Source organism: Pseudomonas sp. KUIN-1 (genome assembly GCF_009176725.1).
Taxonomy (GTDB): Bacteria; Pseudomonadota; Gammaproteobacteria; order Pseudomonadales; family Pseudomonadaceae; genus Aquipseudomonas; species Aquipseudomonas fragariae.
Window position 1 is genome coordinate 1 of the sequence record NZ_AP020337.1, and the last position, 55,942, is coordinate 55,942.

The following is a 55,942-nucleotide window of genomic DNA, read 5'->3' on the forward strand; positions in this document are numbered from 1 at the left end:
TGGATAAGTCGCCTCTGGGTCGTTACAATGGCGGCTGTTTTTGCCTCACCGGCTTTCAACTCAGGGGATATCCGTGTCAGTGGAACTTTGGCAGCAGTGCGTGGAGCTTTTGCGCGATGAGCTGCCTGCCCAGCAATTCAACACTTGGATCCGTCCGCTACAGGTCGAAGCCGAAGGCGACGAGTTGCGTGTGTACGCACCCAATCGTTTTGTTCTCGACTGGGTCAACGAAAAGTACCTTGGTCGTCTGCTCGAGCTTCTCGGCGAACACGGTCAAGGCATGGCCCCTGCTCTTTCCTTATTAATAGGAAGCAAGCGCAGCTCAGCACCGCGTGCTGCCCCGAATGCACCCTTGGCCGCTGCAGCCTCACAGGCGCTGTCTGCCAATTCGGTCAGCAGCGTCTCGGCCCCGGCTCCTGCCACGGCTGCTCCAGCTGCTGCTGTAGCGACGCCTGCACCGGTTCAGAACGTTGCAACACACGACGAACCGTCGCGTGACAGCTTCGATCCGATGGCGGGTGCCAGCTCGCAACAAGCGCCCGCCCGCGCTGAACAACGTACCGTCCAGGTAGAAGGTGCGCTCAAGCACACCAGTTACCTGAACCGTACGTTCACGTTCGAAAATTTCGTCGAGGGTAAGTCCAACCAGCTGGCACGCGCTGCGGCCTGGCAGGTTGCCGACAACCCCAAGCATGGCTACAACCCGCTGTTCCTTTATGGCGGCGTCGGTCTTGGTAAAACTCACTTGATGCATGCGGTGGGTAACCACCTGCTGAAGAAGAACCCGAACGCCAAGGTCGTGTACCTGCATTCGGAGCGCTTCGTTGCAGACATGGTCAAGGCCTTGCAGCTCAATGCAATCAACGAGTTCAAGCGCTTCTACCGTTCAGTCGATGCGCTGCTGATCGACGACATCCAGTTTTTTGCCCGCAAGGAACGTTCGCAGGAAGAGTTTTTCCACACGTTCAACGCGCTGCTGGAAGGCGGACAGCAGGTCATTCTGACCAGCGACCGCTATCCCAAGGAAATCGAAGGCCTTGAAGAGCGACTCAAATCGCGTTTCGGCTGGGGCCTGACGGTTGCCGTCGAGCCTCCCGAGCTGGAAACCCGCGTCGCGATCCTCATGAAGAAAGCAGATCAGGCCAAGGTCGATCTGCCTCATGACGCAGCGTTCTTCATTGCCCAGCGAATTCGCTCCAACGTCCGTGAGCTGGAAGGTGCGCTCAAGCGCGTCATCGCTCACTCGCACTTCATGGGCCGCGACATCACCATCGAGTTGATTCGCGAGTCGCTGAAGGACTTGCTGGCGTTGCAGGACAAGCTGGTCAGTGTGGATAACATTCAGCGCACCGTCGCCGAGTACTACAAGATCAAGATCTCCGATCTGTTGTCCAAGCGTCGTTCCCGCTCTGTCGCCCGGCCTCGCCAGGTCGCGATGGCGCTCTCCAAGGAACTCACCAACCACAGTCTTCCGGAAATCGGTGATGTGTTTGGTGGCCGTGACCACACGACTGTCTTGCACGCATGCCGAAAGATCAACGAGCTCAAGGAATCCGATGCGGATATCCGCGAGGACTACAAGAACCTGCTGCGCACTCTGACTACGTGATAACGCCAGTGCAGCTCATCAAGGCAAGGGACTAGACCATGCATTTCACCATTCAACGCGAAGCCCTGTTGAAACCCCTGCAATTGGTCGCCGGCGTCGTCGAACGCCGCCAGACCTTGCCGGTTCTTTCCAATGTGCTCCTGGTCGTCGAAGGTCAGCAACTGTCGCTGACCGGTACGGATCTGGAAGTCGAACTGGTTGGCCGCGTCCAGCTGGAAGAGCCCGCCGAACCTGGGGAAATCACGGTTCCTGCGCGCAAGCTCATGGACATTTGCAAAAGCCTGTCCAATGACGCGCTGATCGACATCAAGCTCGATGATTCGAAACTGATCGTCAAGGCCGGTCGTAGCCGGTTCACCCTGTCGACTCTGCCTGCCAATGATTTCCCTACCGTCGAAGAAGGCCCGGGTTCGCTGACGTTCACTCTGGTGCAGAGCAAACTGCGCCGCTTGATCGAGCGCACCAGCTTTGCGATGGCCCAGCAGGACGTTCGTTACTATCTCAACGGCATGCTGCTTGAAGTGAGTGCCGGTATCTTGCGTGCGGTTGCCACCGACGGCCACCGCCTGGCCATGTGCTCGATGTCTGCCGATATCGAACACGCCGATCGGCATCAGGTGATCGTTCCACGCAAAGGTATTCTTGAAATGGCGCGCCTGCTGACCGAACAGGACGGCACGGTCAGCATCGTTCTGGGTCAGCATCACATCCGTGCGACCACTGGCGAATTCACCTTCACCTCCAAGCTGGTCGATGGCAAGTTCCCGGATTACGAGCGTGTGCTGCCTAAAGGTGGTGACAAGCTGGTGCTCGGTGATCGTCAGGCACTGCGTGAGGCGTTCAGCCGCACGGCGATTCTGTCCAACGAGAAGTACCGCGGCATCCGTCTGCAACTGGCCAGCGGTCAATTGAAGATTCAGGCCAACAACCCTGAGCAGGAAGAAGCAGAAGAAGAAATCAGCGTCGAGTACAACGGTGACTCGTTGGAGATTGGTTTCAACGTGAGCTACTTGCTCGACGTGCTGGGCGTCATGACCACCGAACAGGTGCGCCTGATTCTGTCTGACTCCAATAGCAGCGCCCTAGTGCAAGAGTCCGATAACGACGACTCCGCCTACGTTGTCATGCCGATGCGTCTGTAACTTCATGTCCAGCGCAACCTAGATGTCTCTTAGTCGCGTCTCGGTCACCGGGGTGCGCAATCTGCACCCGGTGACCCTCTCCCCCTCCCCGCGTATCAATATCCTCTACGGCGCAAACGGCAGTGGCAAAACCAGCGTGCTGGAAGCTATCCATCTGCTGGGCATTGCTCGCTCGTTCCGCAGCAGTCGCCTGCTGCCCGTCATTCAGTACGAGCAGCCTTCCTGCACCGTCTTCGGTCAGGTCGATCTTGCACAAGGTGGACACAGCAATCTGGGTGTTTCACGCGACCGCCAAGGCGAGTTCCAGATTCGTATCGATGGGCAGAACGCCAGAAGCGCTGCGCAGCTTGCAGAAATTCTGCCACTGCAGCTCATCAACCCCGACAGCTTCCGATTGCTCGAAGGTGCGCCGAAGATACGCAGGCAGTTTCTGGATTGGGGAGTGTTCCACGTGGAACCTCGCTTTATGGCCACGTGGCAGCGCCTGCAGAAGGCCCTCAAGCAGCGAAACTCGTGGCTTCGGCATGGTACACTTGACGCCGCTTCACAGGCGGCATGGGACCGTGAGCTGTGCTCGGCAAGTGACGAGATCGACGAGTTCCGCCGGGCTTATATCAAGGCATTGAAGCCAGTCTTTGAACAGACTTTGAGCGAACTTGTTGAGCTTGAAGGTTTGACCCTGAGCTACTACCGAGGATGGGACAAGGAAAAAGAGCTAAGTACAGTGCTCGCCTCTTCCATCCACCGCGATCAGCAAATGGGCCACACCCAGGCCGGACCACAGCGAGCTGACCTGCGCCTTAGATTAGGCGCGCATAATGCGGCAGATATTCTGTCTCGCGGTCAGCAAAAGCTGGTGGTCTGCGCACTGCGTATTGCTCAGGGACATCTGGTCAGCCAGGTCCGTCGAGGCCAGTGTATTTACCTGGTAGATGATTTGCCCTCCGAACTGGATGACAACCATCGACGCGCGCTTTGCCGCTTGCTGGAAGAATTACGCTGCCAGGTGTTTATCACCTGTGTAGATCAAGAATTTTTGAGGGAAGGCTGGCAGACGGAAACGCCAGTCGCTTTGTTCCACGTGGAACAAGGCCGTATCACCCAGACCCACGACCATCGGGAGTGATTGCATGAGCGAAAACCAAACGTACGACTCGTCCAGCATTAAAGTGCTGAAAGGACTTGATGCCGTACGCAAGCGTCCCGGAATGTACATCGGTGATACAGACGATGGCAGCGGTCTGCACCACATGGTGTTCGAGGTGGTTGATAACTCGATCGACGAAGCATTGGCAGGCCATTGCGACGACATCAGCATCATCATCCACCCAGACGAATCTATCACCGTGCGCGACAACGGCCGCGGTATTCCGGTAGACGTGCATAAAGAAGAAGGCGTGTCGGCAGCCGAGGTCATCATGACCGTGCTCCACGCTGGCGGTAAGTTCGATGATAACTCCTACAAAGTATCCGGTGGTTTGCACGGTGTAGGTGTCTCTGTGGTTAACGCCCTTTCAGAGCTTCTGTTACTGACGGTTCGTCGTAGCGGCAAGATCTGGGAACAGACCTATGTTCATGGTGTTCCACAGGAGCCGATGAAGATAGTCGGTGAAAGTGACAGCACAGGCACTCAGATCCACTTCAAGCCTTCCGCTGAAACGTTCAAGAACATCCACTTTAGCTGGGACATCCTGGCCAAGCGGATTCGTGAACTGTCCTTCCTGAACTCCGGTGTCGGCATTGTCCTCAAGGATGAGCGCAGCGGTAAGGAAGAATTGTTCAAATACGAAGGCGGTCTGCGTGCATTCGTCGAGTACCTGAACACCAACAAAACGCCGGTCAACGAAGTGTTCCACTTCAACATCCAGCGTGATGATGGCATCGGTGTCGAGATTGCTCTGCAGTGGAACGATAGCTTCAACGAGAACCTGCTGTGCTTCACCAACAACATTCCACAGCGTGATGGCGGTACTCACCTGGTGGGCTTCCGCTCTGCGCTGACGCGTAACCTGAACAACTACATCGAGCAGGAAGGTCTGGCCAAGAAGCACAAGGTCGCGACCACTGGCGATGATGCGCGTGAAGGTCTGACGGCGATCATTTCGGTCAAGGTGCCTGATCCGAAGTTCAGCTCGCAGACCAAGGACAAGCTGGTTTCGTCCGAAGTCAAAACGGCTGTCGAACAGGAAATGGGCAAGTACTTCTCCGACTTCCTGTTGGAAAACCCGAACGAAGCCAAAGCGGTTGTCGGCAAGATGATCGACGCTGCCCGTGCCCGTGAAGCTGCGCGCAAGGCGCGTGAGATGACTCGTCGTAAAGGCGCGCTGGATATCGCCGGCTTGCCGGGCAAACTGGCGGACTGCCAGGAGAAGGACCCTGCCCTTTCCGAACTGTACCTGGTGGAAGGGGACTCTGCTGGCGGATCAGCCAAGCAGGGGCGTAATCGTAGAACCCAGGCCATCCTGCCGCTCAAGGGCAAGATCCTGAACGTTGAAAAAGCGCGTTTCGACAAGATGATCTCTTCGCAGGAAGTGGGCACCTTGATCACTGCGCTGGGCTGCGGTATTGGCCGTGAAGAGTACAACATCGACAAGTTGCGTTATCACAACATCATCATCATGACCGATGCTGACGTCGACGGCTCGCACATCCGTACCCTGCTGCTGACCTTCTTCTTCCGTCAGTTGCCCGAGCTGATCGAGCGTGGCTACATCTACATCGCTCAGCCGCCGCTGTACAAGGTCAAGAAAGGCAAGCAGGAGCAGTACATCAAGGACGACGAGGCCATGGAAGAATACATGACCCAGTCGGCCCTTGAAGACGCCAGCCTGCACCTCAGCGAATCGGCGCCGGGTATCTCCGGTACCGCACTGGAGAAGCTGGTCAACGACTTCCGCATGGTCATGAAGACGCTCAAGCGCCTGTCGCGTCTGTACCCACAGGAACTGACCGAGCACTTCGTCTACCTGCCGCCGATCACGCTCGAACAACTGTCGGATCACGAGGGCATGCAAGCCTGGCTGGCACTGTTCGACGCGCGTCTGCGCACCGGCGAGAAGTCAGGTCTGGTCTACAAGGCCAGCCTGCGTGAAGACCGTGAACGTAACGTCTGGCTGCCAGAGGTCGAACTGATCTCCCACGGCCTGTCGAACTACGTCACCTTCAACCGCGACTTCTTCGGCAGCAACGACTACAAGACCGTTACCGCTCTGGGGGCGCAGATCAGCACGCTTCTGGAAGAAGGTGCCTACGTGCAACGTGGCGAGCGCAAGAAGCCCGTCAACGAGTTCAAGGAAGCCCTCGCCTGGTTGATGGCCGAAAGCACCAAGCGCCACACCATCCAGCGCTACAAAGGTCTGGGTGAGATGAACCCGGACCAGCTGTGGGAAACCACCATGGACCCGAGTGTGCGCCGCATGCTGAAAGTCACCATCGAAGATGCCATCGGCGCTGACCAGATCTTCAACACCCTCATGGGTGATGCGGTCGAGCCTCGCCGTGACTTCATCGAGAGCAATGCGCTGGCCGTGTCCAACCTGGACTTCTGATGAGCGTATGATCAAAACATCAACCCCGGCGAAAGCCGGGGTTTTTGTTTGTGCTCTAAAACAGTTTCGCCAGTCGCAGATTCAAGCGGGACTTTTCCCGGAAGCCCTCCTCCACTTCTACATCCCTGCCGAGTACGGCCTGGACCTGAATCGACGGGGTCAGCATGTGAGTGGCACTCACACGCAGGTAGGTAGTGCTCAGTTGATCGTCTTGATTGACGCCACCCACCCGGTTTTCTCCGCCATCAATATGGCCTCCACCAACGGCAAACCGGGTTTGCGGCGAAACGTTGTAGCTCAGGTAAGCCTGATATTCGTAGCGGGTCTTCTGTGCCAATGTGTCACTGCCTGAACCGTAATCATCGTTATCGCTGAACCATGAGACATCCGCAGCGGTGTCCAGAGCCCATCTGGCATTGAAGTGATGGATGTAGGCTGCTTGCAGCAAAAGACGCCAGCGGTTTTCACCCAGGTTGAGTGTGTCGTCGTTTTCGTAACTGCCGGTAGGCAAATAAAGGTAAGGCGCCACGGAAAAGACATCCTTATTTGCAGTGGCTAAGGTCCACTTTACCGGTGCGCCGAGAATCAGATCTCCGGCGCCGGTGGTCTGGCCAAGCGCGCTTGCCTCACCACCAGCCTTCAGATGTCCATAAGGCAGGATGAACTGTGGCTCTATCACCGCGTTGTTGCTCAGCGCAAACGAGTGGATATAGCGAAGCAGGCTGACATCGGTCTTGAGTCGAAAATCGTCCGAGACTTTGTGACCGTTGCTGTAAAAGTCCGAGCTTTCAGCGTGTTGTGCATAAACCAGCAAAGCGTTCATGCCGACAGGCAGCGTCTCATAATCGCCTGCGGTGATTTCCAGGGCATGAGTCACGGTCGACCAACACAGCATGGTAGAGCTGGCCAGCACTGAACGAGCAACCAGGTTGAGTCTTTGCATATCTGTTTCCTCAAGGATTAATGCGTGTCAGCGGCTCAGCAAGCCGCTGCCGGGGTGGCAATTGAGGTATTCGAAATACTGGGCCTCACGGGGGATCACCGCGATCTCATGGTAGAGGCGTAACTGGACCTGGAAGTTGAGGGTCTGTACGTACTGCATGAAGCCGCCGAAGATCGCCACATGAGTGGGATGGGTCTTTGCCCAACGCTCCAGGTTGCTCAGGTGATCGAACCAGGCGAGGCCGAAGCTCTTCTCCAAAGGCTCGCCGCTCTCGTTGTCCAGCGCTTGCATGAAGCGACAGCTCAGGCAGCCGACGGTGGCGCCTTCGTCGCGCAGAAACGTCATGCCGGTCTGCAGCACGGGCTGTATGTCGTTCAGGTACAGATCGCGTTCCTGTCCGGTGGTGCTGCTCCAGTCCTGCCCGGAGCGAATCAGGCACAGGTTGTCGCGACCGGACATACGCACCCTGCCGGCACGCAGCACGTCCGCACTTGAAGGATTGCTGCTACCTGCCAGTGCATCAGTCTGGGCAAAAGGGATACGGTCGCGGGAACTGCCCCAGTACGCGTGTTCCTGAATAGGCTCACTCATGTGAGTGGCCAGGTGAGTAACACCTTCGGGCACATCCGGGGCGGAAAACAATGTTTCGAAACGCTCGGTGCTGGGGCAAACGACCTCTAGGAACCATCCCAGCGGCCCTGTTTCACGAGCCGGATCCTGCCACCAGCGCAAGAACCCCGAGCTGTTTCGCCACTGATTGAAAGCGTCCACGTCGTGCCAGTAAGCGATGGCTATGCAGGTATGGAAACCATCGGCGTCCACGCAACATGCGCTGTCCCAATACCGCGGGCCTGAGTCGCTATCAAACCGAGCGGTTATCGCTGCCAGTTCTGGCAGACCTACCGGATGCAGGGATTGGACGCCGAAATAAGCCATCACCACCTGCCCTGCCAGCGGATCGAAACGCGCGGACCATGCAGGAAAAGGTGGTTGATAGCCCTCGGGCAGATTGCTGTTCAGCTCACGTGGCTTGCGCAGATGTTCAGGAATCGCTGAGTGCATGTCACACCTCCAGCGCGATGTCAGGCCGAAGCAGCTCGATGGACTCGCTGCTGATCGGCAGGCCTGGCAGATCGACTACACATGGAGCGGGATTGGGATTGAACATCAGACGAGTCACGTCGGGACGTGAGTAATGTCCAGCCGGGCCGGCTGCTACTTTGGCGAAGGTCAATGCGGCTGGATCAAGTGTTGCGTAGAGCAGACCTTCCTCATGTTCGCTCAATGGGGTCGCCAGATCACTTCCGTCCGGACCGAAAATCCGTGCGTGTCCGCCACCGGCCTGCAGCAGGCTGCGTTTGGCATCACTGTCGCAAAGCATTTCGATCATTTCAGGGGAAACGATTGCACAGGGTGCGAGGACGAAGCATTGCCCTTCTGCGGCATAAACCCGCGAAGCCGCAGTATTGACCTCGGGGCCCAGGGCGCTCGTGGCGTTGCGGTACAGGCTGAAGCTTGGCCAGGCCGCTACGTGAATCTGTTCGTTCTGTGCGTACATGGCGTACTTGGAAAGCGGTTGCAGGTGCTCCCAGCAGCAAAGCGCACCGAGAACACCGACAGGGGTTTCAAAGGTACGCAATGATGCCCCGTCGCCTTCGCCAAACATCGTACGTTCCACATGAGTAGCCTTGAGCTTGCGACGCACGCCAACCGTTTCACCGTGATCGTCGATGATCCACTGACCGATATACAGCGACGCGTTGTTGCGCTCGCTGTAACCGAGCACCACATAGAGACCGAGATGGCGAGCCGCATCGCTGATACGTCGGGCCTGAACACTCTCCAGCACCAGAGACTGCTGGTGATAACGCTGCACCAACGGCATGTTCCAGGCCGGTGCGTCGAGCCACAAGAACCACGGATAGCCCGGAATCCACGTTTCCGGGAATGCAATCAGACCGGCTCCGGCGGCTGCCGCCTGCTCCATCAGGGTTATGGTCTTGTCTACGGTGGCGTCCAGATCCAGGAACACGGGCGCAGCTTGCACACAGGCGACTTTCAGAGGGTCTTTCATCGTCAAAACTCGAATGGCTGTTGGATGGCCACAGGCTATGAGCTTTCCTGACGACGGTATTAGGACGAAAAGGAACGGCTTTTTGACTGGAAGGGATAGGCTGACAGGGATGGTTTCAGACTTGCATGGCGATTGGCTCGACGCATCGAAGTGCAGGTTGAACGCGATGAGCATCTATTTCGATACCAACAGCATTGTCGTGCGGGAACGGGCAGAGTTCTGGCAGGAAGTGGTGTGCAGTACTTTCGTGCCATTGGAATGTGCCTTCCCGGATCGACAAAACTTCCAGGGTCGTTTGCGCTCGCATAGCGTCGCAGGGCTTGGCTTGGTTGAAGTACAGGCCTGCGAGCAGACGGTCGTTCGAGATACCTCGAGTATTTCGCGCAGTGACGACGAGTTCGTATTGGTGAGTCTGGCGCTTGAAGGCCGGGCGCAGGTTTCTCAGGAGGGACGCGAAGCGATATTGGAGGTCGGCGACTTTGCTATCTACGACACTCGTCGCCCTTACCGACTGCACTTCGACAGTGCGTTCAGTCAGACCGTGGTGCAAATCCCGCGCAACAGTCTGCAGCAGCGCCTGTGCAATCTGGAGTATCTGACCGCTTTATCCATGTCTCGCGATAACCCGCTCAATGGACTGGTCTTCGACTTTTTTACCGGTCTCGCTGCACTCGAGAACCGGGTAGGCGAATCGCAGCAGGCGCGGATAACCGAGCAAGGGCTGGACTTGTTGGCAATGGCTTTGTCCGAAAGAGTCAAAGGGCAGGCACAAGGTTCGAGACGCAGTGGCTTACTGCTGCGCATCAAGGACCATATTCAGGCCAACCTGGCAGATACAAAACTGTCTCTGGCCAATGTCAGCGCCCGATTCGGAGTCAGCACGCGCTATGTCAGCAGCCTGTTTCAGGATGAACAGACCTCGTTCGGGCGCTACCTGTTGGGCTCCCGGCTACAACGCTGCGCCAGTGATCTGCGCGAGCCATTACTCGCCAATCGACAGATCAGCGAGATCGCTTGGCGTTGGGGATTCAGTGATGTCGCTTACTTCAGCAGAGTCTTCCGCCAGCGCTTCGGAGCGCCTGCAAGGGAATATCGGCTTGAAACTTCGCAAACCCCGCGCATAAAAAAACCGACCTCTTAAAGGTCGGTTTCTGATACATCATCAAAACTTATGCACGTTTTTCCGGTTTTTATAGCCTGAAAAAATATGTATACGAATTAACAGGTTAGACAGCCTTTTTCAGCGATTTCAGAAAAACCGTACACAGGTTATCCACAAAATCACGCCGGGACTTTTTCGGGGGTGGCTGCAGGCTCGACAGGCGAACCCATTGCGCGTTGTGTGTCTTCATTCCAGGCCTGCACACGCTCATTCAACGCAGCAATGGCACGTGGGCCTGTGCCTTCTGCATACATCGGCTCGCCGATCACCACTTGAATGGTGCCTGGCTTTTTTGCCCAGCCGTCGCGAGGCCAGTACTTGCCTGCGTTGTGCGCGACAGGCAGCACGGGCAGGTCGGCGTTCACTGCCAGTGCAGTTCCACCGCGTGAGAATTTGCCGACCTGGCCGTAAGGCACGCGTGTGCCCTCCGGGAAGATCAATACCCAGACGCCGTCCTTGAGCAACTCGTCGCCCTTCTTGGCAATCTCCCTGAGTGCGGCTTTCGGGTTTTCGCGGTCGATGGCGATCGGGCGCAGCATTGCCATCGCCCAGCCAAAGAACGGCACATAGAGCAGTTCACGCTTGAGGACCTGACTCATCGGCTCGAAATACGCCGACAGAAAGAAGGTCTCCCAGGTGCTCTGATGGTTGGAGATGATCACGCAGGGGGTTTTCGGTACGTTCTCGGCGCCAGTTACTTCAACCTTGATGTTCAGGAACACCTTGGTCAGCCAGATGGCGCAGCGGCACCAGTAGACGTTGATGAAGCGATAGCGGGCTTTGAACGGCAGAAAAGGCGCAATGAAAAAACTCAACGTGCACCACAGCAGCGAGCTGGTGCCCAGCAACAGGTAAAAGAAGAAGGTCCTGATTGCCTGCATGATCGACATAGTTACGTTTACCGTACGGGCAGGTGCCCGCTCCTTGAGCGTCCTGAACCTGAAGAACTGATTGTTCAGTGAGTGCTGTTGTGGATAAGTTCTGCGGCAACTGCCGCCAGATCGTCAAAAATCAATGTGCCTGCCGGTACTCCGCCTTCCATCGTCTTGCGGCCTTTGCCGGTCATTACCAGCACAGGCTGAGAATCGACGGCCAATGCGGCCTGCAGGTCACCCTTGCTGTCGCCCACGAACCAGAGACCTTTGAGGTCCGCTGCGTAATGACGGGCGATGGCCCGCAGCATGCCGGGTTTGGGCTTGCGGCAGGTACAGCCATCGTCTGGCCCATGCGGGCAATAGACGATCAAACCGAGCTCGCCGCCCTGCTCTGCCACCAGCTTGCGCAAGCGCACGTGCATGGCATCCAGAGTGGCCAGATCGTAATAACCTCGGGCAATGCCCGACTGGTTGGTGGCGACGGCCACCGTCCAGCCGGCCTTGCTCAGCGCTGCGATAGCTTCGATCGAGCCAGGAATGGGCAGCCACTCCGCCACCGACTTTATGTAAGTGTCGGAGTCATGATTGATCACGCCATCCCGATCGAGTATCAGCAGTTTCACAGCGACTCCTTGTCAGCCCAGCAGCGAGATGTCGGCGACGCCGAGGAACAGGCCGCGCAAACGCGACAACAGGGCATAGCGGTTGGCACGCACGTTGGCGTCTTCTGCGTTGACCATCACGGCTTCGAAGAACGCATCGACCGGCTCACGCAACATCGCCAGACGCGCCAGCGATTCGCTGTACTGACGCTCGGCAGCCATAGGCTGGATCGCGTGATCGGCCTGCTGGATGGCCGAGTACAGCGAGAACTCGTTGGCGTTGTCGAAATACTTGGGCTCGACGGTCTGGGCAATGCTGCCCTCGGCCTTGCTCAAGAGGTTCGATACACGCTTGTTCACTGCGGCCAGTGCAGCGGCCTGTGGCAGTTTGCGGAAGGCCTGGACCGCCTGGACGCGCTGATCGAAATCCAGCGCCGAAGCCGGTTGCAGGGCACGTACCGAGAGGTACACCGCCACGTCGACGCCTTCGTCTTCATAACGCGCACGCAGACGATCGAAGATGAAGTCGAGAACCTGTTCCGCCAGACCGGCCGGCTTGATCTTCGCGCCGAACTGCGCGACGGCGAATTTCACCGTTTCGACCAGGTTCAGGTCGAGCTTCTTCTCGATCAGGATGCGCAGGATGCCCAGTGCTGCACGACGCAGGGCATACGGGTCCTTGCTGCCGGTAGGCAGCATGCCGATACCGAAGATACCGACCAGCGTATCGAGCTTGTCGGCAATGGCCACCGCAGCACCGGTCAGTGTGGTCGGCAGTTCGGCACCCGCGCCACGTGGCATGTACTGCTCGTTGAGCGCCAGCGCGACATCTTCCGGCTCGCCGTCGGCCTTGGCGTAGTAGTAACCGGCAATGCCCTGCATTTCCGGAAACTCGCCGACCATCTCGCTCGACAGGTCGCACTTGGAGAGCAGACCGGCCCGCGCAGCACGCTGGGCGTCGCCGCCGATGCGCGGTGCGATGTAAGCGGCCAGCTTCGACACACGCTCGGCCTTGTCGAACACGCTGCCCAACTGCGCCTGGAACACGACGTTCTTCAGGCGATCGTTGAAGGTTTCGAGCTTCTGCTTCTTGTCCTGCTTGAAGAAGAACTCGGCGTCGGTCAGGCGTGGACGAACCACCTTCTCGTTACCGGCGATGATCTGTGCCGGGTCCTTGCTCTCGATGTTGGCCACGGTGATGAAGCGCGGCAGCAGCTTGCCGTCGACATCCAGCAGGCAGAAATACTTCTGGTTGTCCTGCATGGTGGTAATCAAGGCTTCCTGAGGGACTTCCAGGAAGCGCTCTTCGAACGAGCACACCAGCGGAACCGGCCACTCGACCAGACCGGCCACTTCGTCCAGCAGGCTTGGCGGCACGATGGCGGTGCCTTCCTGCTGGGTGGCCAGCTCGTCGACGCGCTTGCTGATGATCTGGCGACGTTCGTTGAAGTCGGCCAGTACATGAGCGGCGCGCAGGTCACTGAGGTAACCGGCAGGCGAAGAAATGCGCACGTCTTGCGGATGATGGAAGCGATGACCGCGCGAATGACGACCCGCGCTCTGGGCGAGGATCGTGCAGTCCACCACCTGATCACCGAACAGCATCACCAGCCACTGGGTCGGCCGCACGAACTCTTCCTTGCGAGCACCCCAGCGCATGCGCTTGGCAATCGGCAGGTCGTTCAGCGAGTCTTCGACGATGGTCGGCAACAGCGACGTCGTCGGCTTGCCGAGGATGGTCTGGCTGTAACGCAGTTTCGGACCGCTCTGATCGATTTCGCTCAGGTCGACGCCGCACTTCTTGGCGAAGCCCAGGGCGGCCTGAGTCGGGTTGCCGTCGGCATCGAACGCGGCCTGACGCGGTGGGCCGTCGAGGTTGACGCTGCGATCCGGTTGTTGCGTGGCCAGTGCGGTAATCAGCACGGCCAGACGACGCGGTGCGGCGTAGACCTGTTTGGCGCTGTAGGTCAGACCTGCGCCTGCGAGACCTTTTTCAATACCGGCGAGAAACGCATCGGCCAGCGAGACGAGGGTCTTGGGTGGCAGTTCTTCGGTGCCCAGTTCGACCAGAAAATCTTGAGCACTCATTGCGCTGCCTCCAGCTTGGCCAACACTTCATCGCGTAGATCGGGCGGCGCCATCGGGAAGCCGAGACGGGCCCGAGCCTGCAGGTAGGCCTGAGCCACCGAACGGGCCAGCGTGCGCACGCGCAGAATGTATTGCTGACGCGCCGTCACGGAAATCGCGCGACGGGCATCCAGCAGGTTGAAGGTGTGCGAGGCCTTGAGGACCATTTCGTAGCCGGGCAATGGCAGCTCCAGCTCGATCAGGCGTGCGGCTTCGCTTTCGTAGAAGTCGAACAGCTCGAACAGTTTGTCGACGTTGGCGTGTTCGAAGTTGTAGGTCGACTGCTCCACTTCGTTCTGGTGGAACACGTCGCCGTAGGTCACTTTGCCGAACGGGCCGTCAGCCCAGACCAGATCGTAGACCGAGTCCACGCCCTGCTGGTACATCGCCAGACGCTCGAGGCCGTAGGTGATTTCGCCGGTAACCGGGTAGCACTCCAGACCACCGACCTGCTGGAAGTAGGTGAACTGCGAGACTTCCATGCCGTTGAGCCAGATCTCCCAGCCCAGACCCCAGGCGCCCAGCGTCGGCGATTCCCAGTTGTCTTCGACGAAGCGCACGTCGTGCACCAGCGGATCGAGACCGATGTGCTTGAGCGAGCCCAGGTACAGTTCCTGGAAGTTGTCCGGGTTCGGCTTGAGAATCACCTGAAACTGGTAATAGTGCTGCAGGCGGTTCGGGTTTTCGCCGTAACGGCCGTCAGTCGGGCGACGGCTTGGCTGTACGTAAGCGGCGTTCCAGGTTTCCGGGCCTACGGCGCGCAGAAACGTGGCAGTGTGGAACGTGCCGGCGCCTACTTCCATATCGTAGGGCTGAAGTACCACGCAACCTTGTTCTGCCCAGTATTGCTGGAGGGCGAGGATCAAGTCTTGGAAGGTACGCACGGCTGGCGTAGGCTGGCTCACAAATTTCACCTGTGCTGGGCTGCGATTCAAAGAGCGGGAGTATACCCGATTCGGCCGCACGTCCACTCCTTGGGAGCCCTATGACACGCTGCTTTTGGTGCAACGAAGACCCCCTGTACATCGCATATCACGATCAGGAGTGGGGAGTGCCGCTGCGCGATGCGCAGAAGCTCTTCGAGTTGCTTTTGCTCGAAGGGTTCCAGGCCGGGCTGTCGTGGATCACGATTCTCAAGCGGCGCGCGCGTTATCGCGAAGTACTGCACGGCTTTGACGTCGAGCGCCTGGCGCAGCTGAGCGATGCCGAAATAGAGGCGCTGATGCTTGATCCGAGCATCATCCGCAACCGCCTCAAGCTCAAGGCGGTGCGCACCAATGCGCGGGCCTGGCTGGCGCTGGAAGACCCGGTCGCGCTGCTCTGGTCGTTTGTCGGCGGTACTCCGAAGATCAATCACTTCAAGGATCGCAGCGAAGTCCCGGCGATGACCGCCGAGGCCGAAGCGATGAGCAAGGCATTGAAAAAGGCCGGTTTCACCTTTGTCGGGCCGACCATCTGTTACGCCTACATGCAGGCCAGCGGCATGGTCATGGACCACACTGTCGATTGCGATCGGTATGCGATCCTGAGCCGCTGACGGTTACACTACCCGCCTCGAGAATCTGGGAGTCATCTGTGGATAAGTTCAAAGGCGCCGTAATGGTCGGGGCGTTGCGATTGTTTGCGCTGTTGCCGTGGCGCGCGGTGCAGTGGACAGGCACCGCGATTGGCTGGCTGATGTGGAAGCTGCCCAACCGTTCGCGGGAAGTGGCGCGGATCAATCTGTCCAAGTGCTTCCCCGAGTTGAGCGAACCCGAGCTGGAAAAGCTCGTCGGCCGCAGCCTCATGGACATCGGCAAGACCCTGACCGAAAGCGCCTGTGCGTGGATCTGGCCGGCACAGAAATCGATCGACCTGGTGCGTGAAGTCGAAGGGCTCGATGTGCTCAAGGACGCGCTGGCGTCCGGTAAGGGCGTGGTCGGTATCACCAGTCATCTGGGCAACTGGGAAGTGCTCAATCACTTCTACTGCAGCCAGTGCAAGCCGATCATTTTCTATCGTCCACCCAAGCTGAAAGCCGTGGACGACCTGTTGCGCAAACAGCGTGTGCAGTTGGGCAATCGGGTGGCGGCGTCGACCAAGGAAGGCATTCTCAGTGTCATCAAGGAAGTGCGCAAAGGCGGCTCGGTGGGTATTCCGGCCGATCCGGAGCCGGCCGAATCAGCCGGTATCTTCGTGCCCTTCTGCGGCACCATGGCCCTGACCAGCAAGTTTGTGCCGAACATGCTGGCAGGCGGCAAGGCAGTCGGCGTCTTCCTGCACGCCATGCGCCTGCCGGATGGCTCGGGTTACAAAGTGGTACTCGAAGCGGCGCCCGAAGCGATGTACAGCACCGACACCGAAACCTCGGCAGCGGCGATGAGCAAAGTGGTCGAGAAATACGTGCGGGCGTACCCGAGCCAGTACATGTGGACCATGAAGCGCTTCAAGAAACGCCCGCCAGGTGAGGCGCGCTGGTACTAGAAAGGACCGGACGCGGAGCGTCCGCAACGGCGTGTCCACGCTGGAGCATGGGCACGATAGTATTTCTGCAGACACCTATCGTTCCTCACGCTCCAGCGTGGGAATGCAGTGCGTGACGCTCTGCGTCACAAATCTGCGCCGCGCCACAGTTCTCAGGATAGGACGCAGAGCGTCCAGAACGGCATGCCCACGCTGGAGCATGGGCACGATAGTGTTTCCCTCAACTGGCGGCCGCAATCAATCCGCGTCGCTCCAGCGCCACCTGAGTCCCTTCCGGACTCATCCGCACCAGGTTCACCGGGATGGATTTGGCCGCAGGGGTGTTGCCGTGTTTATCCCGATTGGCCAGTGGTAGCAGGCCGTTGGTCTCCGGGTAGTACGCTGCGCAGCATCCCTGCGGCACGTCGTAGGGGATGACCTTGAAACCCGCTGCACGCCGCGCGGTGGTCGGGTCGAGCGCCGTCTGAAACTCGATGTAGTCCCCGGCCTTCAGCCCCAGGCGCTCGATGTCCTGCGGGTTGAGCATCACCACCATGCGGTCGCCAAAGATGTCCCGATAGCGGTCATCGTTGGAATACACCGTGGTGTTGAACTGGTCATGGCTGCGGATCGTCATCAACTGCAGATGCTCGGCGCCCGGCGGCGTGTCGTCTTCGTCGTAGATGCCTTCGGGAAAGAGGAAGTTGGCCTTGCCCGACTCGGTGTCCCACTTGCGCTCACTGGCGGCATTGGGCAATCGAAAACCTCCGGGTTCGAGGATGCGCTGATTGAAATCGTAAAACTGCTCGGGCAGTACTTCTTCGATCTTGTCGCGAATCCTGGCGTAGTCACCCACATAGCTGTCCCAGTCCACCTTGGGATTGGGCGCAAGCGTCGCTTTGGCGATACCGGCAATGATCGCCACTTCGGAAATCAGATGTTTCGACGCAGGCTCGAGCATGCCGGTCGAGCCGTGCACCATCGACATCGAGTCCTCCACCGTAATGGTTTGCGCCACACCGTTCTGCAGGTCGCGCTCCGAACGTGCCACGCACGGCAGCAGAAAGGCCTTCTGACCATGGACTGTCGCGCTGCGGTTGAGCTTGGTGTTGACCAGCACCGTCATTTTCAGACGGCTGACGGTCGGGCAGATCACATAGGTGTCCGGAATGGCACGGAAAAAATTACCGCCCATGGAAATCAGCGCTTCCACCTCGCCACGCAACAGGGCTTCGCAGGTCTCGGCCACAGCGTGACCTTTTTTTCTGGACGCCTCGAAACCGAACACCTTGCTCATGCTGGCCAGAAACGGTTCGCCGGCCTTTTCGTAGATGCCCATCGTCCTGTCGCCCTGTACGTTGGAATGCCCACGCACCGGACACGCCCCCGCACCAAGCTTGCCGATGTTGCCGCGCAACAGCAGCAGGTTGATGATCTGCTGCATGGCGTCACCGCCGCGCTTGTGCTGAGTGATGCCCATTCCCCAGCAGCAGATGACCCCCTTCGAGCGCTTATAGACCGCCGCCACCTCTTCGATGGCCTGACGCGTCAGGCCCGAATGGCGCTCGATGATGTCCCAGGGCAACTGTCGGCAGTAATCGGCGTACTGCTCGAAGCCATGGGTGTGTTCTTCAATGAACGCCACATCGAGTACACGTGGCAGGTGTTCACGCTGCGCCACGTCGTCGGCTTCGATCACGGCCTTGCAAACGCCTTGCAGGGCGATCATGTCGCCGCCGATCCTGACCTGATGGTACTGCGAGCTGATTTCCACCCCATGCAGACTGAGCATGTCGCGCGGGTCCTGCGGCGCCGCAAAACGTACCAGCGCCCTCTCCCGCAGCGGGTTGAACGAGATGATGCTCGCGCCCCGGCGCGCGGCGGCGTGCAGCTCGGACATCATGCGCGGGCTGTTGGTCCCGGGGTTCTGGCCGATGATGAAAATCGCGTCGGCGCTCTCGAAATCCTCCAGCGTCGTGGTGCCTTTGCCAACCCCGATCGACTCGGGCAGCGCCGCGGTGGTGGTCTCATGGCACATGTTCGAGCAGTCAGGGAAGTTGGCCATGCCGTACATCCGGCCAAACAGCTGATACAGAAAGGCGGCTTCGTTCGATGTGCGCCCTGAGGTGTACAGCTCCAGCTTCCACGGGTCGCTCAGGCCGCGCAGCTCTTCGCCGATCTCGGCGAATGCCTCGTCCCAGGTGACCGGCAGGTATTTGTCAGTGGCGGCGTCGTAGCGCATCGGCTCGGTAATACGGCCTTCTGCTTCCAGGTCATGATCGCTCCAGGTCGCCAGTTCGCTGACCGTGTGCCGGGCGAAGAACTCAGGAGTCACGCGTTTCTTGGTCGATTCCCAGGCCAGTGCCTTGGCACCGTTCTCGCAGTATTCAAAGGTGTGCGGCTTTTTCGGGTCCGGCCAGGAGCAGCTGGGGCAGTCGAAGCCTCCAGGCTTGTTCATGGACATCAGCGTGCGGTTGCCCTTGATCAGCACATGCTGGTGCAACAGGTGCTTGTTGACCGCACTGAGCGCGGCCCAGCCACCTGCCGGCGTGCCGTCGGTCTGTGATCCCTGAAGCGGGGCCTGGGAGTTTTCCGATTCGGACATGGGGTGTGTTCTCTCTCGTAAAGCCCGTGAAGGCATGAAGCTCGTGTGTCTGAGATAACACGGGCTCAGAGAGAATTCGCCCGAGTCGACGAGCGTTGCCGACAGGGCGCGTCGGCAAGAGGTTCAGTCAGGGTCATGCCCTGTTCAGCAGCGGTTCAGAAAAAGCTCAGGCCGACCTGAAACAGCCGCTCGACATCGCGAATGCACTTCTTGTCCACAAGGAACATGATCACATGGTCACCGGATTCGATCACCGTGATGTCATGGGCAATGAGCACTTGTTCGTCGCGGATCACTGCGCCGATTGCCGTACCGGTCGGCAGGTTGATGTCCTTGATCGCACGGCTGACGACCTTGCTGGATTTCGAGTCGCCGTGAGCGACGATCTCGATGGCTTCGGCTGCACCGCGTCGCAGCGAATGCACGCTGACGATATCACCGCGGCGCACGTGGGCCAGCAGCGTGCCGATGGTTGCCAGTTGCGGGCTGACCGCAACGTCGATTTCGCCACCCTGCACCAGGTCGACGTAGGCCGGGTTATTGATCAGCGTCATCACCTTGCGTGCGCCCAGACGCTTGGCCAGCAGCGACGACATGATGTTGGCTTCATCGTCGTTGGTCAGCGCCAGGAACAGGTCGGTGTTGCCGATGTTTTCTTCCAGCAGCAGGTCGCGGTCCGATGAGCTGCCCTGCAGCACCACCGTGCTGTCCAGGTGTTCCGACAGATAGCGGCAGCGCGCCGGGCTCACTTCGATGATCTTCACCTGATAGCGGCTTTCGATGGCTTCAGCCAGACGCTCGCCGATGTTGCCGCCGCCGGCGATGACGATACGTTTGTAGTTCTCGTCCAGGCGCCGCAGCTCGCCCATCACGGCGCGAATGTCAGCCTTGGCGGCGATGAAGAACACCTCGTCGTCGGCCTCGATGACCGTGTCGCCATGCGGCAGTATTGCCCGGTCACGACGATAGATCGCCGCGATGCGCGTTTCGACATTCGGCATGTGCGCTCTTAGCTGGCGCAGCGGCTGACCGACCAGCGCGCCGCCGTAGTAGGCTTTGACCGCGACCAGTTGCGCTTTGCCTTCGGCGAAGTCGATCACCTGCAGCGCACCGGGGTACTCGATCAGACGCTTGATGTAGTTGGTGACGACCTGCTCCGGACTGATCAGCACGTCGACCGGGATCGCGTTTTTATCGAACAGGCCTGCGCGTGTCAGGTACGCCGCTTCACGGATGCGCGCGATCTTGGTCGGCGTATGGAACAGCGTATGGGCCACCTGACAGGCAATCATGTTGGCTTCGTCGCTGCTGGTCACCGCGACCAGCATGTCGGCGTCGTCCGCGCCGGCCTGACGCAACACCGCCGGGTAGGAGCCCTTGCCCTGCACGGTGCGGATGTCCAGGCGGTCGCCCAGATCGCGCAACCGGTCGCCGTCAGTGTCGACCACGGTGATGTCGTTGGCTTCGCCCGCCAGATGCTCGGCCAGCGTACCGCCTACCTGACCTGCACCCAGAATGATGATTTTCACGCGCTTACTCCCGCGCCGCCGCGATCTTGATCCGCGATCTTGATCAGTTTGGCGTAGTAGAAACCGTCGTGGCCGCCTTGCTGGGCCAGCAGCTGGCGACCATGGGCTTGCTTGATACCCGCGGGCGGCTGTCCGGCCTGCCCGGCGATGTCCAGCTCTCTGGCCCCGGAGGTCCGCGCCAGAAACGCCTCGATGACGTCGGTGTTTTCGGTCGGCAGTGTCGAGCAGGTCGCGTACACCAGCATGCCGCCTACCTGCAGCGTAGGCCACAACGCATCAAGCAGCTCGCCCTGCAAGGCAGCCAGCGCGGCGATGTCGTCTGCCTGACGAGTCAGTTTGATGTCCGGATGCCGACGAATCACGCCGGTCGCCGAGCACGGTGCGTCGAGCAGGATGCGCTGGAACGGTTTGCCGTCCCACCACTGCGCTGTCTCGCGGGCGTCGGCGGCAATCAGCTCGGCATCCAGCCCCAGGCGATCGAGGTTTTCACGCACGCGCACCAGACGCTTGGCTTCCAGATCCACCGCCACCACGCCGTCCAGTTGCGGCTGTACTTCGAGCAAATGGCAGGTCTTGCCGCCCGGCGCGCAGCAGGCATCGAGTACCCGTTGCCCGGGGGCCAGTTCCAGCAGGTCGGCGGCCAGCTGCGCGGCTTCATCCTGCACGCTGATCCAGCCTTCGGCAAAACCGGGCAGCGAGCGCACATCGCACGGCTCGGCGAGGACGATGCCGTCCTGGCTGAAGGTGCACGCGCTGGCTTGCAGGCCGGCAGTGTCGAGCAGTTCGAGGTATTGATCGCGACGGTTATGGCGTCGGTTGACGCGCAAGATCATTGGCGGGTGCGCATTGTTGGCCGCGCAGATGGCTTCCCACTGTTCCGGCCAGGCGGCTTTCAGGGCTTTCTGCAGCCAGCGCGGGTGGGCGGTACGCACCACCGGGTCGTGTTCCAGCTCGATCAGCAGCGCCTCGCCGTCACGTTGCGCATTGCGCAGCACGGCGTTGAGCAAGCCTTTGGCCCACGGCTTTTTCAATTTGTCGGCGCAGCCCACGGTTTCGCCAATCGCAGCATGGGCCGGAATGCGGCTGTAGAAAAGCTGATAAAGGCCGACCAGCAACAAGGCTTCAACGTCGGCGTCGGCGGCCTTGAAGGGCTTCTGCAGCAGCTTGGCCGCCAATGCCGACAGACGCGGCTGCCAGCGCGCGGTGCCGAATGCCAGGTCCTGCGTCAGGCCACGATCACGCACCTCGACCTTGTCCAGTTGAGTCGGCAACGAGCTGTTCAGCGAGGCCTTGCCGCTGAGTACGGCAGCCAGTGCCTTGGCGGCGGCCAGACGCGGGTTCATTGGCCCAGCACCGTGCCGATGGCAAATTTCTCGCGGCGGCTGTTGAACAGGTCAGTGAAGTTCAGCGGCTTGCCGCCCGGCAATTGCAGACGGGTCAGGCGCAGCGCGTTCTGCCCGCAGGCGACGATCAGGCCATCCTTGCTGGCGCCGAGAATCGTCCCCGGCGCGCCCTGCCCTTCGGCCAGATCGGCGGCCAGGACTTTCAGGGTTTCTTCGTTCAGCGTGCTGTGACAGATCGGCCAGGGGTTGAAGGCACGGACCAGGCGTTCAAGCTCATCGGCCGGACGCGTCCAGTCCAGGCGCGCTTCGTCCTTGTTCAGCTTATGGGCGTAGTTGGCCAGGCTGTCATCCTGAACCTCGCCGACCAGCGAGCCGTCTGCCAGACCGGCAATGGCCTGCAACACAGCAGGCGGACCGAGTTCGGCCAGGCGATCATGCAGCGTGCCGCCCGTGTCCTGCGCGGTAATCGGGGTGACCGCCTTGAGCAGCATCGGCCCGGTGTCCAGCCCTGCTTCCATGCGCATCACGGTCACGCCGCTCTCGGCATCACCGGCCTGCACCGCGCGCTGAATCGGCGCCGCACCGCGCCAGCGCGGCAGCAGCGACGCATGGCTGTTGATGCAGCCCAGGCGCGGAATATCCAGCACCACTTGCGGCAGGATCAGGCCGTAGGCGACGACCACCATCAAATCGGGTTGCAGCGCTGCCAGTTCAGCCTGCGCAGCAGGATCGCGCAGTGTGGGCGGCTGCATGACCGGTACGTCATGTTGCAGCGCCAGTTGCTTGACCGGGCTGGGCATCAGCTTTTGTCCACGACCGGCCGGGCGATCGGGCTGCGTGTACACGGCGACGATCTGGTGAGGGCTGTCGAGCAGGGCCTTGAGGTGTTCGGCGGCAAATTCCGGGGTGCCGGCGAAGACGATGCGCAGTGGCTCAGTCATGGAGTTCTCATTATAAAAAAAGGCCTGTTCAGGCCTTTTGGGGTAACGACGGATCAGGCGTTGAGCTTGTGCTGCTTTTCGAGCTTCTTCTTGATCCGGTCACGCTTGAGGTTGGAAAGGTAATCGACGAACAGCTTGCCGTTCAGGTGATCGCATTCATGCTGGATACAGATGGCGAGCAGGCCCTCGGCAACCAGTTCATAAGGCTTGCCGTCACGGTCCAGCGCCTTGACGCGGACCTTTTGCGGACGGTCGACGTTCTCGTAGAAGCCCGGCACCGACAGGCAGCCTTCCTGATACTGATCCATTTCATCGGTCAGTTTTTCGATTTCAGGATTGATGAAGACCATCGGTTCGCTACGGTCTTCGCTCAGGTCCATGACGACCACGCGCTTGTGGACGTTGACCTGAGTCGCGGCCAGGCCAATACCTGGCGCTTCGTACATGGTTTCAAACATGTCGTCGACCAACTGGCGAATGCCGTCGTCTACCATCGCCACAGGTTTGGCGATGGTGCGCAGGCGCGAATCGGGAAATTCGAGGATGTTTAGAATGGCCATATACGTAAGAGCTGCACTGTTAAGGTAAAGTCAATGTTGGGTGCCGGGCCCGGGAGTTCAAGGCAGGCAGCCCAGGACAGGACTCTAGGGTTCGCGTGAGGCAACATGATAAAGGGATTCACCGCATGAGGAAATCACTACTCGCCCTGCTGCTGCTGACCGCCAGCGGTCTTGCGCAGGCGCAAGTGCAACTCAGGGAAGGCTATCCACAGAGCTACACCGTTGTCGCCGGGGACACACTCTGGGACATTTCCGGCAAGTTCTTGCGTGAACCGTGGAAATGGCGCGAGATCTGGCGGGCCAATCCGCAAGTCCATGATCCTGACCTGATCTACCCCGGTGACACTCTCGCGCTGACCTGGGTCGATGGTCAGCCGCGCGTGACGCTCAATCGGGGCCAGTCGCGTGGCACCATCAAATTGTCACCGCGGGTGCGCAGTACGCCGATGGTCGAGGCCATTCCGAGCATTCCGCTGGGCGCGATCAACGCCTTCCTGATCAACAATCGGATTGTCGACAGCGCCGAGCAGTTCGAAAAAGCCCCCTACATCGTTGCGGGCAACGCCGAGCGCGTGCTCAGTGGCAACGGTGATCGTGCCTATGCACGGGGCGCGCTGGACCCGGCGCACAGCGTCTATGGCATCTTCCGTCAGGGCAAGACCTACGTCGATCCCAAGACCCAGGAAGTGCTGGGGATCAATGCCGATGACGTCGGCAGCGCCGAGGTGGTTGCCACCGAGGGTGACGTCTCGACCCTGATTCTGCAGCGCTCCACACAGGAAGTGCGTCTGGGCGATCGTTTATTCAGCAGCGAAGAGCGGGCCATCAACTCGACGTTTCTGCCCAGCGCTCCGCAGGCGCCGATAGACGGTTTGATTCTGGATGTGCCACGCGGCGTCACCCAGGTCAGCGTGCTGGATGTGGTCACGCTCGACAAGGGCAAACGCGACGGCCTGACCGAGGGCAACGTGCTGGCGATCTACAAGACCAGCGAGACCGTGCGCGACCGGATCACCGGTGAACAGGTAAAGATCCCCGACGAACGGGCCGGCCTGCTGATGGTTTTCCGTACCTACGACAAGCTTAGTTACGCCTTGGTCCTGCAAGCCAACCGATCTTTGGCCATCATGGACAAGGTTCGCAACCCGTAGACGCATGTTTCAGATCTGACACGGAATTGTGCGACGAACCAGACACTTATCAAATTGTTGTCAACAGAGTTATCCACAGGTTTGTGCAGCCCTCAGGATGCACGATGGATCAGGGACGATCTCATGCCATTGTTCGAAAATGCCCCCTCTTCACCTGCAGAGCTGGAAGCGCGTTTGCGCATGCACCGCTTGCCCGAGATAGGGCCGAAACGCTTTTCCAGACTGATCGAAGCCTTCGGTTCGGCCTCGTCGGCGCTCAGTGCGCCGGCCAGCGCATGGCGTGCGCTGGGTATTCCTAGTGCCTGTGCCGAGGCGCGTCGTGACTCCTCCGTACGTGATGGCGCCAGTGCCGCATTGGCCTGGCTGGAGCGTCCGGCCCAGCATTTGCTGATGTGGGACGACCCTGGCTACCCCGCATTGCTGGCGCAGATCGCTGATCCACCGCCGCTGATCTTCATTGCCGGCGACCCTTCGATCCTGGAGCGTCCGCAGTTGGGAATGGTCGGCAGTCGTCGCGCTTCACGACCCGGGCTGGACACCGCCAGCGCTTTTGCGCGCAGCCTGGCGGCTGCCGGTTTTGTGATCACCAGTGGCCTGGCGCGGGGTATTGACGGCGCCGCGCATCAGGGCGCATTGGATGTCGGGGGGCTTACAATCGGCGTGCTTGGCACCGGGCTCGAAAAACTTTATCCACAGCAGCATCGCGCGCTCGCAGCGCAGATCGCGGCACAGGGCGGCGCAGTGATTTCCGAGTTCCCGCTGGACGCCGAACCGCAGGCCAGCAACTTCCCGCGACGTAACCGAATCATCAGCGGCCTGTCGCTGGGCATACTGGTGGTCGAGGCCAGTGTCGCCAGCGGCTCGTTGATTACCGCGCGACTGGCCGCCGAGCATGGACGAGAGGTGTATGCGATACCTGGCTCGATTCATCACCCTGGCGCCAAGGGCTGTCATCAGTTGATACGTGACGGCGCGACACTGGTCGAGACCGTCGAGCACATTCTTGAAGGCTTGCAGCACTGGAAACGTGTTACGCCCGACATCGATCCTGTCACGCCGGCGAAGCCTGCCCCTTGCGATCATCCTTTATTGGCGCTGCTGCACGCCGCACCGCACACCAGCGAGGGGCTGTCGGTGTCATGCGGTTGGCCATTGCCCAAGGTATTGGCTGGCCTGACCGAGCTGGAACTGGACGGACGCATAAGCTGTGAAGCAGGACGATGGTTCGCCAGAGCGCCCTGAGGTTAAACTGCCGCCAGGATTCAGTGGAGAGACAAACAATGGTCAGCAGTTGGCGAGTGCAACAAGCCGCTCAGGATATTCGAGCCGGTGCGGTGATTGCCTACCCGACCGAGGCAGTCTGGGGGCTGGGGTGCGATCCGTGGGATGAAGAAGCGGTCTATCGTCTGCTGGCGATCAAGTCACGGCCGGTGGAAAAAGGCCTGATCCTGATTGCCGACAACATTCGCCAGTTCGACTTCCTGTTCGAAGACTTCCCCGAATTGTGGCTCGACCGCATGGCCAGCACCTGGCCTGGGCCCAACACCTGGCTGGTACCGCATCAGAACCTGCTGCCCGAGTGGATCACCGGCATTCACGAAACTGTGGCGCTGCGTGTTACCGATCACCCGACCGTGCGTGAACTGTGCGCGCTGGTCGGTCCGTTGATCTCCACTTCGGCCAACCCTGCGGGTCGCCCGGCTGCGCGTTCGAGATTGCGCGTCGAGCAGTACTTCCGTGGGCAGATCGACGGGGTTCTCGGCGGCAGCCTGGGCGGGCGTCGAAACCCCAGCGTGATACGTGACATCGCCACCGCGCAGATCGTGCGCGCCGGCTGACGCTGGCGCACACAGCGCGGGTTCAGTGGTAGACGATCAAGGGATCAGAATGGTCGAGCCAGTGGTGCGCCGGGCCGACAGCTCGGTCTGCGCCCTGGCGGCGTCCTTCAGGGCGTACTGCTGAATGCCGTCGACCTTGAGCTTGCCGCTGGCGAGCATGTCGAACAGCTCGTCAGCCATGGCCTGCAGGTTCTGCGCATTGTTGGCGTAAGAGCCCAGCGTCGGGCGGGTGACATACACCGAACCCTTTTGCGCCAGAATCCCGAGATTCACGCCCGAGACCGGCCCGGAGGCATTGCCGAAGCTCACCACCAGCCCGCGTGGTGCCACACAGTCAAGTGACGTCAGCCAGGTGTCCTGGCCTACCCCGTCGTAGACCACCGGGCATTTCTTGCCGTCGGTCAGTTCCAGCACGCGGCTGGCGACATCTTCGTGGCTGTAATCGATGGTTTCCCAGGCTCCAAGCGCCTTGGCGTGAGCGGCCTTCTCCGGCGAACTGACCGTGCCGATCAGTTTGCCGCCCAGGGCCTTGACCCATTGACAGGCCAGCGAGCCCACCCCGCCTGCGGCGGCATGAAACAGAATGATCTCGCCCGGCTTCACCTGATAGGTCTGACGCAGCAGATACTGCACCGTCAGGCCCTTGAGCATCAGGGCTGCGGCCTGCTCGAAACTGATCGAGTCCGCCAGCTTGACCAGATTCGCTTCAGGCAGCACGTGCACTTCGCTGTACGCCCCCAGCGGCCCGGTGCCGTAAGCGACACGATCACCGACCTTGAAGCGCGTCACCTCGGCCCCCACCGCCTCGACCACCCCCGCCCCTTCTGCACCGAGGCCGGAAGGCAGCGACGGCGCCGGATACAGCCCGCTGCGGTAATAGGTATCGATGAAATTCAGGCCAATGGCCTTGTTACGCACCACCACCGCCTGCGGCCCCGGAGCCTGCGGCTCGAAATCGACATATTCAAGAACCTCGGGTCCTCCGACAGTGCTGAACTGGATACGCTTTGCCATGTGCTCTCTCCTTGATGGTTAAAACAAGCTGCGAAAGCCCCCATCGGACTCCTTCCCCGGACCTTCGTCAACTGCCAGCCCGCGCCGCCGATGGTATGCTACGCGCCAATTTGCCTGCGCCTCTTTTGCTGCGGGGGCTCAGCCGTTTGACGTCAGCCGTAAGGGATCCTCATGAGTACCCGTACCGAGGCCGTAAAAGCCTACCTGCTCGACCTGCAAGACCGTATCTGCACTGCGCTTGAACAGGAAGATGGCAGCGCACACTTCATGGAAGATGCCTGGACGCGTCCGGCGGGCGGCGGTGGTCGCACGCGGGTGATCGAGAATGGCACGGTCATCGAGAAAGGCGGTGTCAATTTTTCCCATGTTTTCGGCAGCAATCTGCCGCCGTCTGCCAGCGCTCATCGGCCTGAACTGGCCGGGCGTGGTTTCGAGGCGCTGGGCGTTTCGCTGGTGATCCATCCGCACAACCCGCATGTGCCGACGTCCCACGCCAACGTGCGCTTCTTCATTGCCGAGAAAGAAGGTGAAGAGGCCGTCTGGTGGTTCGGTGGCGGTTTCGACCTGACGCCCTATTACGGCGTCGAGGAAGACTGCGTGCACTGGCACCGGGTTGCCGAGCGCGCCTGTGCGCCCTTCGGCGACGATGTCTACCCGCGCTACAAGGCCTGGTGCGACAGTTACTTCCACCTCAAGCATCGCGATGAACCGCGCGGCATCGGTGGTCTGTTTTTCGATGACGTGAACCAGTGGGATTTCGACACCAGCTTCGCCTTCATCCGCGCCATCGGTGATGCGTTCATCAATGCCTATCTGCCGATCGTGCGGCGGCGCAAGGCGGCGGCCTATACCGTGCAGCAGCGTGAGTTTCAGGAATTCCGTCGTGGTCGCTACGTCGAGTTCAACCTGGTGTATGACCGCGGCACGTTGTTCGGTCTGCAATCGGGTGGGCGTACCGAATCGATCCTCATGTCGCTGCCGCCGCAAGTGCGCTGGGGTTATGACTGGAAGGCCGCGCCGGGCAGCGAAGAAGCGCGTCTGACCGAATACTTCCTGACCGACCGCGACTGGCTGGCGGAAAACTGATGGACCGGTACGTCGTCTTCGGTAATCCCATCGGCCACAGCAAGTCGCCGTTGATTCATCGCTTGTTTGCCGAGCAAACCGGGCAAACGCTGGATTACCAAACCTCGCTGGCACCGCTGGACGATTTCACCGCGTTTGCCCAGGCGTTTTTCCAGGCCGGGCGTGGCGCCAACGTCACGGTGCCGTTCAAGGAACAAGCCTGGCGCCTGGCCGACAGCCTGACCCAACGTGCGCAGCGCGCCGGGGCGGTCAACACCCTGAGCAAGCTCGACGACGGAACTCTGCTGGGTGATAACACTGACGGTGCGGGGCTGGTACGTGATCTGACGGTCAATTGCGCGCGCAGCCTGCGTGGTCAGCGCATTCTGTTGCTGGGCGCAGGCGGTGCGGTGCGTGGCGCGCTGGAGCCGTTGCTTGCGCAACAGCCCGCTGCGTTGGTGATCGCCAATCGTACGGTCGAGAAAGCCGAGCGGCTGGCGCAGGAGTTCGCCGACCTCGGGCCGGTATTCGCCAGCAGCTTTGACTGGCTTGAAGAGTCGGTGGACGTGATCATCAACGCCACCTCCGCCAGCCTGGCCGGAGAGCTGCCACCGATTGCGCCCAGCCTGATCCAGCCGGGAGTGACCTTCTGCTATGACATGATGTACAGCAACGAGCCTACTGCTTTTTGCCGTTGGGCCACCGAGCACGGCGCGGCGCGGGCGGTGGATGGTCTGGGCATGCTGGTCGAGCAGGCCGCAGAAGCCTTTCTGCTGTGGCGCGGTGTGCGTCCGGAGTCGACTCCGGTGCTGGCGGAGTTGCGCAGATTGCTGGCTGCGGGTTGATCGGCTATCTGCGAACTATCGTGCCAATGCTCCGAGTTATACACAAGTCCGCTTTTGATTCTGGCCGAAGGCCGTGGAAGCGAACCGGGCGACGCTTCGCTCCCACGCCCTTCGGGCAGAAGCCAAATCTACGGGCTTATCGGGACCTTTGTAGAACGCAGAGCGTCGCGACGATGAGTTACAGCTCAATCCTCAAACAGAATCGGGCACTTCTCCGCGCCTTCCAGCTTGTGCAGCTCTTCGATCACTTGCGGCCTGGCATTGCGCAGGACCAGCACTCTGCCCTGCCGGCCCAGACGTCGGGCCTCCTGATGAAGCATCTCCACGCCTGAGTAATCGATGAAGTTGATCTGCTGCGCATCGATCACCACTCGCACACCTTCGGTACGTTGCAGGCGGGTTTGCAGGTAGTGGCTGGCGCCGAAGAAGATCGATCCGCCGACCCGCAGGACCTCCTCGTCGCCCTCGCGCCATTGCTGGACGCGCGGTTGCGAGGTGCGCTTGAGGTAGAAAAACAGCGAGGCAAGTACACCGGCGTAGATCGCGGTTTGCAGCTCCAGCAGCAAGGTGGCCAGACAGGTCAGCGCCATCACGAAAAACTCGGCGCGGCTGACGCGGAACAGCGCCCGAATGCCTCGACGATCCACCAGCCCCCAACAGATCAGCAGAATTGAGGCGGCCATGGCCGGGATCGGAATGTGCGATATCAACGAGGCACCGGCGACCGCGAACAATGCCACCCACAACGCAGAAAACACACCCGCCAGCGGCGAGCGCGCACCAGCCTCGTAACTCAATGCCGCCCGGGTAAAAGACCCGGCTGACAGGTAGCCGGAGAACAGCGAGCCGACCATGTTCGACAGCCCCTGGGCACGCACTTCCTGATTGGCATTGAGCATCTGCTGCGAACGAGCCGACAGCGAGCGGGCAATCGACAGGCTGTTGACCAGCCCGAGCATGCCCACCGCCACGGCGGTCGGCAGCAGCTTGAGGATCAGTTCGAGGTCCAGCGGCAACGGGCTGAAGGGCGGCAGATGGCCGACGAAGGCGCTGACCACACGGACATGGCCGAACATCGCTGGCCACAGCCACACCAGCAGGCTGCTCGACACCAGGGCGATCAACAGCGTCGGCCAGCGAGGCACCAGAAGCTTGAGTCCGATGCCCAGCGCCAGGGTTAACAGGCCGAGCACCAGCGAAGACAGATCGACTTCACGCCAATGCTCGAGCACGGCGGTCAGGCTTTTTAGCGCGGTGGTCTGACTTGGCAGATCGATGCCCAGCAGATTGGGCATCTGCCCCAGCGCAATCACCACCGCAGCGCCCAGCGTGAAGCCCAGCACTACCGAATGCGAAACGAAATTGACCAGCGCACCGAAGCGCATCATCCCCAGCAACAGCTGAAACACACCGGCGATGAAGGTCAGCAGCAGGATCAACATGATGTAGTCCTGACTGGCCGGGACGGCGAGCGGGCTGACGCTGGCGTATAGCACGATGGATATAGCCGCGGTCGGCCCACAGATCAGGTGCCAGGACGAACCCCACAGACAGGCAATGAGGACTGGAACAATCGCAGCGTACAGACCGTATTCAGGCGGCAGCCCGGCGATCAGTGCGTAAGCGATGGATTGCGGCAGCGCCAGAATGGCGCCACTCAGGCCCACCAGCGCATCACGCCCGACGCTGGCGCGATTCTGCTGCGGCAGCCAGGCGAGAAAGGGTAGAAATTTATGGCGATTGAGCCAGCGCATCGGTCCCTCATGTTGGATGGGTCACTGCATCACGACGTCAGACCGTTTCTGCCCGGAGCCGCGAGCGAACGGTAGTTCATGGCGTAGCATTTCGAGGTGGCGACGTTTGTATCTGACCCGGTTCCAGCACCTCTGAGCATGCAGATAACATAGTGTTTCTTGTTCTTGAGGGTCACTACCGGACCAATGTCTGCCACGTACGAAGAAACGACCGTTGCTCCTGCGTTGAGCATCTCTTCCATAGAGACATTGACGGCCTCCAGCTTGGTCGGATATTCCAGCGCGTTTCCAGGCACTTTGGCGCTGGTTTCTGGTGGCCAGCTACCCGCAGAGGCAAAGGATGCGCTCAGAATCAGGGCCAGCGAGAGGGGTATAAGTGACCTTTTCATACTGTTCTCCAGAGTTAGCGGATAGGCCGCACGGCAGTCTAGTGGTTTGTCCCCGTTCGTTGGTTCCTTATTGCTATTCCAGAATGACGCTTCGGAGCGCTAATAATTGCTGAAAAACCGGCGCAGTGGAAACTCCTGACGCCGGGTCACTACTTAGTTTAGTGTCGAGGCCTACAATTTCGCCTTCACCGCTGCCAGCCCGTCCTTGCCATCAACCGTCTTCACGCCCTCCAGCCACTTTTCCAGCACCGCCGGGTTGGCCTTGATCCAGGCCTTTGCCGCCTCGCTGTTGCTGACCTTCTTGTTGACCACCTCGGCCATGATGCTGTTTTCCATGTCCAGGGTGAAGCTCAGATTGGTCAGCAGCTTGCCGACGTTCGGGCAGGCTTGAGCATAACCTTTGCGGGTCAGTGTAAAGACCGAGCCGGTGTCACCAAAGTATTTCTCGCCGCCCTTGAGGTAGTGCATGCCCTTGATCTGCACGTTCATCGGGTGCGGCGTCCAGCCGAGGAACACCACAAAGGCCTTTTTCTTCACGTTGCGATTGACCTCGGCCAGCATCGCGGTCTCGCTGGATTCCACCAGCTTCCATTTGCCCAGATCGAATTCGTTCTTCTTGATGATCTCCTGCAAAGACAGGTTGGCAGGCGCGCCAGAACCGATGCCATAGATCTTCTTGTCGAACTTGTCAGCAAATTTGCTCAGGTCGGCAAAGTCATGCACACCGGCATCCCAGACGTAATCCGGCACGGCCAGGGTGAATTCGGTGCCCTCCAGGTTCTTCGCCAGTTGCGTCACATCGCCGATGGCCACGAACTTGTCGTAGAAGCCCTGCTGCGCCGGCATCCAGTTGCCCAGAAACACATCCAGCTTGCCGTCTTTCAAACCGCCATAGGCGATCGGCACGGCCAGGGTATCGACCTTGGGCTTGTAGCCCAGACCTTCGAGTACCACGCTGGTAATGGCGTTGGTGGCCGCAATGTCACTCCAGCCGGGATCGGCCATCTTCACGGTGCTGCAACTGGCGTCCTCTGCCTGTGCTGCAAGGCTGCCGAGGGTCATGACCGCGACCGCAACGGCTGTGGATAACTTCTTCATTGATGTACCCCTTTGGTTTTTTTGGTGTGGGCAGGGTCAAGGTTGCGGATAACGTGCCTTGCGCTCCAGATCGTCCAGATCAATGTGGTTGCGCATGTACTGCTGACTGGCGTCGACCAGTGGCTGGTGATCCCAACTCTTCAGCTTGCCGGTTGCCAGCGATTTGGCGACGAAGCGCCTTCTGCGCTGGCTGGCGAGCACCTGTTGGTGTATCGCCGGGATGTCCCACTTGGCCCGAGCTTCGGCCAGGAAGTCAGTGAACAGCTTTTCATGGGCGGGTGACTGGCTCAGGTCCTTCTGCTCTTTCGGGTCCTTTTTCACATCGAACAGCAGGCACGGGTCCTGTTCCGAATAGATGAATTTGTACGCGCCACGGCGGATCATCATCAGCGGGCTGGTGGTACCTTCGGCCATGTACTCACCGAACACCTCATCGTGCCCGCCCTTGCGTTTCAAATGCGGCATCAGCGAGCGTCCGTCCAATGGCAAACCGGCGTCCAGTTTGCCTTTGGCCATTTCGACGAAGGTCGGCAGCAAGTCGGCAGTCGACACCGACGCACTGACCCTTCCCGGTTTGAACTGGCCCGGCGCGTACACCACCAGCGGCACGCGCGCGGCCATTTCGAACCAGTGCATTTTGTACCAGAGGCCCTTTTCGCCCAGCATGTCGCCGTGATCGCCGGAGAACACCACGATGGTGTCTTCCGCCAACCCGACTTCATCGAGCGTCTGCATCAGCTTGCCGACGTTGAGGTCGATGTAGCTGCACGCACCGAAGTAGGCGCGGCGAGCATCACGAATCTTGTTGGTCGGCATGGGCTTGTCCCACAGGTCATAGACCTTGAGCAGCCGTTGTGAATGCGGGTCCAGCGCGGCCTGATTGGCGTGCGGCGTGGGCATCGGTATTTCGTCGTCGGCGTACAGGTCCCAGAACGGCAGAGGGATGGTGTACGGATCATGAGGGTGAGTCATGGAAACGGTCAGGCAGAACGGCGCATCACCGTCCTGTCGCACATGGTCGTAGAGGTATTGCTGGGCCTTGAACAGCACCTCTTCATCGAAGTCCAGCTGGTTGGTGCGAATGCACGGACCGGCCTGCAACACCGATGACATGTTGTGATACCAGCTTGGCCGCACGTCCGGCTCGTCCCAGTTGACCGACCAGCCGTAGTCGGCCGGGTAAATGTCACTGGTCAGGCGTTCTTCGTAGCCATGCAACTGGTCCGGTCCGCAGAAATGCATCTTGCCTGCGAGGGCGGTCTTGTAGCCCAGCGCACGCAGGTAGTGGGCATAGGTCGGAATATCGGCCGGGAAGTCGGCTGCGTTGTCGTACGCGCCGATCCTGCTTGGCAACTGGCCGCTGACCAGGGTGAAGCGCGACGGCGCGCATAGCGGGCTGTTGCAGTACGCCGAATCGAACACTACGCCGTCGGCGGCGAGACGGCTCAGGTTCGGCATCAGAATCGGGGACCGGGCGTAAAACGGCAACATTGGCGCGGCCATTTGATCGGCCATGATGAACAGAATATTTTTGCGCTTCATGTAATCGCTATATCCATTGTGAAAAGTTATGCGAAAGTGCCGGGTATGAGGATGGAGTCCATAAGTTTCAGGGTAAAGCCCCTACACAGCAATGCCTAGGATAAGCCCAGCTAATGTTTGAATCTTTCGGCGATGTGTCACTCGACCTGCTGCGTGCCTTTGAGGTCGCGGCGCGCTTACGCAGCTTCACCGCGGCAGCCCTCGAACTGGGCACGACACAGCCCGCTGTCAGCCAGCAGATCAAGCGCCTCGAAGAGCAACTCGCTACCCGTCTGTTTGACCGCATCTACCGTGGTATCGAATTGACCGACGCCGGTGAAGTGTTGTTCAGCCATGTGCAGGCCGGGCTGCAATCCATCGACAGCGGAGTGATAGCCATCACCGAACACCACCAGCACGAAGTGCTTCAAGTGGCGACCGACTTCGCCTTCGCCGCCTACTGGCTGATGCCGCGTCTGCACCGCTTCCACAAGGTCAACCCGGACGTGGATGTCAGCCTGGTCACCAGCGAGCGTACCCACAGCATGTTACGCGCCGATATCGACGTTGCCGTGCTGTTCGGTGACGGGCGCTTCAAACAGGGAGAAAGCCACTGGCTGTTCAGCGAAGAAGTCTTCCCGGTGTGCAGTCCGCAATTGCTCGCCGGGCGCCAGACGCCGCTGCCCACCGATGCGCTGCGCGACTTTCCGCTCCTGCACCTGCGTGGCGAAAGCATCAACCACTGGTTCGACTGGGCGGGCGTATTTCGCGCACTGGACATCCCCCAAGCCCCGGCGCCCGGTCAACTGCGCTTCGACAACTACACCCTGCTGATCCAGGCGGCCATCGGCGGACAAGGCATCGCCATCGGCTGGAAGCACCTGGTCGACGATCTGCTCGATCAAGGCCTGCTCTGCCGCCCTATCGCCGGCGCGGCGATTTCCGGTCAGGGCTATTACGTGGTCCTGCCCCAGCGCAAACGCCGCGTGCAGATCGTTCAGCAGTTCGTGGACTGGCTGGCCAGCGAGCAGGCGTTGAGCGGGGTTTCGCTGACGGGCAGGCCATTGCCGTCGATTGCGGTTTAGGGAGGCGGTGTTCAAGGTTGAATTAAATATAAGTTCGAAGCAATTAGTGGTTAGATAGGAAATTTCTTACAAGTTTTACGGAAGTAAGCGGGTTTACTTTTGTTCTCATATAGTATTACTTAGGTTGTGTATTAGATGGCGGCTGCATCTGGAATGACTTTAAGTTATGGCTTTCTCAAATAGACGTGTGTGACGCGATTTGATAGTTTCAATCATCATGGATCTTGCTTAAAAGCGCATAAAGCGAGTATTTGAGATTTAACTTATAGATCAGTTTAAGTGCTCCTAAATAGAGCGCTTTGCCCATGCCGTATCAATACTGACCAGTTTACGGCATGCAGCGAGTGATCATAGGCCCAAAAATCTATATCAAATCAATAAGGCTGTAGAAGGCTGCTATGAGCTTTGCTTTTTACTATTTAAGATAATGGATGGATTTAACGTGCTTGGAAAAAAGAAAAACAATATTATGAAAGTTTTGCTGTTTGGCGCGCTATTGGGAAGTCAGCTTGGACATTCTGAAGAGTTAGAGTCTACGCCGTATGATTTAGCACCGAAGAAAAATCGTGGGCTGGTTTCTAATGCGGTTGACAGCGTTGACCCTTGGTCCGGGAATCTCAAAGTCAGTCATATTGATTTAAGTATTCCTGGGACGGCAGGCATGGATATCAATATTCATCGAAGCTACGACCTACAGCGTTTAACCGCCGGGCTTGCTGCGCCTTATAGGCAAAGTACGGAATGGACCGCTTTAGGACCCGGTTGGACAATCGCGGCAGCGCCGAAGATTTATCATGCCACCAATTATCATCTTCGTGATCGTAGCGGGACACCTAACTATTACATGAACTCAACTTTTCAGTTGTGTCACAATCAAGGGGAACGTCCCAGTGCCCGATTTAATTTAAGACTTCCGGATGGTAGTAGCGAAAAATTTTATCGTGTTGCACCTTATGAAGACAGAACCAAATCAAATTGGCGTTTACGTTGCGATTCAATGGTGCTTACGCTAACGTCACCATCTGGAATTAGGTATGACATGGGGCGTGCCGATGTAGATATGAAATTTAGTGCTTCAGTTACATCGTTTCCTAACGAAGATCCAGATTTTACAGAATCTATTTTTCTGACAAAAAAGGCAACTGACCTTAATGGTAACTGGATTGCTTACGACTATACTCAATTTGGCCCCCCTTTAAGCGTTCCAATTTCAGGGAGTGTTTATATTGACCACTGTCTTCAAGCCAACCTTGAAGACGCCGCCAACTGCGAAAAATCCGATATGCTTTTATCTAGGATAACGTCCAGTGACGGCAGAGCTGTTGATTTTAATTACGACCCTGCGACAGGCCGCCTTCTTTCGCTGGTCGATAATAATCAGCGCATGGTTCAGTATGGATATACCGCGAAAGACCATCTGAACTCTCAGGCCCTGGCTCAGGTAACTGGACCTACTGGAGAAGTCTGGAAGTATGCCTATCACCCTGGAGAATGGTTTCAGATAGTAGTTTCCAATGAAAGTTATGCGAATGATCAAAGAGCCGCCGCTCGCAAACTTATATCGATTGAGCAGCCCAACGGTGGAAAAACGACATATGAATACTCATATGTGGATCTAGAAGGCCGTCTTGGTGGACGCTTTGTCTGGTCGCGTTTCGAGCGTATAAGCCGCAAAATTGATGCAGCCGGAAATCACTGGGCTTATGCTTATAATCGTGGAAATATTGGACAATACGATAGTACAGTTATCACCGGGCCGGATGGCACAACCATCCATGAGTTCATTGGCCCTGGATACAGTATTGCTACAGATGGAAACACTATAAATAATACCGTGTGGAGTATAGGAAGTCCGGTTAAAATTACCCGCCCGGACGGGAGTTATGAAACATACAAGTGGCAGCAACGGTTTATTTCACATGGAAGAGAATATGTGTTTGAACTCGGTGTAGTCACGGACGATACAATCTGGGCAGCTGACCTTCAAGAGCGAACTTTTGTCCGTGATGGCGCAACCTACAGTAGTCACTACTCTAACTACGATGCTTATGGCAATCCTGGAATACTGACTGAAACAGGTCCTAATAGTGATGGTCGAACTACCACGCTGACTTGGTATAATAATACTGATAAATGGATAATAGGTCGCCCTATAGATCAGATGTCACCTGATAGTTCTGTACATCGTATCTACGATGAGAACGGTAAGCTAATCAATTACAATCGCGATGGTGTTGCGACTGCGTATACCTACGCGCAAGGTAATCAAGCGACGCAAATTCGCCCGGGTGATCGTCATTACAGCTACATGAATTATAAACTCGGTACTCCGCAAACTGAGGTTCAGCCAGAGGGTATTACTATTTCGCGTGCAGTCGACGACGCTGGCAATGTTACCTCTGAGACCAACGGTGAAGGCCACACAACGCACTACGAATACGACAGGTTGAACCGCGTAACCTCTATCACTCCGCCGCAAGGCGCTGGTCAAAAAATAATATACACACCCACCAGCAAGACAAATCTGCGCGGCAATCTGTCCGAGATAACTCAATATGATCTGTCTGGTCGTGTCTCCAGTATTGTTAGAGGTGATATAACAACCACCTATGCGTACGATGCCTATGGCCGCGTAACGTTTACTTCAGACCCTAACTCAAGTATGGGAACCAGTTATCAGTATGATGCGCTGGGTCGCGTCATTCGGATCACCCATGCGGACGGTACCTACCAGAGCACTGCCTACGGTTTTGCCCACAAAGTCATAACTGACGAACGAGGCAATTCCACTACTTATAACTATCGTGGCTATGGCGACCCCGAAAAATTGTCTCTGATGTCATTTCAGCCGTCGAATCCGACAGCCAGTATAACCTTGACTCGAAATGGTCGCGAACAAGTGACGTCGGTTACACAAGGCAATTTCACACGCCATTACGGCTATAACGCAAATGGTTATTTGATCTCGGTCAGCAATCCCGAAACTGGAGACACCGTCTACGGTCGAGACATTGCAGGCAATATGACTTCAAAGCAGGTGGGGCAGTCAGATATTACAACGTACACATACGACGGGCAGAATCGACAAACTGCAATCGATTATGCGCAAGGCACTCCCGCTATCAAAAATACTTATGATAAACAAAATAATCTGCTAATAGCGGGCAGCAGTACGGGTATTCGAAGCTTTACATACAACCCTGCAGGGTTCGTCATAACGGAAAGCCTTTCTATTGAAGGTAAGCTGTTTGAGCTTTCTTATGGCTACGATGAAAATGATCGGCTGAAAAGCCTCACTTATAATCCGTCTGGTCGCATAGTTGAATATGCGCCAGACGTATTAGGCAGGCCCACAATGGTATCGGGCTACGTTAGCAATATTGCTTATTGGCCGAACGGTATGATTAAACAGGTCATCTATGCCAACGGTGCGGCGGTCAGTTACGAACAAAATAGTCGTCTCTGGCCAGCTTCTTTCAACATTACCTCACCCGCTGGAGTCGATTACCTGAAAAGCATGTACGACTATGATGGTGCGGGTAACTTGTTGACCATCAGGGACGGTGTGGACAACAGCATGGACCGTACCCTTGCTTACGACAGCCTTGATCGTTTGGTGAGTGCCGATGGTTTCTGGGGGGTAGGAACCCTCGCCTACGACGGTGTAGGAAACTTGACCCAAAAAACGTTTGGCGATTCAAGCCTGAACTATAACTACGATATACAAAACCGCCTGACTTCTGTCGATGGACAGCGCATTGATAGTATAAACTACGATGCTTATGGCAACGTCAGCAGTAGTGCTGACAACGCTTACCTTTACAATAATGTTCCCAATCTTGTATGCGTTAACTGCGAGAGTCCCGACAAAAAAGTTGAATATCAGTACGATGGTTTGAATCAACGCAGTTCCGTCAGTTCTGCGGGCAACAAAATATACGAGATGCAAGATGCCGATGGAAGGTTACGGATGGAACTCGAGGGAGACAAGCTAACCGAGTATTTCTATTTGGGTGACCAGCGCATTGCACAGCAGGTAAGCCCATGATCGGGTGTCAAGGAAACCGAACCATGCAAATTATAAAAAAGCTATTTCGCAAAGTCAGTGTCGCGATGCTGGCACTCGTGGTGACTCATGCCGCTTTGGCAAACACCGTTACCTATTTTCATAATGATATATCCGGCAGCCCTATGGTTGCGACCGATGAAACTGGCAATCTACTCTGGAAAGAGAGCTATAAGCCGTACGGAGAAAAATTAACCCAAACGAGTCCAAGCAGTAGCAACAAGATTGGCTTTCATGGGAAAGTATTTGACGATAATAGCGGCCTTTCATATATGGGGGCACGGTATTACGATCCACTGCTCGGTCGCTTCATGGGTGCTGATCCGGTCGACTTTCAGGAAAGTAATCTGCATAGCTTTAATCGATATGCTTATGCAAATAATAATCCATATAAGTTTTCTGATCCTAGCGGTTTGTACGCTGACCTCATTATCGAGACGATGAGCTTAGCGGTGGGGATGGCCAGTTTTCATCAGAATGTAAAAGAGGGGAATTATGGTGCTGCGGCCTTAGATGGTGTCGGTATCGCTGCAGATGGGGTACTCGCTGCGATTCCCATGGTACCTGGAGCAGCAGGTTTGGCCATTCAGGGAGCACGAGGACTGGAAAGGGCATCCGATATACGTCCGCATGTCGACAACGCTACATCATCCGCAGCCCCTGACTTCTTGATATCACCCAACGGGACTGTCTTTCCTGTGCCCAAGGATGCGACGGGCCCTTCGGCTAGTGTGAATCCTGCAGGGAATGTCACAGGTTCTGCTTTCACTAATGGTAGGGGTGGCGATAACGGACAGGTTAATGTAATGCGCGTTATGCAGCCGACACCTCCGAGAGGCAGTAGCCCGGGCTATAAAAATGGATACATTAAATATGAGAATAGGTCAGGTCAGGGTGTCGACCCTTATACAGGACGGACGTTGCCAAATTCAAAAAGTCATTTTCCAATCAAATAATGGAGTGTTGTGCGATGAGCGTACTTACCAGTCTTGTTGGGTCTAATGTTGTAGGTGCATGTATAGTGCATGACTACTTTCAAATATCTTTTGCTGAAGGCATCATATTAAATATCAACAATTCATATCGTATTGTTGGCTCGACAGTGAAGAGCCTGCGTGGGAAAAAACTTGTAAACGTCTCAGAAGACGAGCAAGAAGTTGAGTTGGTTTTCGAAGGTTTAACAAGAATTAGAGTTGATATGAGTCCGGATGGATTTCAAGGGCCGGAGGCTATGCAGCTTTTGAGGCCAGGATTTCCTATGGTTATCTGGAATTAGCTTTACTTGGTTTAAGATGCATGGGCTTGTATGGATAAGTATAAGCCTTGCTCTGCTAGCTGTAGATGGGTTAAGAGTTTTTACACCGCGTCGAGAGGAGTAAAAGGTGAAGATAGATTTTTTCGATGCCAGTAACGATCAAGAAGTAGAAATTGCGCGCCGTTTGGTTTTCTGATGCGGGGCGCAATCCTCAACCAGAAGACTTGAAAGACGCTGGCTTCTTACAGAAGCCGGACCTAGTTCTCATCGGTAAGCTTGTCTTGTTTGAGCTTGAGGATATTTACGGTGCAACATTTATTGTGTTGGCGGAGAGCGTTAGTTTAGACTCTTTGACACGATGTAGCGTTGTGCGTTTAGAAGGTCATCCAACTCCAGCGTTATGGGTTGGACGGCTTTTTTGTGAGGCCGCTTTACCAACCATCATGCAGGATCTACGATCGATCTACACACGAGAAAAACGAGCAAGGCTGGTCACACACCTGCACCAGTAAGGTCTTCAGCCGCAAAATGAGCCCCTACCTCAATGCAAGAAATCCACGGCTACCACGCTCACATCTATTTCAACGCCCAAACCCTCAATCAGGCGCGAGCGTTGTGCGAAGCCGCGACCGAGAAATTTGCCGTGCAGATGGGGCGCGTCCATCAAAAGCTGGTTGGGCCGCATCCGGACTGGAGTTGTCAGTTGGCGTTCGGGCATGAGCAGTTGGCTGACGTTACGTTGTGGCTCGCGCTGAATCGCGATGGGCTGGTGGTGTTTCTGCATCCTCTGACGGGCGATGAGCTGCGCGACCATACCGATCATGCCATCTGGATGGGCGCGGTCAGGCCTCTGAATTTGAGCTCGCTGGCTGGCTGATAGCCAGCTTCCTGGCCATTTTCCTTCTGCGGTTACTAGCGCATCCATCGTTGAAAAGATCGATGTAAGATAGCTCCGCTGAAAAATGACCGCTAGGTCCGTTACAGCGCAAACTTCCACAAGATGGTCATGCATACGCTTCAACATGATAATTCGCCTGCTACGGGCGGCTTGAATCGAATGCTGAAAGACCAGAATAGAGGATCATCAGAAATGCCGGATCTACTCATCGACGGTAAGACACTTCACTATTCCGACCAAGGCACCGGACCGGTGGTATTGCTCGGTCACAGCTATCTCTGGGACAAGGCGATGTGGAGTGCACAGATTGATACGCTGGCCAGCCAGTATCGGGTGATCGTGCCGGATCTGTGGGGTCATGGCGATTCCAGCGGGTTTCCTGAGGGCACGCGCAATCTCGATGACCTGGCGCGGCATGCGCTGGCGCTGCTGGATCATTTGAATATCGAGCGTTGCAGCATCGTCGGGCTGTCGGTCGGCGGTATGTGGGGCGCAATCGCTGCGCTGCTCGCGCCAGAGCGCATCACCGGGCTGGTGCTGATGGACACCTATCTGGGCAAAGAGACCGAGGCCAAGAAAGCCTACTATTTCTCGTTGCTCGACAAGCTGGAAGAAGTCGGGAGCTTTCCTGAGCCGCTGCTGGATATCGTCGTACCGATCTTCTTCCGTCCCGGCATTGATCCGCAGTCGCCTGTGTACAGGTCGTTTCGTGCAGCGCTTGCCGGCATGAATGCCGAGCAGTTGCGTCAGTCCGTCGTACCGCTGGGAAGGATGATTTTCGGTCGTGATGACCGGCTCGGTTTGATCGAGCAATTGAATGCCGGCACCACGCTGGTGATGTGTGGCGATGCAGACATTCCACGCCCGCCCGAGGAGACGCGTGAGATGGCCAGCCTGATCGGCTGCCCTTATGTGCTGGTGCCTGAGGCCGGGCATATCGCCAATCTGGAAAATCCGGCGTTCGTATCGGGTGCGCTGATGACGTTCCTGGCGCGGGTTAACCAGAAGCAGGGTTGAGCTGAGCCGCGCCTTCAGGGACGGATGCAGACCCTCCGGAGCGGCGCTACCACGCTGTAGTGCTCACTTTTATACACAGAACCGGGAATGCAGCGCTTTCAGGCTTCCACGGCCTTCGGCCAGAATCAAAAGCGGACTTGTGTATAACGATGAGGAATGCCTTGCGTGACGCTCCGTGTCACACGTTTGCGCGTCGCCGCGCATTCAAGGACGTCAGCACCCCATCAATTCAACACACCATCCAGAATCGCGTACACAATCCCCGAACCCACGGCGATCAGCACCACGTCGGTGCCCAGGCGGCGCCATTCGTAGCCGTCATACTGTGGCAGGTATTGCAGCGAGCGGCTGTCCAGGCGTTTGCCGTAACCAGGTGGCAACGGGCGGCCCTTGGCGATGTGTACGCCCGGCGGCAACGGCTGGCCCCGACCGATGACGTCGCGGTGTTGCTGGAAAGTCTCGCGTACCGGGCCGAAATCCTGCGGTGGGCGGTTGCCGCCACGGTTGTCCTGATGTGCCTGTCTGCCTGGCGGGTTAGCCGGACCCTTGTCCGGGCCCCTGCCATTGTCGTTGCCCGGTCCACGGTCATTGCCACGCTGGTTATGCCCGCCGTCGTTCTGCGGTCCCGGCTGTTGGGCACCACGGTTGTCGTCCGGGCCATCACCGCGTTGATCAGGTGGTGCAGCTTGCAGCAGCGGACTGGCGCTGATCATCAAGATACCCAGTCCGGTGATAAAACGGTTTGGCAGTTTCATGGTGTTTCCTCGGCCTCACGCGATGCAGCAAAAAGGGGTTCATGACGTTGGTCATGAACCCCTTGTGTCTTGCTACATAGAGCCGCCGCTCAGGCTTTGATTCCTCTGTATCAGAAACTTTACCCTCAGCGACGAGCGCTGCGTACGCCCTCGGCCAGTGCCGCGCACAGCGTCAGTACGCCATCGACGGCATGCTCCGGCGACTCGGCACTGGCGATCTTGTCGACGAAGGCCGAGCCCACGACCACGCCGTCAGCCAGACGCGCAATCGCTGCGGCCTGCTCGGGTGTGCGGATACCGAAACCGACACTGATCGGCAGCTTGGTATGGCGGCGCAAGCGAGCGATGGCTTCAGTGACGTGCTCGGTGGTAGCCGAGCCAGCACCGGTCACACCGGCAACCGACACGTAGTAGACGAACCCGGAACTGCGCTCCAGCACACGCGGCAGACGCGCATCGTCGGTGGTCGGCGTGGTCAGGCGGATGAAGTCGATGCCGGACGCCTGTGCAGGCGTCGCCAGCTCGGCATCGTGCTCGGGTGGCAGGTCAACGATGATGAGACCGTCAACGCCTGCTTCTTTTGCCTGCGCCACGAAGGCTTCGACGCCAAAGCGGTGGATCGGGTTGTAGTAACCCATCAGCACAATCGGCGTGGTCTGATCGTCGACACGGAATTCGCTGACCATCTGCAGGGTTTTCTGCAGGGTCTGGCCAGCGTCCAGAGCACGCAGGGTCGCCAGCTGAATCGCCACGCCGTCGGCCATCGGATCGGTGAACGGCATGCCCAGCTCGATCACGTCAGCACCCGCAGCAGGCAGGCCTTTCAGGACTTTCAGCGAAGTGTCGTAGCCAGGGTCACCGGCGGTGATGAAGGTGACCAGCGCCGCACGACCTTCGGTTTTAAGCTGGGCGAAACGATGTTCTAGACGGCTCATACCAGCTGCTCCTGAGTGTGTTCGGCGGCGGCCATGTGGTTCATGACGGTTTGCATGTCTTTGTCACCGCGCCCGGACAGGCACACGACCATCAGGTGGTCATCGCGCAGGTTGGTCGCGCGCTTCATGGCTTCGGCCAGGGCGTGAGCGGTTTCCAGCGCCGGGATGATGCCTTCGAGCAGGCAGCACTGATGGAAAGCGTCCAGCGCTTCATCATCGGTGATGCTGACGTATTCGACGCGCTTCACTTCGTGCAGGAATGCGTGTTCCGGGCCGATGCCTGGATAGTCCAGACCGGCAGAGATCGAGTGTGCATCGGTGATCTGACCGTCGCCGTCCTGCAGCAGGTAGGTACGGTTGCCATGCAACACGCCCGGTACGCCGCCGTTCAGGCTGGCCGCGTGCTTGTCGGTGCTGACGCCATGACCGCCCGCTTCAACACCGATGATTTCCACGCTGGCGTCATCCAGGAACGGGTGGAACAGGCCCATGGCGTTGGAACCGCCGCCGACACAGGCGACCAGGCTGTCCGGCAGACGACCTTCCTTCTCCAGCATCTGCTCTTTGGTTTCCTTGCCGATGATGGCCTGGAAGTCACGGACCATCGCCGGGTAAGGGTGCGGGCCTGCCACCGTGCCGATCAGGTAGAAGGTGTCTTCAACGTTGGTCACCCAGTCACGCAGCGCTTCGTTCATCGCATCTTTCAGGGTGCCGGTGCCGGAAGTGACCGGAACGATTTCAGCGCCCAGCAGCCTCATGCGGAACACGTTGGCCTGCTGACGCTCGATGTCGGTGGCACCCATGTAGATCACACAAGGCAGGCCGAAACGTGCAGCAACGGTAGCAGTGGCAACGCCGTGCATGCCGGCGCCGGTTTCCGCGATCAGGCGTTTTTTGCCCATGCGCTTGGCCAGCAGCACCTGGCCGATGCAGTTGTTGATCTTGTGCGCGCCGGTGTGATTGAGCTCTTCGCGCTTGAAGTAGATCTTCGCGCCGCCGCAGAACTCGGTCAGGCGCTCGGCGAAGTACAGCGGGTTCGGACGGCCCACGTAATCGCGCTGAAAGTAGGCCATTTCTTTGATGAATTCCGGGTCTACCTTGGCGGCTTCGTACTCGCGGTTGAGGTCGAGCACCAGCGGCATCAGGGTTTCAGCCACGTAGCGGCCGCCGAATGAGCCGAACAGGCCGTTGGCGTCGGGGCCGCTGCGGAAATTGGTCTGGGTCATGAAGTGCTCCAGTTGCAGTATTGGGCGAATAGGTTGAGCCGTATTGGCAATGGGTTCACTTTAACCAGCGCAAGGCCGGATGAAAACCGATAAGATCGCTGCAACCTGTCAGGAAAACTCACAGATCATGAGCCGCGACCTTCCTCCCCTCAATGCATTGCGCGCCTTTGAAAGCACTGCCCGGCTTGGCAGTGTCAGTCAGGCGGCCGAACAGCTGAACGTGACGCATGGCGCTGTCAGTCGCCAATTGAAAGTGCTTGAAGAAAACTTGGGTACAAGCCTGTTCAGCAAGGACGGACGAGGCTTGAAACTCACAGATGCCGGTATTCGGCTGCGCGATGTCAGTGGCGATGCGTTTGATCGGTTGCGCGGTGTATGTGCAGAGCTGAGCAAGGGCAGCGCAGACGCGCCGTTCGTGTTGGGGTGCTCCGGCAGCCTGCTGGCGCGCTGGTTCATCCCGCGCTTGAGTCGCCTGAATGCCGAGCTGCCGGACCTGCGTCTGCACTTGTCGGCGGGCGAAGGTGATCTTGACCCGCGTCGACCAGGTCTTGATGCCCTGCTGATATTCGCCGAGCCGCCATGGCCGGCAGACATGCAGGTCTTCGAACTGGCAAGCGAGCGGATCGGACCGGTGTTGAGCCCGCGCTTCGCGCGGTTCGAGCGTTTGTGCGATGCACCTGCCGAGGCGTTGCTGGAAGAGTCATTGCTGCAAACCACATCGCGTCCGCAGGCGTGGCCAAGCTGGGCGCAGCAGAACGGCATCGACCCGCAGTCATTGCGTTACGGGCAGGGGTTCGAGCATTTGTATTATTTGCTGGAGGCGGCCGTGGCAGGCCTTGGCATCGCGATTGCGCCGGAACCTCTGGTCATCGATGACCTGAAAGCCGGTCGCCTGGCTGCGCCATGGGGCTTCAGTGAAACCCCGGCGCAGCTGGCGCTTTGGGTACCCAGACGTGCGGCCGATGGACGGGCGCAGCAGCTTGCTCAGTGGTTGAAAAATGAGCTGAAGCGGTCCGGGGAACCGATCAGAAACTGATCAGTTACCGCGCTTGAACAGCATGTAGGCAGCGATCAGGCCGATGGCACCTACCGCAACGCCAGCGGTGGTCCAAGGGTGTTCCTGAGCGTAGTCACGGGTTGCCAGCGCGTTCTCGCGGGTTTTCTCTTTGACGTCTTCGTAGACATCGCTGAGCAGGCTGCGCGAATGGCTCAGCGCGCTTTCAGCGTTGGCTTTCAGATTCTTCAGTGTCTTGCGCGACTCGTCGGTAGCGTCGGCTTTCAGGCCCTCTAGGGACTTCAGGAGGCTCTCGATTTCAGCTTCCATACTCTGCAACGAGGCTTTGCGAAGTGACGTAGTAGCCATGGTGTTTCTCCTGCAATGATGATTGGGCGTGTTGTTTCGGACTCCGCGCTTTTTGGAAAGTGCGATGGGATTTTTGCAAAGGTCTGAACTTTTGCGCGCGTTCTCCTGACAGAAGCAGGGAGCGCGCTCTATATCGCGTCTTTTTCAGACCTCAGGAGAACTGCCATGTCCGATCATCACACGTACAAGAAAGTTGAAATCGTCGGCTCTTCCACGACCACCATCGAAGACGCCATCAACAATGCCCTGGCCGAAGCCAGCAAAAGCCTCGACCTGATGGAATGGTTTGAAGTGACCGAAACCCGCGGCCATATCGAAAACGGCAAAGTCGCGCACTTCCAGGTAACGTTGAAAGTGGGCTTCCGCATCACCAACAGCTAAGGGTGATCTGAACCTTTCGACTGGCCGATTGCCATAACCTGCGCTACACACACTGATATGGCCACACGGTTGATGTGTGAGCGTGGGGATTTTCAATGGGCGCCTGTTCCGATGGCGTCTTCATTTGGCCGGACGAGAGGGATTACCCATGAAGAAGTTTTTGTTGGCTGTAGGCTTGCTGAGCATTGCAGGCACTGCCCTCGCGGCAGGCAAGCCATGTGAAGAGTTGAAAAGTGAACTCGACGCCAGACTCCAGGCGAAGGGCGTAACGTCCTACACGCTTGAAGTGGTCGAGAAAGGCAGCGCGGCCGACAAGCAAGTCGTCGGCACCTGCGAAGGCGGCACCAAGGAAATCGTTTACCAGCGCGGTTGATTGCCAGCCGGGCCCGGCTCAGGCCGGTTTGCCCGGTTAATCCCGTTTGCAGGTTTCACGAACAGAATCGCCCCGGACTGTCATCCAGTCCGGGGCGCTTCTGTGTGTGGCTGGTTTTTTTCCGATTCGGAAAGTCGCTCAACCGTGCGCGACCTGCGCCAGAATCTCGTAGGAACGCAACCTGTCTTGGTGCTCGTACATGTCGCAGGTAAAGAGCAACTCGTCAGCGTCGGTCTGCTCGAGCAGCACATCCAGTTTGGCGCGGATCTTCTCCGGGCCACCCACCATCGCCAGCCCGAGGAAGCTTGCTACTGCCTCACGCTCGTGTGGCAGCCACAGGCCGTCCATTGACTCGACAGGCGGGCGCTGCATCAGGCTGTGCCCACGCATCAGCGCGAGAATGCGCTGGTAAACCGACGTTGCCAGGTATTCGGCATGCTCGTCCGTGTCGGCCGCCGACAGGGGCACGCCAAGCATCACGTAAGGCTTGTCGAGCACCTCCGATGGCTGGAAGTGATTGCGATACACGCGAATCGCCTCGTGCATGTAGCGCGGCGCAAAGTGCGATGCGAACGCATACGGCAAGCCGCGCATGCCTGCCAGCTGGGCGCTGAACAGGCTCGAGCCCAGCAGCCAGATCGGCACGTTGGTGTTTGAACCGGGTACGGCGATCACTTTTTGATCAGGCGTGCGCGGGCCCAGGTATTCCATCAGCTCGGTGACATCATCCGGGAAGTCATCGGCACTGCCGGAGCGCTCGCGGCGCAAGGCACGCGCAGTCATCTGGTCGGAGCCCGGTGCGCGGCCCAGACCCAGGTCGATGCGGCCGGGATACAGGCTGGCCAGGGTGCCGAACTGCTCGGCGATCACCAGCGGCGCATGGTTGGGCAGCATGATCCCGCCAGCCCCGACACGAATGGTCGACGTGCCGCCTGCCAGGTAGGCGAGCAGTACCGCGGTCGCTGAACTGGCGATGCCGTCCATGTTGTGATGCTCGGCCACCCAGAAGCGGTTGTAACCCAGCTTTTCGACATGCTGGGCGAGGTTGAGCGAGTTGCGCAGCGATTCGGCGGGGCCTTTGTCGTGGCGCACCGGCACCAGATCAAGGGTGGAAATTTTTACATCTGCCAGACGTTTCATAGGCCGGGGTAGCTCCTCGAATTGTGATGGGCCGGCTGCTGGAGCTGCCCACGATGAAACAGCAGTGCGGGCGCAAGTCCGGCTTTTCAATGGGGCAGTGTAGAAAAACCTACTGAAACGGTAGGTCTTTCCGACGGTTGAACTTTCCAGAGCCGTCTATCCTCAGAATGCTGTAACAGCAACGATCCAAATTCATTCCAAAAGGAGCCACCATGAGCATCGTCAAGAAAGCATCCGCCCACTGGGAAGGTGATCTGAAAAGCGGTATCGGCAGCATCTCCACGGAAACCGGCGTATTGCGCGAAGCACCTTACGGCTTCAAGGCACGTTTTGAAGGCGGCAAAGGCACCAACCCTGAAGAATTGATCGGCGCAGCCCATGCAGGCTGTTTCTCGATGGCATTGTCCATGATTCTGGGCGGTGCAGGCCTGACTGCTGAAAGCATCGATACTCAGGCTGAAGTGTCGCTGGATCAGGTAGAAGGCGGTTTCGCGATCAGCGCTGTGCATTTGACCCTCAAGGCCAAAGTGCCAGGCGCGACCCAGGAGAAGTTCGACGAACTGACCAAGCAGGCCAAAGAAGGCTGCCCGGTCTCGAAAGTGTTGAACGCCAAGATCACCCTGGACGCTACATTGCTGAGCTGATTCACAGCCAGCCTTGCGGGGGCGCCTTGTGCGCTCCTGTATCTGCTGTATAAAGCTGGCTTGCTTCATCGGTCATGCGTTGGTTGACGCATGGTTTGATTATGATCAGGAGTCGAGCATGAAACGTTTTATTCTGGCAGCGACCTGCACCCTGCTGGCAACCAGCGCCCTGGCGGCGCCGAAATCCTGCGAAGAGCTCAAGGCTGAAATCGAGGCCAAGATCCAGGCCAACAATGTCACGTCCTACACGCTGGAAATCGTGAGCAACGAAGAAGCCACCGATCCCAGCATGATCGTCGGCAGCTGCGACAACGGTACGAAAAAAATCATCTATCAGCTCAACGGCCGCTGATCAGATGCAGTGCACCCCGCCCTCTTCTTCCTCCTCGGCCACCACCTTGCGCTCTGCATCGTAAAGCCACGCGTCGACACTGTTCGCCAGTGAGCGTACCTCCAGCACATAACGCTGCCCGGCAGCGAAGTGGTCGTAACGAACACTGACGTAACAGGTGATCTCGGTGTACTCGTCGCCGATCATCCCCATGCCGCCCGAGCGATACTCATAGTCATAACGCACCTGCAACTCATGGCTGCCCGGGGTGACCTGAAAATAGCGCCCGTCGTAAGTGTTCCTGCCATCGAGCTTGTCGCCCATGATCAACTGGCCGGTGATGGTGCGCATGTCGACCCACGCCATGTCCGGATTGACGGCAGGCAAGGGGCCGGCGCATCCGGCGAGGGTGAGTGCGGTTATCAGTATCAGAAGACGGAATGGCACCGAAGTTGTACCTCTGCTTAAAAAGGTTTAGTGGCGACCGTTGACATGACTTGCTGTTGGCCATTCATCCAGTCTGCAGAGACCGCGCAGCGTGTTTCAGTCAAGCGTTGGATAACGGCAAAATCGCTTCTCAGGTTTCGTGAAAATATCGGCTCATGGTGAGCAATTCGATTTCGAAGCAATCGAATTTGTTCGAGATCAGCCGCGATCTTTGCTCGGTGGGCAGATACAGTGAAACACTTTTCGAGGTTTGGAAAAAAGCGGTATAGATAGGTGGCCCAGATACGGCCTTCAAACCGTTTTGTGAACATTTTTTCCCAAAAGACGAATTTCAACTCTGCGATAACGGCGCCGGTTGTGCCACATTTCTGTCTGGCTCTTGCAAGCTCTTGTTTTGGCTTGAAAACCGGACCTGTAACATTCGGCAAGCTCTGCTCGAAGCCGGGACTCCAAGGCCACCGGGGGCCGTAAACCGAAGCGATTGCGTCTGCAACACCGTTACGGACAATCACCTCGCACAGGTGTAGAGGCGTAAGGAACGCTCCAGAGACGAGGGCGTTCCAGGCATATAAAGTTATGGCCTCATCAAGACCTCTGCCCACAGCGAGCGCTGCGTTTTCATACGTCGAAATCCGGGCAGATGAAATGGATAATCTGATTGCTTTTGCGACCTCTAAAGCTGACATTGACGACAACTGCAAATCTCCCTACAGTCTGTCCACTAGCCGAGGGCCTAGCTGGCTTATGCCTCCCCCCACGGACAGATGATATAGCAATACCCAAAGCCCACCTGCACGGTGGGTTTTCTGTTTGTGTCTAATGAAAATGGCGTTCTGCACGGGCGCGCAGCTTGGTACGTTCGAGTTCGTCCATGGATTGAGGCTCTATACCTTGCAATCCTTATAAGAGTTGCACATCCCCACTCCCCTCCGGCATAACATCACCGCACCCAAGCCACCAAAGCCCTTCCCTTCATGGCCACATTCGCCCTGCCACGCCTTCGCCACCTGCTAGCGCTGACGGCCGCTACGCTGCTGACCGGCTGCTCCAGCGTTTCCTACTACAGCCAGTTGGCGCAGGGTCAGTGGCAGTTGCTGCAGGCCCGTGAGCCGGTGGAGAAGATCATTGCTGACCCGACTCGGGATGCAGGTTTGCGCAGGCATCTGGCCCAGTCGCAGTTGGCGCGGGCGTTTGCCAGCGAGCATTTGCATCTGCCGGATAACCAGAGTTATCGCCTGTATGCGGATCTGGGCCGCCCTTATGTGGTGTGGAATGTGTTCGCGACGGATGAGTTCTCGCTAGAGCCGGTCACGCATTGTTTTCCGATTGCCGGGTGTGTCGCGTATCGCGGTTATTACAGCCCTGGCGGGGCGCGTGGCGAGGCGGCGTTGCAGCGGCAGGCGGGCAAGGATGTGTATTTGAGTGGCGTGGAAGCCTATTCGACGCTGGGTTGGTTCAATGATCCGATTCTCAGTTCGATGATGGGCTGGGGTGACGAGCGTCTGGCCACGCTGATTTTTCATGAATTGGCGCATCAGCGTTTTTATGTGAAGGACGACACGGAGTTCAATGAGTCCTACGCCAGTTTCGTCGAGCAGGAAGGTACGCGGCAATGGCGTGCGGCGCGGGGATTGCCGCCGGAGAGTGTTTCGCAGTCGGCACGGCGTGATCAGTTTACCCGGCTGGTGCTCGACACCCGGGAGCGACTCAAGGCGCTTTATCGTCAGCCGCTGTCGGCCGAAGTGATGCGCGCGCGCAAGGCTGAGGAATTCGAGCGGATGCGCCGTGACTACCGCGCGTTGCGGGATGAGCAGTGGGCTGGCGACAAGCGTTTCGATGCCTGGATCAACAGCCCGATGAACAACGCTAAACTGCTGCCTTTTGGTCTTTACGATCAATGGGTGCCAGCGTTCGAGACGTTGTTCAGGCAGGAGAATGGCGACTGGCAGGCTTTTTATCGAGCGGTGGAGAAGCTGGGCGGGATGCCTGCCGAGGCGCGCAAGGCGGCGCTGCAGGCGTTGATGCCTTGAAGCTCCTGTGGGAGCGAGCTTGCTCGCGAAGAGGTCGGTACAGCGCCCACACAAAGGGCGTTTGAACCGCGGTCTTCGCGAACAAGCGAAGCGTCGCCCCGGCTCGCTCCTACGGCCTTCGGCCAGAATTGAAGGCCGACTGAGTGCAGAGCGCAGTATTAATAGCGGGCCTCAACCCTTATCAAACCCCTCAGCCAGATGCTGATCCTTGAGCTTCACGTAATTAGTCGCGCTGTACGGGAAGAAGGCGATTTCCTTTTCGGTGAGGGCGCGCACCTGTTTGACCGGGCGACCGACGTACAAAAAGCCGCTTTCCAGCACCTTGCCCGGCGGTACCAGGCTGCCTGCGCCGATGATCACATGGTCTTCGACGACCGCGCCGTCCATGATGGTGGTGCCCATGCCGACCAGGATGCGATTGCCGATTGTGCAGCCGTGCAGCATGGCCTTGTGGCCGATGGTCACTTCATCGCCGATCAGCAGCGGAAAACCGTCCGGGTTGAAGGGGCCAGCGTGGGTGATGTGCAGCACACTGCCGTCCTGCACGCTGGTGCGGGCGCCGATGCGGATCCGGTGCATGTCGCCGCGCACCACGGTCAGCGGCCAGACGGAGCTGTCGGCGCCGATTTCGACGTCGCCGATTACCACCGCTGAATGATCGACAAAGGCCCGTTCGCCGAGGGCTGGGGTGTGCTCCTGAAACTTGCGAATGGCCACGATAGGCTCCTTCTTTGGCAGTGATAGGCGTGTAGAGCGGGTTTGGTTGCTGCGGTCGGCGTCGATTGTAATTAAGATGGCTGAGTGTTTCTTCAAGGCAAGGTGCAAAACCGTGAGCGCGAACAACCCTCTTCTGCAATCGTACGACCTGCCACCCTTTTCGGCGATTCGTGCCGAGCATGTCAAACCTGCTATCGAACAGATCCTGGCGGATAACCGTGCCGCGATTGCCGACATCCTCGCCAAACAGGGTTCGACACCGACCTGGGCCGGGCTGGTGCTGACCATGGACGAGCTGAACGACCGCCTGGGCGCTGCCTGGAGCCCCGTCAGCCACCTCAATGCCGTGTGCAACAGCGCCGAGCTGCGCGAAGCGTATGAATCGTGCCTGCCGGCCTTGAGCGCCTACTCCACCGAGATGGGCCAGAACCGCGCGCTGTTCCAGGCCTATGAAGCCTTGGCCAATGGCCCCGAGGCCGCCAGTTTCGACGTTGGCCAGAAGACCATTCTGGAGCAATCGCTGCGTGACTTCCGCCTGTCCGGTATCGATCTGCCGCCAGAGCAGCAGAAGCGCTATGCCGAAGTGCAGAGCAAACTGTCGGAGCTGGGCAGCCAGTTTTCCAACCAGCTGCTCGATGCCACTCAGGCCTGGACCAAGCTGGTTGCCGATGAGTCCGCCCTCGCCGGCCTGACCGACTCTGCCAAGCAGCAGATGGCCGCCGCGGCCAAGGCCAAGGACCTGGAAGGCTATCTGATCACGCTGGAATTCCCGAGCTACTACGCGGTGATGACCTACGCCGAAGACCGCGCACTGCGCGAGGAAGTCTATGCGGCGTACGCCACCCGCGCATCGGATCAAGGTCCGAACGCCGGCAAGAACGACAACACGCCGGTCATGGAGCAGATCCTCGACCTGCGTCAGGAACTCGCGCAATTGCTCGGCTATGCCAACTACGCTGAACTGAGCCTGGCGACCAAGATGGCCGAGTCCAGCGACCAGGTGCTTAGCTTCCTGCGTGACCTGGCCAAGCGCAGCAAGCCTTTTGCTGCTCAGGACCTGGAGCAGCTCAAGGCTTATGCCGCCGAACAGGGCTGCCCGGATCTGCAAAGCTGGGACAGCGGTTTCTACGGCGAGAAGCTGCGCGAGCAGCGCTACAGCGTTTCCCAGGAAATCCTGCGCGCCTACTTCCCTGTCGATAAGGTGCTCGGCGGCCTGTTCACCATCGTCCAGCGCCTGTACGGCATCGAGATTGCCGAGCAGAAAGGCTTCGACACCTGGCACCCGGATGTTCGTCTGTTCGAGATCAAGGAAAACGGCCTGCACGTCGGGCGTTTCTTCTTCGATCTGTATGCCCGCGCCAACAAGCGTGGCGGTGCCTGGATGGACGGCGCGCGTGACCGTCGCCGTACGGCGCAAGGCACGTTGCAAAGCCCGGTGGCCAATCTGGTGTGCAACTTCACACCCGCTGTCGCCGGCAAGCCTGCGCTGCTGACCCACGACGAAGTCACCACGCTGTTCCACGAATTCGGTCATGGCCTGCATCACCTGCTGACCCGCGTCGAGCATGCCGGGGTATCCGGTATCAATGGCGTGGCTTGGGACGCGGTCGAGTTGCCGAGCCAGTTCATGGAAAACTGGTGCTGGGAGCCCGAAGGCCTGGCGCTGATCTCCGGTCATTACGAAACCGGCGAGCCGTTGCCGCAGGATCTGCTGGAGAAGATGCTCGCTGCCAAGAACTTCCAGTCCGGCCTGATGATGGTGCGTCAGCTGGAGTTCTCGCTGTTCGACTTCGAACTGCATGCCACGCATGGCGACGGCCGCAGCGTGCTGGACGTGCTGGAAGGCATTCGCGACGAAGTGTCAGTGATGCGTCCGCCTGCCTACAACCGCTTCCCGAACAGCTTCGCGCACATCTTCGCAGGTGGTTACGCCGCCGGTTATTACAGCTACAAGTGGGCTGAAGTGCTGTCCGCCGATGCGTTCTCGAAGTTCGAGGAAGATGGCGTGCTCAACGCTGAAACCGGACGCGCCTTCCGCGAAGCCATTCTGGCACGTGGCGGTTCGCAGGCACCGATGGTGCTGTTCGTCGACTTCCGCGGACGCGAGCCGTCGATTGACGCATTGTTGCGTCACAGTGGCTTGAGTGAGGACGCGGCAGCATGACCGATACACCGGTAGTCATTACCAGGAAACGCTTCATCGCCGGGGCGGTGTGCCCGGCGTGCAGCGAGCCCGACAAACTGATGATGTGGAACGAAAACGACGTGCCGCATCGCGAGTGCGTGAGTTGCGGCTACAGCGATACGCTCAACGAGCAGGGTATTTCGATACCGAAGGAGTTGGGCACGCGGGTCAACAAGGCGGTGGTCAAGCCGGCTGATCCCAAGGTGCAGGGTGTGCAGTTCTTCCCGAATCCGAAGTTGAAGAAGCCGGTTGATTTGAGCGACTAGAGTCAATTAGGTATGGGGGGCGGTAAACGCCCCCTCTCACACTATTAGTTAACTGGCTCTTCTGTACCCGTATCGTTGGTTTTTTCTTCTTTCGGCTTTATGGAAAGATTCATGACCGCATAGGCTTGGGCCAAGGCAAGTATTGCAGTGATGTCCTGGGTATTGGTGACGCCGTCTTCGTTGATGTCGGCTCCACTTTTTACTGTGTCGAAACCTTTATATTTATCGGACGCTGTTACATAAGCCATGCCATCCATCTCGTCTCCGTTCCAGTGTTGCACCAGTATTTCGGGAATACCGTCGCCTTCAAAATCTTCCATGGACAACCTGATTTCATAATTAGCCATGTTCTCAATCCTCTTTTATTGATTGAGATGCCAGTACTGCCAGCCTCTCCGGCACCTGTGTAAGTCAGGTTTTGTTACAGGCGTAACCAGGCTTTACCAATCCACCAACTCAGCCACCTTCTTCCTGAAGGCCAATGCCAGGTCGGTCAGAACTTCCTCGTCCCTTCCCAGTTCGCCGCGAATCTTGTGCTTGCCATGAGGGTGCAGCCTGACCCAGGCATGCTCTTGCAAATCATCGTTTTCATAAAATTCAATGGCTATTTCAGGATGGTCATGTTCCTCAATGTCTTCAGCCCACAACCGA

At 58.2% G+C, this 55,942-nt stretch carries 53 protein-coding genes (1 of these 53 cut by a window edge); 26 read left to right on the forward strand and 27 right to left on the reverse strand.

The annotated features are described in order from the left end of the window. Nucleotides 1-73: 73 nt before the first annotated feature. The 4 genes from dnaA to gyrB are packed head-to-tail and all read left to right on the forward strand — an operon-like array spanning nucleotide 74 to nucleotide 6,299. Nucleotides 74-1,609, forward strand: a complete 1,536-nt coding sequence (gene dnaA / locus KUIN1_RS00005; protein ID WP_003401422.1) for a chromosomal replication initiator protein DnaA — start codon at nucleotides 74-76, stop codon at nucleotides 1,607-1,609. Between the two features lie 38 nt (nucleotides 1,610-1,647). Continuing rightward, nucleotides 1,648-2,751: a DNA polymerase III subunit beta gene (dnaN, locus tag KUIN1_RS00010; protein ID WP_003421522.1), complete on the forward strand. Its 1,104-nt coding sequence runs from the start codon at nucleotides 1,648-1,650 to the stop codon at nucleotides 2,749-2,751. Between the two features lie 22 nt (nucleotides 2,752-2,773). Further along, nucleotides 2,774-3,877 carry a DNA replication/repair protein RecF gene (gene recF, locus KUIN1_RS00015; RefSeq protein ID WP_011266123.1) on the forward strand — a complete coding sequence of 368 codons (1,104 nt, stop codon included), beginning with the start codon at nucleotides 2,774-2,776 and terminating at the stop codon, nucleotides 3,875-3,877. A gap of 4 nt (nucleotides 3,878-3,881) precedes the next feature. After that, entirely contained in the window at nucleotides 3,882-6,299 is a 2,418-nt protein-coding gene (gyrB, locus tag KUIN1_RS00020; protein WP_003340175.1) for a DNA topoisomerase (ATP-hydrolyzing) subunit B, read from the forward strand. Nucleotides 6,300-6,354: 55 nt separating this feature from the next. Here the strand turns inward: gyrB and KUIN1_RS00025 are convergent, their stop codons facing one another. Genes KUIN1_RS00025 through KUIN1_RS00035 form a run of 3 tightly spaced genes read right to left on the reverse strand, consistent with a single transcriptional unit; the run spans nucleotide 6,355 to nucleotide 9,316 of the window. Beyond that, the gene (locus KUIN1_RS00025; RefSeq protein ID WP_152091752.1) at nucleotides 6,355-7,242 is read right to left on the reverse strand and encodes a transporter; all 888 of its coding nucleotides are present in this window, start codon (nucleotides 7,240-7,242) and stop codon (nucleotides 6,355-6,357) included. A gap of 27 nt (nucleotides 7,243-7,269) precedes the next feature. After that, a complete protein-coding gene (locus KUIN1_RS00030) occupies nucleotides 7,270-8,304 on the reverse strand; it encodes a phenylacetaldoxime dehydratase family protein (protein ID WP_024642350.1) in 1,035 nt (344 codons plus the stop codon). A 1-nt stretch (nucleotide 8,305) separates the two neighbouring features. Continuing rightward, nucleotides 8,306-9,316 carry a nitrilase gene (locus tag KUIN1_RS00035; RefSeq protein WP_152091753.1) on the reverse strand — a complete coding sequence of 337 codons (1,011 nt, stop codon included), beginning with the start codon at nucleotides 9,314-9,316 and terminating at the stop codon, nucleotides 8,306-8,308. Nucleotides 9,317-9,482: 166 nt separating this feature from the next. Between KUIN1_RS00035 and KUIN1_RS00040 the strand changes: the two genes are divergently transcribed. Further along, on the forward strand, nucleotides 9,483-10,457 hold the full coding sequence (locus KUIN1_RS00040; protein ID WP_058399175.1) for a helix-turn-helix domain-containing protein: 975 nt from the start codon (nucleotides 9,483-9,485) through the stop codon (nucleotides 10,455-10,457). A 140-nt stretch (nucleotides 10,458-10,597) separates the two neighbouring features. On the opposite strand, the gene KUIN1_RS00045 is transcribed toward KUIN1_RS00040, so the two are convergent. From KUIN1_RS00045 to glyQ, 4 genes are all read right to left on the reverse strand, one after another. Beyond that, entirely contained in the window at nucleotides 10,598-11,368 is a 771-nt protein-coding gene (locus tag KUIN1_RS00045; RefSeq protein ID WP_011266128.1) for a lysophospholipid acyltransferase family protein, read from the reverse strand. Between the two features lie 65 nt (nucleotides 11,369-11,433). Next, the gene (gene gmhB, locus KUIN1_RS00050) at nucleotides 11,434-11,976 is read right to left on the reverse strand and encodes a D-glycero-beta-D-manno-heptose 1,7-bisphosphate 7-phosphatase (RefSeq protein ID WP_003401440.1); all 543 of its coding nucleotides are present in this window, start codon (nucleotides 11,974-11,976) and stop codon (nucleotides 11,434-11,436) included. A gap of 12 nt (nucleotides 11,977-11,988) precedes the next feature. Beyond that, nucleotides 11,989-14,043, reverse strand: coding sequence for a glycine--tRNA ligase subunit beta (gene glyS / locus KUIN1_RS00055; protein WP_003401442.1), 2,055 nt, complete (start codon nucleotides 14,041-14,043; stop codon nucleotides 11,989-11,991). Further along, nucleotides 14,040-14,987: a glycine--tRNA ligase subunit alpha gene (gene glyQ, locus KUIN1_RS00060; protein ID WP_002551326.1), complete on the reverse strand. Its 948-nt coding sequence runs from the start codon at nucleotides 14,985-14,987 to the stop codon at nucleotides 14,040-14,042. Before glyQ ends, glyS begins: the two co-directional genes overlap by 4 nt. An 80-nt stretch (nucleotides 14,988-15,067) precedes the next feature. Between glyQ and KUIN1_RS00065 the strand changes: the two genes are divergently transcribed. Continuing rightward, nucleotides 15,068-15,619: a DNA-3-methyladenine glycosylase I gene (locus KUIN1_RS00065; protein ID WP_011266129.1), complete on the forward strand. Its 552-nt coding sequence runs from the start codon at nucleotides 15,068-15,070 to the stop codon at nucleotides 15,617-15,619. A gap of 38 nt (nucleotides 15,620-15,657) precedes the next feature. Further along, nucleotides 15,658-16,545, forward strand: a complete 888-nt coding sequence (locus KUIN1_RS00070; protein ID WP_003401447.1) for a lysophospholipid acyltransferase — start codon at nucleotides 15,658-15,660, stop codon at nucleotides 16,543-16,545. A gap of 220 nt (nucleotides 16,546-16,765) precedes the next feature. Here KUIN1_RS00070 and KUIN1_RS00080 read toward each other — a convergent pair whose 3' ends face one another. The 5 genes from KUIN1_RS00080 to def all read right to left on the reverse strand — a co-directional run bounded on the left by KUIN1_RS00080 (nucleotide 16,766) and on the right by def (nucleotide 23,502). After that, the gene (locus tag KUIN1_RS00080) at nucleotides 16,766-19,129 is read right to left on the reverse strand and encodes an FdhF/YdeP family oxidoreductase (RefSeq protein WP_103713005.1); all 2,364 of its coding nucleotides are present in this window, start codon (nucleotides 19,127-19,129) and stop codon (nucleotides 16,766-16,768) included. A 155-nt stretch (nucleotides 19,130-19,284) separates the two neighbouring features. Further along, entirely contained in the window at nucleotides 19,285-20,658 is a 1,374-nt protein-coding gene (gene trkA, locus KUIN1_RS00085; protein WP_024659693.1) for a Trk system potassium transporter TrkA, read from the reverse strand. Further along, on the reverse strand, nucleotides 20,655-22,001 hold the full coding sequence (rsmB, locus tag KUIN1_RS00090; RefSeq protein ID WP_152091754.1) for a 16S rRNA (cytosine(967)-C(5))-methyltransferase RsmB: 1,347 nt from the start codon (nucleotides 21,999-22,001) through the stop codon (nucleotides 20,655-20,657). Before rsmB ends, trkA begins: the two co-directional genes overlap by 4 nt. Beyond that, complete coding sequence (gene fmt / locus KUIN1_RS00095; protein ID WP_004403438.1) at nucleotides 21,998-22,942, reverse strand: methionyl-tRNA formyltransferase; 945 nt, start codon at nucleotides 22,940-22,942, stop codon at nucleotides 21,998-22,000. The genes rsmB and fmt overlap by 4 nt, the downstream gene beginning before the upstream one ends. 53 nt (nucleotides 22,943-22,995) lie before the next feature. After that, the gene (def, locus tag KUIN1_RS00100) at nucleotides 22,996-23,502 is read right to left on the reverse strand and encodes a peptide deformylase (protein WP_003401459.1); all 507 of its coding nucleotides are present in this window, start codon (nucleotides 23,500-23,502) and stop codon (nucleotides 22,996-22,998) included. A gap of 125 nt (nucleotides 23,503-23,627) precedes the next feature. On the opposite strand from def, the gene KUIN1_RS00105 reads away from it, so the two are divergent. From KUIN1_RS00105 to KUIN1_RS00115, 3 genes are all read left to right on the forward strand, one after another. Continuing rightward, nucleotides 23,628-24,653, forward strand: coding sequence for a LysM peptidoglycan-binding domain-containing protein (locus KUIN1_RS00105; protein WP_003401462.1), 1,026 nt, complete (start codon nucleotides 23,628-23,630; stop codon nucleotides 24,651-24,653). Nucleotides 24,654-24,776: 123 nt separating this feature from the next. Further along, nucleotides 24,777-25,895, forward strand: a complete 1,119-nt coding sequence (dprA, locus tag KUIN1_RS00110; protein WP_024641174.1) for a DNA-processing protein DprA — start codon at nucleotides 24,777-24,779, stop codon at nucleotides 25,893-25,895. 38 nt (nucleotides 25,896-25,933) lie between these two features. Continuing rightward, a complete protein-coding gene (locus KUIN1_RS00115) occupies nucleotides 25,934-26,491 on the forward strand; it encodes an L-threonylcarbamoyladenylate synthase (RefSeq protein WP_003340101.1) in 558 nt (185 codons plus the stop codon). A gap of 36 nt (nucleotides 26,492-26,527) precedes the next feature. On the opposite strand, the gene KUIN1_RS00120 is transcribed toward KUIN1_RS00115, so the two are convergent. Beyond that, on the reverse strand, nucleotides 26,528-27,505 hold the full coding sequence (locus KUIN1_RS00120; RefSeq protein WP_103713003.1) for an NADPH:quinone reductase: 978 nt from the start codon (nucleotides 27,503-27,505) through the stop codon (nucleotides 26,528-26,530). Nucleotides 27,506-27,676: 171 nt separating this feature from the next. On the opposite strand from KUIN1_RS00120, the gene hemF reads away from it, so the two are divergent. Then, on the forward strand, nucleotides 27,677-28,591 hold the full coding sequence (hemF, locus tag KUIN1_RS00125; RefSeq protein ID WP_003421541.1) for an oxygen-dependent coproporphyrinogen oxidase: 915 nt from the start codon (nucleotides 27,677-27,679) through the stop codon (nucleotides 28,589-28,591). After that, nucleotides 28,591-29,415, forward strand: coding sequence for a shikimate dehydrogenase (aroE, locus tag KUIN1_RS00130; RefSeq protein WP_152091755.1), 825 nt, complete (start codon nucleotides 28,591-28,593; stop codon nucleotides 29,413-29,415). Before hemF ends, aroE begins: the two co-directional genes overlap by 1 nt. A 185-nt stretch (nucleotides 29,416-29,600) precedes the next feature. On the opposite strand, the gene KUIN1_RS00135 is transcribed toward aroE, so the two are convergent. The 4 genes from KUIN1_RS00135 to betC form a co-directional block, all read right to left on the reverse strand. After that, complete coding sequence (locus tag KUIN1_RS00135; protein ID WP_024651201.1) at nucleotides 29,601-31,169, reverse strand: SulP family inorganic anion transporter; 1,569 nt, start codon at nucleotides 31,167-31,169, stop codon at nucleotides 29,601-29,603. A gap of 29 nt (nucleotides 31,170-31,198) precedes the next feature. Then, a complete protein-coding gene (locus KUIN1_RS00140) occupies nucleotides 31,199-31,558 on the reverse strand; it encodes a hypothetical protein (RefSeq protein WP_152091756.1) in 360 nt (119 codons plus the stop codon). A 171-nt stretch (nucleotides 31,559-31,729) separates the two neighbouring features. Continuing rightward, nucleotides 31,730-32,656 carry a choline ABC transporter substrate-binding protein gene (locus KUIN1_RS00145; protein WP_152091757.1) on the reverse strand — a complete coding sequence of 309 codons (927 nt, stop codon included), beginning with the start codon at nucleotides 32,654-32,656 and terminating at the stop codon, nucleotides 31,730-31,732. Between the two features lie 36 nt (nucleotides 32,657-32,692). Next, on the reverse strand, nucleotides 32,693-34,198 hold the full coding sequence (gene betC / locus KUIN1_RS00150; RefSeq protein WP_152091758.1) for a choline-sulfatase: 1,506 nt from the start codon (nucleotides 34,196-34,198) through the stop codon (nucleotides 32,693-32,695). A 113-nt stretch (nucleotides 34,199-34,311) separates the two neighbouring features. Here betC and KUIN1_RS00155 point away from each other — a divergent pair, with 113 nt between their 5' ends. The 6 genes from KUIN1_RS00155 to KUIN1_RS00180 all read left to right on the forward strand — a co-directional run bounded on the left by KUIN1_RS00155 (nucleotide 34,312) and on the right by KUIN1_RS00180 (nucleotide 42,498). Then, entirely contained in the window at nucleotides 34,312-35,262 is a 951-nt protein-coding gene (locus tag KUIN1_RS00155) for a choline sulfate utilization transcriptional regulator (RefSeq protein WP_152091759.1), read from the forward strand. Nucleotides 35,263-35,704: 442 nt separating this feature from the next. Beyond that, entirely contained in the window at nucleotides 35,705-39,310 is a 3,606-nt protein-coding gene (locus tag KUIN1_RS27850) for a hypothetical protein (RefSeq protein ID WP_232060006.1), read from the forward strand. Nucleotides 39,311-39,333: 23 nt separating this feature from the next. Continuing rightward, complete coding sequence (locus tag KUIN1_RS00165; protein WP_152091760.1) at nucleotides 39,334-40,284, forward strand: RHS repeat domain-containing protein; 951 nt, start codon at nucleotides 39,334-39,336, stop codon at nucleotides 40,282-40,284. 14 nt (nucleotides 40,285-40,298) lie between these two features. Continuing rightward, entirely contained in the window at nucleotides 40,299-40,604 is a 306-nt protein-coding gene (locus tag KUIN1_RS00170; protein WP_003401510.1) for a hypothetical protein, read from the forward strand. A 523-nt stretch (nucleotides 40,605-41,127) separates the two neighbouring features. Beyond that, on the forward strand, nucleotides 41,128-41,460 hold the full coding sequence (locus KUIN1_RS00175) for a DOPA 4,5-dioxygenase family protein (protein WP_058822568.1): 333 nt from the start codon (nucleotides 41,128-41,130) through the stop codon (nucleotides 41,458-41,460). A 213-nt stretch (nucleotides 41,461-41,673) separates the two neighbouring features. Beyond that, the gene (locus KUIN1_RS00180; RefSeq protein WP_116886537.1) at nucleotides 41,674-42,498 is read left to right on the forward strand and encodes an alpha/beta fold hydrolase; all 825 of its coding nucleotides are present in this window, start codon (nucleotides 41,674-41,676) and stop codon (nucleotides 42,496-42,498) included. 224 nt (nucleotides 42,499-42,722) lie between these two features. Here the strand turns inward: KUIN1_RS00180 and KUIN1_RS00185 are convergent, their stop codons facing one another. From KUIN1_RS00185 to trpB, 3 genes are all read right to left on the reverse strand, one after another. Further along, the gene (locus KUIN1_RS00185; protein ID WP_024651194.1) at nucleotides 42,723-43,253 is read right to left on the reverse strand and encodes an anti-virulence regulator CigR family protein; all 531 of its coding nucleotides are present in this window, start codon (nucleotides 43,251-43,253) and stop codon (nucleotides 42,723-42,725) included. 125 nt (nucleotides 43,254-43,378) lie between these two features. Continuing rightward, nucleotides 43,379-44,188, reverse strand: a complete 810-nt coding sequence (trpA, locus tag KUIN1_RS00190) for a tryptophan synthase subunit alpha (RefSeq protein WP_024651193.1) — start codon at nucleotides 44,186-44,188, stop codon at nucleotides 43,379-43,381. Then, entirely contained in the window at nucleotides 44,185-45,414 is a 1,230-nt protein-coding gene (gene trpB, locus KUIN1_RS00195; protein WP_003318458.1) for a tryptophan synthase subunit beta, read from the reverse strand. The genes trpA and trpB overlap by 4 nt, the downstream gene beginning before the upstream one ends. 79 nt (nucleotides 45,415-45,493) lie before the next feature. On the opposite strand from trpB, the gene KUIN1_RS00200 reads away from it, so the two are divergent. Next, complete coding sequence (locus tag KUIN1_RS00200) at nucleotides 45,494-46,450, forward strand: LysR family transcriptional regulator (protein WP_116886536.1); 957 nt, start codon at nucleotides 45,494-45,496, stop codon at nucleotides 46,448-46,450. Here KUIN1_RS00200 and KUIN1_RS00205 read toward each other — a convergent pair whose 3' ends face one another. After that, on the reverse strand, nucleotides 46,451-46,777 hold the full coding sequence (locus tag KUIN1_RS00205) for a DUF883 family protein (RefSeq protein WP_003318456.1): 327 nt from the start codon (nucleotides 46,775-46,777) through the stop codon (nucleotides 46,451-46,453). A gap of 165 nt (nucleotides 46,778-46,942) precedes the next feature. Here KUIN1_RS00205 and KUIN1_RS00210 point away from each other — a divergent pair, with 165 nt between their 5' ends. Beyond that, nucleotides 46,943-47,158 (forward strand): dodecin, encoded by a 216-nt coding sequence (locus KUIN1_RS00210; RefSeq protein ID WP_003318455.1) that lies wholly within the window; start codon nucleotides 46,943-46,945, stop codon nucleotides 47,156-47,158. Nucleotides 47,159-47,306: 148 nt separating this feature from the next. Further along, nucleotides 47,307-47,531, forward strand: a complete 225-nt coding sequence (locus tag KUIN1_RS00215) for a DUF1161 domain-containing protein (RefSeq protein ID WP_003318454.1) — start codon at nucleotides 47,307-47,309, stop codon at nucleotides 47,529-47,531. 138 nt (nucleotides 47,532-47,669) lie between these two features. Here KUIN1_RS00215 and KUIN1_RS00220 read toward each other — a convergent pair whose 3' ends face one another. Beyond that, the gene (locus KUIN1_RS00220; protein WP_103713861.1) at nucleotides 47,670-48,671 is read right to left on the reverse strand and encodes an LLM class flavin-dependent oxidoreductase; all 1,002 of its coding nucleotides are present in this window, start codon (nucleotides 48,669-48,671) and stop codon (nucleotides 47,670-47,672) included. A gap of 212 nt (nucleotides 48,672-48,883) precedes the next feature. Between KUIN1_RS00220 and KUIN1_RS00225 the strand changes: the two genes are divergently transcribed. Beyond that, nucleotides 48,884-49,315: an OsmC family protein gene (locus KUIN1_RS00225; RefSeq protein ID WP_003340074.1), complete on the forward strand. Its 432-nt coding sequence runs from the start codon at nucleotides 48,884-48,886 to the stop codon at nucleotides 49,313-49,315. A gap of 118 nt (nucleotides 49,316-49,433) precedes the next feature. Beyond that, nucleotides 49,434-49,667: a DUF1161 domain-containing protein gene (locus KUIN1_RS00230; protein ID WP_003318449.1), complete on the forward strand. Its 234-nt coding sequence runs from the start codon at nucleotides 49,434-49,436 to the stop codon at nucleotides 49,665-49,667. Here KUIN1_RS00230 and KUIN1_RS00235 read toward each other — a convergent pair whose 3' ends face one another. Beyond that, entirely contained in the window at nucleotides 49,668-50,093 is a 426-nt protein-coding gene (locus tag KUIN1_RS00235; RefSeq protein ID WP_080267722.1) for a PA0061/PA0062 family lipoprotein, read from the reverse strand. 17 nt (nucleotides 50,094-50,110) lie between these two features. Continuing rightward, nucleotides 50,111-50,779, reverse strand: a complete 669-nt coding sequence (locus tag KUIN1_RS00240; RefSeq protein WP_024651192.1) for a hypothetical protein — start codon at nucleotides 50,777-50,779, stop codon at nucleotides 50,111-50,113. 288 nt (nucleotides 50,780-51,067) lie between these two features. On the opposite strand from KUIN1_RS00240, the gene KUIN1_RS00245 reads away from it, so the two are divergent. Then, nucleotides 51,068-52,123 carry an aminopeptidase gene (locus tag KUIN1_RS00245; protein WP_103713862.1) on the forward strand — a complete coding sequence of 352 codons (1,056 nt, stop codon included), beginning with the start codon at nucleotides 51,068-51,070 and terminating at the stop codon, nucleotides 52,121-52,123. 171 nt (nucleotides 52,124-52,294) lie between these two features. Here the strand turns inward: KUIN1_RS00245 and KUIN1_RS00250 are convergent, their stop codons facing one another. After that, nucleotides 52,295-52,840 carry a gamma carbonic anhydrase family protein gene (locus tag KUIN1_RS00250; RefSeq protein ID WP_058822572.1) on the reverse strand — a complete coding sequence of 182 codons (546 nt, stop codon included), beginning with the start codon at nucleotides 52,838-52,840 and terminating at the stop codon, nucleotides 52,295-52,297. A 76-nt stretch (nucleotides 52,841-52,916) separates the two neighbouring features. Here KUIN1_RS00250 and prlC point away from each other — a divergent pair, with 76 nt between their 5' ends. Together prlC and KUIN1_RS00260 are read left to right on the forward strand one after the other, a co-directional pair. Continuing rightward, on the forward strand, nucleotides 52,917-55,004 hold the full coding sequence (gene prlC, locus KUIN1_RS00255) for an oligopeptidase A (protein ID WP_162886025.1): 2,088 nt from the start codon (nucleotides 52,917-52,919) through the stop codon (nucleotides 55,002-55,004). Further along, on the forward strand, nucleotides 55,001-55,291 hold the full coding sequence (locus KUIN1_RS00260) for a YheV family putative zinc ribbon protein (RefSeq protein WP_024651191.1): 291 nt from the start codon (nucleotides 55,001-55,003) through the stop codon (nucleotides 55,289-55,291). Before prlC ends, KUIN1_RS00260 begins: the two co-directional genes overlap by 4 nt. A 44-nt stretch (nucleotides 55,292-55,335) precedes the next feature. Here the strand turns inward: KUIN1_RS00260 and KUIN1_RS00265 are convergent, their stop codons facing one another. Next, complete coding sequence (locus tag KUIN1_RS00265; RefSeq protein ID WP_011266149.1) at nucleotides 55,336-55,638, reverse strand: hypothetical protein; 303 nt, start codon at nucleotides 55,636-55,638, stop codon at nucleotides 55,336-55,338. 93 nt (nucleotides 55,639-55,731) lie between these two features. Beyond that, nucleotides 55,732-55,942 carry the 3' portion of a hypothetical protein gene (locus KUIN1_RS00270; protein ID WP_003401541.1) on the reverse strand. It continues 17 nt past the right edge of the window, so only the last 211 of its 228 coding nucleotides appear in the window; its start codon lies beyond the right edge, outside the window — the gene reads right to left on this strand; its stop codon occupies nucleotides 55,732-55,734.

What these genes read in the sequence shown, in the direction of transcription:
- dnaN (WP_003421522.1), top strand. Translation starts at nt 1,648, where the DNA reads ATGCATTTCACCATTCAACGCGAAGCCCTGTTGAAACCCCTGCAATTG.
- recF (WP_011266123.1), top strand. Translation starts at nt 2,774, where the DNA reads ATGTCTCTTAGTCGCGTCTCGGTCACCGGGGTGCGCAATCTGCACCCG.
- gyrB (WP_003340175.1), top strand. Translation starts at nt 3,882, where the DNA reads ATGAGCGAAAACCAAACGTACGACTCGTCCAGCATTAAAGTGCTGAAA.
- KUIN1_RS00025 (WP_152091752.1), bottom strand. Translation starts at nt 7,242, where the DNA reads ATGCAAAGACTCAACCTGGTTGCTCGTTCAGTGCTGGCCAGCTCTACC.
- KUIN1_RS00030 (WP_024642350.1), bottom strand. Translation starts at nt 8,304, where the DNA reads ATGCACTCAGCGATTCCTGAACATCTGCGCAAGCCACGTGAGCTGAAC.
- KUIN1_RS00035 (WP_152091753.1), bottom strand. Translation starts at nt 9,316, where the DNA reads ATGAAAGACCCTCTGAAAGTCGCCTGTGTGCAAGCTGCGCCCGTGTTC.
- KUIN1_RS00040 (WP_058399175.1), top strand. Translation starts at nt 9,483, where the DNA reads ATGAGCATCTATTTCGATACCAACAGCATTGTCGTGCGGGAACGGGCA.
- KUIN1_RS00045 (WP_011266128.1), bottom strand. Translation starts at nt 11,368, where the DNA reads ATGTCGATCATGCAGGCAATCAGGACCTTCTTCTTTTACCTGTTGCTG.
- glyS (WP_003401442.1), bottom strand. Translation starts at nt 14,043, where the DNA reads ATGAGTGCTCAAGATTTTCTGGTCGAACTGGGCACCGAAGAACTGCCA.
- KUIN1_RS00065 (WP_011266129.1), top strand. Translation starts at nt 15,068, where the DNA reads ATGACACGCTGCTTTTGGTGCAACGAAGACCCCCTGTACATCGCATAT.
- KUIN1_RS00080 (WP_103713005.1), bottom strand. Translation starts at nt 19,129, where the DNA reads ATGTCCGAATCGGAAAACTCCCAGGCCCCGCTTCAGGGATCACAGACC.
- rsmB (WP_152091754.1), bottom strand. Translation starts at nt 22,001, where the DNA reads ATGAACCCGCGTCTGGCCGCCGCCAAGGCACTGGCTGCCGTACTCAGC.
- fmt (WP_004403438.1), bottom strand. Translation starts at nt 22,942, where the DNA reads ATGACTGAGCCACTGCGCATCGTCTTCGCCGGCACCCCGGAATTTGCC.
- def (WP_003401459.1), bottom strand. Translation starts at nt 23,502, where the DNA reads ATGGCCATTCTAAACATCCTCGAATTTCCCGATTCGCGCCTGCGCACC.
- KUIN1_RS00105 (WP_003401462.1), top strand. Translation starts at nt 23,628, where the DNA reads ATGAGGAAATCACTACTCGCCCTGCTGCTGCTGACCGCCAGCGGTCTT.
- dprA (WP_024641174.1), top strand. Translation starts at nt 24,777, where the DNA reads ATGCCATTGTTCGAAAATGCCCCCTCTTCACCTGCAGAGCTGGAAGCG.
- KUIN1_RS00115 (WP_003340101.1), top strand. Translation starts at nt 25,934, where the DNA reads ATGGTCAGCAGTTGGCGAGTGCAACAAGCCGCTCAGGATATTCGAGCC.
- KUIN1_RS00120 (WP_103713003.1), bottom strand. Translation starts at nt 27,505, where the DNA reads ATGGCAAAGCGTATCCAGTTCAGCACTGTCGGAGGACCCGAGGTTCTT.
- hemF (WP_003421541.1), top strand. Translation starts at nt 27,677, where the DNA reads ATGAGTACCCGTACCGAGGCCGTAAAAGCCTACCTGCTCGACCTGCAA.
- aroE (WP_152091755.1), top strand. Translation starts at nt 28,591, where the DNA reads ATGGACCGGTACGTCGTCTTCGGTAATCCCATCGGCCACAGCAAGTCG.
- KUIN1_RS00135 (WP_024651201.1), bottom strand. Translation starts at nt 31,169, where the DNA reads ATGCGCTGGCTCAATCGCCATAAATTTCTACCCTTTCTCGCCTGGCTG.
- KUIN1_RS00140 (WP_152091756.1), bottom strand. Translation starts at nt 31,558, where the DNA reads ATGAAAAGGTCACTTATACCCCTCTCGCTGGCCCTGATTCTGAGCGCA.
- KUIN1_RS00145 (WP_152091757.1), bottom strand. Translation starts at nt 32,656, where the DNA reads ATGAAGAAGTTATCCACAGCCGTTGCGGTCGCGGTCATGACCCTCGGC.
- betC (WP_152091758.1), bottom strand. Translation starts at nt 34,198, where the DNA reads ATGAAGCGCAAAAATATTCTGTTCATCATGGCCGATCAAATGGCCGCG.
- KUIN1_RS00155 (WP_152091759.1), top strand. Translation starts at nt 34,312, where the DNA reads ATGTTTGAATCTTTCGGCGATGTGTCACTCGACCTGCTGCGTGCCTTT.
- KUIN1_RS00165 (WP_152091760.1), top strand. Translation starts at nt 39,334, where the DNA reads ATGCAAATTATAAAAAAGCTATTTCGCAAAGTCAGTGTCGCGATGCTG.
- KUIN1_RS00170 (WP_003401510.1), top strand. Translation starts at nt 40,299, where the DNA reads ATGAGCGTACTTACCAGTCTTGTTGGGTCTAATGTTGTAGGTGCATGT.
- KUIN1_RS00175 (WP_058822568.1), top strand. Translation starts at nt 41,128, where the DNA reads ATGCAAGAAATCCACGGCTACCACGCTCACATCTATTTCAACGCCCAA.
- KUIN1_RS00180 (WP_116886537.1), top strand. Translation starts at nt 41,674, where the DNA reads ATGCCGGATCTACTCATCGACGGTAAGACACTTCACTATTCCGACCAA.
- KUIN1_RS00185 (WP_024651194.1), bottom strand. Translation starts at nt 43,253, where the DNA reads ATGAAACTGCCAAACCGTTTTATCACCGGACTGGGTATCTTGATGATC.
- trpA (WP_024651193.1), bottom strand. Translation starts at nt 44,188, where the DNA reads ATGAGCCGTCTAGAACATCGTTTCGCCCAGCTTAAAACCGAAGGTCGT.
- trpB (WP_003318458.1), bottom strand. Translation starts at nt 45,414, where the DNA reads ATGACCCAGACCAATTTCCGCAGCGGCCCCGACGCCAACGGCCTGTTC.
- KUIN1_RS00200 (WP_116886536.1), top strand. Translation starts at nt 45,494, where the DNA reads ATGAAAACCGATAAGATCGCTGCAACCTGTCAGGAAAACTCACAGATC.
- KUIN1_RS00205 (WP_003318456.1), bottom strand. Translation starts at nt 46,777, where the DNA reads ATGGCTACTACGTCACTTCGCAAAGCCTCGTTGCAGAGTATGGAAGCT.
- KUIN1_RS00210 (WP_003318455.1), top strand. Translation starts at nt 46,943, where the DNA reads ATGTCCGATCATCACACGTACAAGAAAGTTGAAATCGTCGGCTCTTCC.
- KUIN1_RS00215 (WP_003318454.1), top strand. Translation starts at nt 47,307, where the DNA reads ATGAAGAAGTTTTTGTTGGCTGTAGGCTTGCTGAGCATTGCAGGCACT.
- KUIN1_RS00220 (WP_103713861.1), bottom strand. Translation starts at nt 48,671, where the DNA reads ATGAAACGTCTGGCAGATGTAAAAATTTCCACCCTTGATCTGGTGCCG.
- KUIN1_RS00225 (WP_003340074.1), top strand. Translation starts at nt 48,884, where the DNA reads ATGAGCATCGTCAAGAAAGCATCCGCCCACTGGGAAGGTGATCTGAAA.
- KUIN1_RS00230 (WP_003318449.1), top strand. Translation starts at nt 49,434, where the DNA reads ATGAAACGTTTTATTCTGGCAGCGACCTGCACCCTGCTGGCAACCAGC.
- KUIN1_RS00240 (WP_024651192.1), bottom strand. Translation starts at nt 50,779, where the DNA reads ATGTCAGCTTTAGAGGTCGCAAAAGCAATCAGATTATCCATTTCATCT.
- KUIN1_RS00245 (WP_103713862.1), top strand. Translation starts at nt 51,068, where the DNA reads ATGGCCACATTCGCCCTGCCACGCCTTCGCCACCTGCTAGCGCTGACG.
- prlC (WP_162886025.1), top strand. Translation starts at nt 52,917, where the DNA reads ATGGCTGAGTGTTTCTTCAAGGCAAGGTGCAAAACCGTGAGCGCGAAC.
- KUIN1_RS00260 (WP_024651191.1), top strand. Translation starts at nt 55,001, where the DNA reads ATGACCGATACACCGGTAGTCATTACCAGGAAACGCTTCATCGCCGGG.
- KUIN1_RS00265 (WP_011266149.1), bottom strand. Translation starts at nt 55,638, where the DNA reads ATGGCTAATTATGAAATCAGGTTGTCCATGGAAGATTTTGAAGGCGAC.